The organism is Massilia sp. Root335, from assembly GCF_001425685.1.
GTDB classification, from domain to species: Bacteria; Pseudomonadota; Gammaproteobacteria; order Burkholderiales; family Burkholderiaceae_D; genus Telluria; species Telluria luteola.
Genome location: NZ_LMCY01000029.1, coordinates 5,112 through 57,973, shown reverse-complemented (window position 1 = coordinate 57,973; position 52,862 = coordinate 5,112). Strand labels below are relative to the sequence as shown.

Here is a 52,862-nt window from a genome sequence, read left to right as displayed (position 1 = left end):
GAACCCAATTTGCTCGAGCAGTCGGGACGCTGAACTTGGGCCCCCGCCTGCGCGGGGGCGACGTAATTTTGCGCGGGTGCGACGTAATTTGCGCGGGTGCGACGTAATTTGCGCGGGTGCGACGTAATTTGCGCGGGCGCGGCGTGAGTGCCCGTGCCGGCAACCAAGCTCAGCTGAACAACCCTTCGTCCGATCCATCCCCGTCGAAGAACCCCTGTCCGCCGTCCAGGCTGCCATTGTCGACGCTGCTGTCGAACAATCCTTCGGACGACGCGCCATTGTCCAGCACCCGGTCGACATCACCGACGCCCGCCTGGTCGGCCAGCGAACTGCCGGACTGGTCGTTGAAAAGGTTGTTGGATGGATCGTCGCTGTCCAGCAGGCGGTTGCCGCCGCCATGGTGGCCAAACATGTTTTCCAGGCCCTGGAACAGGAAGCCGCCGGCCGCCACGCCCGCCGCCGTCGCCGCGATCGAGCCCAGCGTGCCGCCGAAACCGCCCCGCAAGAAGCCGGACGACGGCGCCGACTGGTACTGCGGCTGATATTGCGGCTGATACTGCGGTTGATATTGCGGCTGGGATTGATAAGGCTGCTGGGTGTCGCGCTGGTAGGACTGGGCCGGTTGCGTCCTGCCGCTATTGCCCCAGGAATTGGCGTCGAGGAATTCGCCGCTACCTTGCTGGCCGGAATGCTGCTGGTCCAGCCGGCTCTCCAGGCCGGCGATGCGCTGTTTGGCATTCTTCAGCGCCTGGTCAAGCAGCAAGGCGCGCTGCACCAGCAGATAGGCGGCGTCCGGCTGCTGGGCGACCGCGCGCTGGATCAGGGCATCCGCTTCAGGGTCCTTCTGGATGCCATGTGCCTGGACCAGCTGGTTCAGGAAATCGTTCAACATCTGCGAATCTTGCGGGCTCATGACGTCTGCTCCTTTGAATGACCGGATAGCCCACATGTTGTGGGCGTGTCCCTGAATTCAAGTTTGCCAGCATCCGAACCCGGTTGGCTTAACGGGCGCTGAATCGCCCGCCAGGCTCACTGCTTCAGGTCCCAGCCGCCGAACGCGTTCGGCAATTGCGCGGCGGCCGTCGTTTCCAGCACGTCGCCCTTGAGGTTCGTGAGCACGATGGGGAGGTCGTTGCCGCCCAGTTCCAGGATCACCTGGCGGCAGGCGCCGCACGGGGCGATGGGACCATCCGTGTCGCCGATCACGGCCAGCGCCGCGAAGTCGCCCGGCGCATAGCCGTGGGCGATGGCAGAGAAGAACGCCGTGCGCTCGGCGCAGTTGCACAGGCCGTAGGACGCGTTCTCGACGTTACAGCCGCGGAACACGCGGCCATCCCTGGTTTCGAGCGCGGCGCCCACCTTGAAGCGCGAGTAAGGCGTGTAGGCCAGTTCGCGCGCCGCGCGGGCTTCGTCGATCAGTTTTTCGTATTTCATGGGTAGCTCCCCGGAGCGTCGTCCCCGCGAAGGCGGGGACCCAAGTTCTGCCAGCACTATCGAAACGCGAGCAAGATCAGGCCCCCGCCTCCGCGGGAGCGACGGTTGATGTTGTCGTCTTAAGGCCGAATCGTCTTGTAGATCATCGGCTGCGGCGCCGGCCGTTCGGCCGCGATGCGGTATGCCGCCTGCACTTCGCGCACGGCGCGTTCGGCGGCGTCCTGCGTGCGCGCGTGCACGAGCGCGAGCGGCTGGCCGGCGTCGATCCGCGTGCCCAGCTCGACGAGGTCCGTCAGGCCGACGGCGAAGTCGATCGGGTCCTGCGGCCGGATGCGGCCGCCGCCCAGTCCGACGACGGCCAGGCCCAGGCCGCGGCAATCCGTCGCGGACGCGTAGCCGGATGCCGGTGCCGGCACGGGCACGACGATCGGTGCTTTCGCCAGGTGCGCATCCGGATTGTCCATCAGGTCGGCCGGGCCGCCCAGCGCGGCCACCATGCGCGCGAAGCGCTCGGCCGCCTCGCCCGAATCGAGCGCCTGCTGCAGTTTCGCGCGCGCTTCGGTGTCGCCGGCGGCGAGGCCGGAAATGACGAGCATCTCGGCGCACAGCGCCATCGTCACCTCGTGCAGGCGCGCGGGACGCGATTTGCCGGTCAGGTAGTCGATCGCGACGCGCACCTCGACGGCATTGCCGGCCGCCGGGCACAGCGACTCGTTCATGCCGGTCAGGATCGCGGACGTGCGCGTGCCGGCGCCGTTGCCGACGTGGACGATGGATTCGGCCAGCTCGATGGATTTTTCGTAGGTCGGCATGAACGCGCCGCTGCCGGCCTTGACGTCCATGACGAGCGCGTCGAGGCCCGCCGCCAGCTTCTTCGACAGGATCGAGCCGGTGATCATGGCGACGGATTCCACGGTCGCCGTCGTGTCGCGGATGCTGTAGAAACGCTTGTCGGCCGGCGCCAGCTGTGCGGTCTGGCCGATGATGGCGACGCCCACGTCCTTGACGATCTTGCGGAACAGTTCCGGATCCGGCACGGTGCAGTAGCCGGGGATCGAATCGAATTTATCCAGCGTGCCGCCCGTGTGGCCGAGGCCGCGGCCGGAAATCATCGGCACGAAGCCGCCGCACGCGGCGACCATCGGGCCGAGCATCAGCGAGACGACGTCGCCGACGCCGCCCGTCGAGTGCTTGTCGACGACGGGGCCGGGCAGGTTCAGCGACTTCCACTCCATCACCTGGCCGGAATCGCGCATCGCGAGCGTGAAGGCGACCCGTTCGTCCATCGTCATGTCGTTGAAGTAGACGGCCATCGCGAGCGCGGCGATCTGGCCTTCGGTGACGCTGCCGTCGGGGATGCCGCGCACGAAGAAGCGGATCTCTTCCGGGGTCAAGGTGCCGCCGTCGCGTTTTTTGCGGACGATTTCCTGGGGGAGGAACATAGTTTATCCCGATTCAAATGCTGTCTTCAAAACGTCGTTCCCGCGGCGGCGGGAACCCAATTTACGCCGGCACAGCGCTGACGACTTGGGTTCCCGCCTGCGCGGGAACGACGGGATTTTGGGGTTCCAAGCTTTAAACGCCGTACGGAATCCACACGTTCTTGACCTGGCTCGCATGCTGCAGCACCGTCCGCCCGCATGCCTGCTTCGCATCGAACCAGTCGCGCCCTTTCGCGCCGCCCGTCCACGTGCGCTTCAGCGATTCCGCCGCCAGGCGTTCCACTTCCGCGCAGCCGTCCGCCGACCCGTCGTGGCGCCACACGGCATCCACGTCGAAGTGCGACGCCAGCGTGCGCGCCAGTTCGTCGTGGCTGCCGGTGACGATGTTCAGCGCGCCGCCCGGCAGGTCGGACGTATCGAGCACCTGGTACAGGTCCGTGCTCGAGAGCGGATGCGCTTCCGACGGCACCGCGATCACGCGGTTGCCCAGCGCCAGCGCCGGCGCGACGAGCGAAATGAAACCCAGCAGCGGGTTCTCGTTCGGGCACACGATGCCGATCACGCCCACCGGTTCGTTCAGCGCGACGGTAATGCCGTGCATCGGCGGCTGGTGCGCCTGGCCGTCGTATTTGTCGGCCCATGCGGCCCAGTAGAACAGGCGCTCGATCGATGCCTGCACTTCGCGCGCGGCATCCTTGGCGCCCGTCTGCGCGGTGATGCGCGCGGCGAATTCGTCGGCCCGCACGGCCAGGTTTTCGGCGATGTAGTACAGCACCTGCGCGCGGTTGTGCGCAGTGGCCTTCGACCAGCCGGCCGCCTTGTGCGCGGCTTCCACGGCGTTGCGGATGTCCTTGCGGTTGCCCTCGCCCACGTCGGCCAGGAACTCGCCGTTCGCGCCCGCGATCGCGCGGCTGTACGCGCCGTCCGGGCGCGCCTGCTTGCCGCCGATGTACAGCTTCGCGGTGCGGTCGACGGCGAACGGACTGTCGCCGCCGGCCAGCTTCACTTTGCCTTTTTCGGCGATGACCGGTGCGGCGGGACGTGCATCTTCCGCCAGCGGCATCAGGTACTCGTACATGCCCTCTTTGCCGCCCTCGCGGCCGAAGCCCGATTCCTTGTAGCCGCCGAAGCCGCACGCGGCATCGAACTGGTTCGCCGTATTGATCCACACGACGCCGGCCTTGATCTGCGGGGCGACGTCGAGCGCGAGGCTGATCGACTCGCTCCACACGCAGGCCGCGAGGCCGTACACGGTATTGTTCGCGAGCTGCACGGCCTCGCCCGGCGTGCGGAAGCTCGACGCGACGAGCACCGGTCCGAAGATCTCCGTCTGCGCGACGACGGCGGACGTCGACGCGCCCGTGATCAGGGTCGGCAGATACCATGCGCCGGCTTGCGGCGTCTCGGCTTCCGGTTGCCAGATCTCGCAGCCTTCGGCGCGCGCGGATTCGACGAGGCCGTGGATGCGCTGCTGCTGCACCGGGTCGACGAGCGCCCCGATGTCGTTCGATTTGTCCAGCGGCGAGCCGACGCGCAGATTGCGCATGCGCGCCTTGACCTTGTCGATGAAGCGCGGGTAGACGGTTTCCTGCACGAGCAGGCGCGAACCGGCGCAGCAGACCTGGCCCTGGTTGAACCAGATCGAATCGACGAGGCCTTCGACGGCCGCATCGAGGTCGGCGTCGTCGAACACGATGAACGGCGACTTGCCGCCCAGTTCCAGCGACAGTTTCTTGCCCGTGCCGGCCGTGGCCTTGCGGATGATGCGGCCGACTTCCGTCGAGCCGGTGAACGCGAGCTTGTCGATGCCCGGATGGTTGACGATCGCCTCGCCCACGCGGCCGTCGCCCGTGACGATGTTGACGACGCCCGCCGGCACGCCAGCCTGCTGGCAGATCTCGGCGAACAGCAGCGCGGTCAAGGACGTGAACTCGGCCGGCTTGAACACGACGGTATTGCCGGCGGCGAGCGCGGGTGCGATCTTCCATGCCAGCATCAGGAGCGGGAAGTTCCACGGCACGATCTGGCCCACGACGCCGACGGCGCGGTAGTCCGCGAATTCTTCCGATTGCAGCTGGGCCCAGCCGGCGTGGTGATAAAAGTGGCGGGCGGCCAGCGGCAGGTCGGCGTCGCGCGTCTCGCGGATGGTCTTGCCGTTGTCCAGGGTTTCCAGCACGGCGAACAGGCGCGCATGCTTCTGCAGCAGGCGCGCCAGCGCGTACAGCACCTTCGCGCGGCCGTGGCCGCCCATGGCGACCCAGCCCGGCTGCGCGCGGCGCGCGGCATCGACGGCGCGGTCCACGTCGGCCTGTGCGGCCTGCGTCACCTGCGCCAGCTCGCTGCCGTCGGCGGGGTTGAACGAGCCGAAGGTCTCGTTCGCGTCCGTCCAGGCGCCGTCGACGAACAGGCCGAAACGGCGGCCATGCGACTCCAGCCACGCTTGCGCTTCCTTGGTGCTCTCGGGTGCGGGGCCGTAATCCATGGTCTGAAGAATCTCTTTAATTGTGGGCATGGCGAATCATCCGTTGTCGGTTCAAGGTTGCGCGTGGCGATGGGCCGCCGAGTAGCTGCCGGTGACGTAATGTTCGAGCTGGCGCTCGATGTCGGTCAGCAGGCTCGATGCGCCGATGCGGAACAGGTGCGGCTGCAGCCATTCGTTGCCCAGCTCTTCCTTCATCACGGTCAGGTATTGGAGTGCCGTCTTGGCGGAGGACACACCCCCGGCCGGCTTGTAGCCGACCTTGTAGCCGGTGCGTTCGTAGTACTCGCGGATCGCGCGTACCATCACCAGCGACACGGGAATGGTCGCATTCACACCTTCCTTGCCGGTCGATGTCTTGATGAAATCGGCGCCTGCCATCATGCAGACCCACGATGCTTTTGCTACGTTCTCCAAGGTGACGAGATCGCCCGTCGCGAGGATCGCCTTCACGTGCGCCTCGCCGCACGCCTGGCGGTAGGCGAGCATCTCGTCGTACAGCGCCTGCCAGTTCCCGGTCAGGACGTGCTGGCGCGTGATCACGATGTCGATCTCGGTGGCGCCGGCGGCCACGGACAGTTCGATCTCGCGGATCTTCGTTTCCAGGCTGGAGAGGCCGGCCGGGAACGCGGTCGACACCGCGGCGATCGGCAGGCGGCCCTGCAGCACGTGCACGGCCGGCTGGATCATCTCGTGGTACACGCACACGGCGCCCGTCGTCAGGTTGTCGAGGCCCAATGCCTGCATCAGGTCCGCGCGCAGCGGGCGCATGGCCTTGCGGCACAGGCGCTCGACGCGGCCCGGCGTGTCGTCGCCCGACAGCGTGGTCAGGTCGATGCACTCGATGGCGCGGATCAGCCACGCGGCCTGGTACTCCTTCTTGACCGTGCGGCGGTTCGCCAGGCTGGCGGCGCGGCGGTCGGCGGCGTTGCGGTTGACCTTCAGGTGGTTGATCCAGCCCAGGTCCAGCTCGATGGCCGTGTTACGTTGAAAATCCAGGTTCGGGCTCATAGCAAAGCGGTTCCGTTGGCAAGGGGTTGGACGCCGAGGTGGTGCGCCAGCGTGGCGCCGATGTCAGCGAACGTGTCGGACACGGGCAGCTCGCGCGCGGGCGCGGCCGGGCCGAAGAACAGCATCGGGATGTGTTCGCGCGTGTGGTCGGAGCCGGGCCACGTCGGGTCGCAGCCGTGGTCCGCCGTGATGACGACGAGGTCGCCCTCTTTCAGCTTGCCGACGAAGTCCGGCAGGCGCGCATCCAGCTCGTGCAGCGCGTTCGCATAACCGGCGACGTCGCGGCGGTGGCCGAAGTGCATGTCGAAGTCGACGAAGTTCACGAACGTGAGCGATTTATCGGGCGCGGTATCGGCCACTTCCAGCAGGCGGTCGAACAACGCCATGTTGTCGGCGCCCTTGATCAGTTGCGTGACGCCCTGGCCCGCGAAGATGTCGCTGATCTTGCCCAGCGCGATCACCTCGCCGCCCGCATCCTTCACGTGGTCGAGCAACGTGGGTGCGACGGGCGGCACGGCGTAGTCGTGGCGGTTGCTCGTGCGCTTGTAGTTGCCGTTGGCGCCCGTGAACGGACGCGCGATCACGCGGCCGATATTGTACGGCTTGACCAGTTCGTACGCGGCTTCGCACACGGCGTACAAACGCTCCAGGCCGAAGTGTTCCTCGTGCGCGGCGATCTGCATCACCGAGTCGGCCGACGTATAGATGATCGGCTTGCCCGTCGCGACGTGTTCGTCGCCCAGTTCCGTGATGATGGTCGTGCCGGATGCGTGGCAGTTGCCCAGCCAGCCCGGCACGTTCGTGATCGCGGCCAGTTGATCGGTCAGCGCTTGCGGGAACGTGGGGACGGTCTTCGGGAAGTAGCCCCAGTCGAACAGCACGGGCACGCCGGCGATTTCCCAGTGGCCGCTCTGCGTGTCCTTGCCCGTCGAGCGCTCGCGCGCGACGCTCCACGCGCCGGTGAAGCCGTCGCGCTTGTCGAAGCCGGCCGGCCATGCGCCGCTCGCCTTGTGCGCGGCGGCGCCGAGGCCGATCGCTTCGAGGTTCGGCAGCGCCATCGGCTTGCCCGCATCGAGCGCCCACTTCGCGATGTGGCCGAGGGTGTTGGCGCCCGCGTCGCCGTATTTGTCGGCATCGGGCAAGGCACCGAGGCCGAAGGAGTCCAGCAGGAGGATGAATGCGCGTGACATAAAGTTATCCCTTGTCCCGTCGCCCCCGCGCAGGCGGGGGGCCAATTTGCACGCGTTATCGGAACGCATGCGGTACTTGGGTCCCCGCCTGCGCGGGGACGACGTGTTTATTGAGCCGTTTGTCCCAGTCGTTCGATAAACCCGTGGATCAGCGCGACCATATCCGTGGCCGCAATCGCAGCATACTTCAGCGTCTGCTCGTGCGACAGCGGGAACGGGGTCAGGCCCTCGGCCAGGTTGGTGATGGCGGACATGCCCGCGACCTTCAGGCCGCAGTGGCGCGCCGCGATCACTTCCGGCACGACGGACATGCCGACGACGTCCGCGCCCAGCGCCTTGAACGCGCGGATTTCGGCGGCCGTCTCGAAGTTCGGGCCCGGGCAGGCCAGGTACACGCCTTCGTTCAGCGTGATGTTCTTCTCGGCCGCCGTGGCCTTGACCAGGTCGCGCATGCCGGCGTCGTACGCGTTGGCCATGCTGAAGAAGCGCGGGCCGAAGCGTTCGTCGTTCGGGCCGGCCATCGGGCTGCCCGGCAGCAGGTTGATATGGTCGGTCAGCACGACGACGCTGCCGGCGTCCACTTCGGCACGCAGCGAGCCTGCCGCATTCGTCACGAACAGCAGTTCGCAGCCGATCAGTTTGAACGTGCGCACGGCCGACGTCATCACGCCCGGTCCATATCCTTCGTAGAAGTGGCCGCGGCCCTTCATGCACGCGACCGGGACGCCGGCCAGCGTACCCAGTACCAGCTCGCCCGCGTGGCCGTGCACGGTGCTGATCGGGAAGCCCGGCAGGTCGGCATAGCTGATCGCGACCGCATCCGTCATCTGCTCGGCCAGCACGCCGAGGCCGGAACCGAGGATCAGGGCCACGCGCGGCGTGAAGCCCGGCTTGCGGGCGCGGATGACATCGGCGGCTTCGAAGGGAGTGTTGCTGAAGGAGTGAGTAGTCATTGTCGCGCTCTGATCGAGAATTGGGCCGGCGGCTGCACCGAAATGTGGCAACTATGCATGAATGTCGATTGTGTTGGCAAATACCATTTTTCTGTTCGATTTATATCTTCGCAGAATAAATTCGCGCTAGACTTTCCGCACACACGTTGACCTCGACCAAACATATGTTTAAGATGAAAAACAAAAGTTTAACCCATTTACCATCGTGACCGAATCGTCCAAGAAACAACAGCTGTACGAGGCCATCCGCGCGAACCCGTTCATTTCGCAGCAAGAGCTCGCCAACGAGCTGGGCCTGTCGCGCTCGGCCGTCGCCGGCTATATCGCGGGCCTGATCCGCGAGCGCAGGCTGCTCGGGCGCGCCTACGTGCTGCCGGACCACCGCCCCGTCGTGTGCGTGGGTGCGGCGAACCTCGACCGCAAGCTGCGCTCGACCGGCGCGCTCGCGCTGGGCACGTCGAACCCGGCCAGCCAGAGCGAATCGTTCGGCGGCGTGGCGCGCAACATCGCCGAGAACCTCGCCCGGCTGGGCACGACGGTCGCGCTGCTGACGGCCATCGGCGCCGACACTTCCGGCACTGCCCTGCTCGCCCACGCCGAGGATCTCGGCATCGACGTGCGCGGCGCCCTGCGCCTGTCCGGCTGCTGCAGCGGCACGTACACGGCCGTGCTGGACCGCGACGGCGAGATGGTCGTCGCGCTGGCCGACATGGCGTTGTACGACCGCCTGGCTCCCGCCTTCGTCGACGCGCGCCAGGCGCAGCTCGCGGGCGCCGCCCTCGTCGTGGCCGACCTGAACCTGCCGCGGGACACCGTCGCCGCCCTCGCCGTCCAGGCCCGCCGCCACGCCACGCCGCTCGTGCTGGTGGCCGTGTCCGAACCGAAGATGGCGCGCCTGCCCGCGGACCTGTCCGGCGTGCGTCTCCTGATCCTGAACGCCGGCGAGCTGGCGGCCCGGGTCGGGCGTCCGCTCGCGGACGATGCCGCGATCGCACAGGCGATGCGCGAGGTGCGGGCCCAGGGCGCGCGCGACCTCGTCGTCACGCGCGGCGCGCGCGGCGTCCTCGCCACCGCGGGCGAGCGGATCGTCGACCTGCCCGCCGTGCCTGCCGACGTCGTCGACGTGACCGGCGCCGGCGACGCGTTCGCCGCGGCCGTCTGCTGGTCGCTCGTGCAGGACGACGGTGCCGACGACCTCGTGCTGGCCTGCCGGCGCGGGCTGCATCTGTCGGCCCTCACGCTGGGCGTGCCCGAGACCGTGCACCCCGGCCTGGGGCCGGACAGCCTCGCCGCCGTTTCAACCGAACATCCGCTTCCACAGGACTGAACATGCAAGCCTTCCTCCAGTTTTCCCCCGAAGTGCAGGCCGCGCGCGCGGCCGGCAAGCCCGTCGTCGCGCTCGAATCGACGATCATCTCGCACGGCATGCCGTATCCGCAGAACGTGCAGACGGCGCGCGAGGTCGAGCAGGTGATCCGCGACGCCGGCGCGACACCGGCAACCATCGCCCTCATCGACGGCAAAATTTGCGTGGGCCTGGCCGACAGCCAGCTCGAACGGCTGGGCAATGCGCCGGACGCGCTGAAGGTGAGCCGGCGCGACCTGGCCTACGTGCTGGCCGAGAAAAAGCTGGGCGCGACGACGGTCGCCGCCACGATGATCTGCGCGGCGCTGGCCGGCATCGAGGTGTTCGTCACGGGCGGCATCGGCGGCGTGCACCGCGGCGCGGAAACGAGCTTCGACATCTCCGCCGACCTGCAGGAACTGGCGCGCACCAACGTCGCCGTCGTGTGCGCGGGCGTGAAATCCATCCTCGACATCGGCCTCACGCTGGAATACCTGGAGACGCACGGCGTGCCGGTGGTCAGCGTCGGCCAGCCCGGCTTTCCCGCGTTCTTCACGCGCGACTCCGGTTTCGACGCCGACTTCCAGCTCGACACGCCGGAGCAGCAGGCCCGCTTCATCCGCACCAAGTGGCAGCTGGGGCTCACGGGCGGCGTCGTCGTCAGCAATCCGGTGCCGGCGGAATCCGCAATGCGCAACGACGAGATCGACGGCATCATCGCCCAGGCGCTGGGCGAGGCCAGCGCGCAAGGCGTGAAAGGCAAGGCCGTGACGCCGTTCCTGCTGGCCCGCATCAAGGACCTGACGGGCGGCCGCAGCCTCGCCACCAACATCGCGCTGGTGAAGAACAACGCCCTCGCCGGCGCCCGCCTGGCGGTGGCGCTGCACGGCACGGCACGCGCCTGACGACGAGCGAGGCCCTATGTCGATCGACCTGAAGCAACTGAAATACTTCCTGGCGGTGGCCGAAGAAAAAAGCTTCAGCCGCGCCGCCGAACGCCTGCACATATCGCAGCCGCCGCTGTCGCAGCAGATCATGAAGCTGGAGAGCGAGCTCGGGGTGCGCCTGTTCGCGCGCACGACGCGCAGCTTCGAACTGACCGTCGCCGGCAAGGCGCTGATGCAGGAGGCGGCCGACCTGCTGGGCCGCATGCGCATGACCATCGACACGATCCGCCAGATCGACCGCGGCGAGGTGGGCCGCCTGCGCGTGGGCATCGTCGGCTCGGCGATGTGGGGGCCGATCCCGGGCCTGCTGGAACAGTTCCAGAGCCAGTTCCCGCGCGTGACGTGGACCATCCACGAACTGGGGCCGAACGACCAGTGGGACGCGCTGCGCGGGCGCCAGATCGACGTCGGTTTCTGGCGCGAGCCCAGGATCGACGAAGACGTGCTGAGGAACGCCGGCCTGCGCCAGGAACTGTGCTTCCGCGAGGAAGTGTGCGTGGCCATGAACGCGCAGCACCCGCTGGCGCAGCAGGACGCCATCGAGTTGATGGACATCGCGCACGAACCCATGCTGACCCTGCACCTGGACCAGTCGGCCGAGCCGCGCTACCTGATCCAGTGCTGCGTCAACGCGGGCTTCCAGCCGACGATCTTCCAGGAGGCCGCCGAGCCGCAGACCCTGCTGGCGATGGTCGGCGCGGGACTGGGCGTGGCGCTGATGCCGTCGACGACGAGCCGCATCGGCTGGCCGGGCGTGCGCTTCCTGCCGGTGCGCACGAACCCGCCGTCGGCCAATCTGTACATCACCTATCCGACGCAGGACGATGCGCCGGTCGTGCGGGCGTTCCTCAAGATCCTGAATCCCGCGGGCGAGTAAGGCGCTAGCGCAGGGAACTGTAGTTCAGCGGCGCCCACGCATAGCCGCTGCCGCTGCGCTCGATGTAGCCCAGGCCGGGGAACGGCGCGTGGGCCGCGGCCACGATGACCCCGCGCGCGGCCGCATCCGCGAACACGGCGGCGCGCTGGCGCCGCGCCGCGTTCGGGTCTTCGTCGAACTGGATCGTCACCTGCGGTTCAGCCATCTGCACGTCCTTCGCATGCAGCGTGTCGCCCACGAAGCGGATCGTCTGGCCGCCGGCCGTCAGTTCGTACATGGTATGGCCCGGCGTATGCCCCGGTGCCGGCACCGCCCGGATGCCGGGCACCACCTCGCCGGGACCGTCGAAGGTCCGGACCCGGCCCGCTTGCCGGTAAGGCGCGAACGCCGCCAACGCCTCGTCGATGACGTGGACGCTTTCCGGACGCACCCTGGTGCGGTTGGCCGGATCGAGCCAGGCGTCGGCATCGTGCTTCGCCACGACCACTTCCGCATTGGGCAGCACGGCCTTGCCGTCGACCGTCAGGCCGTTCGAGTGATCGCCGTGGATGTGCGTGAGCAGCACGGTGTCGACGTCTTCCGGCCGGTAGCCGGCGGCGCGGATGTTGTCCGCCAGGTGGCCGCCGTGCGCCCCGAAGCTGGTGCCGGCTCCGGTGTCGATGAGCACCAGCCGCTTGCCGGTGTTGACGAGGAATGCGTTGATCGACGTCTCCACCTGCGTGCCGAGATGGTGGCTGGCCAGGACGTCTTTCACGTGGGCCGCGCCGGTGCCCGTCAACAGCTTGTCGAGCGGGATGGTCACAGTGCCGTCCGACAGCGCGGTGATCTCGACGTCGCCGAGCAGGACACGATAAAAACCCGGCGCCTGGGTGCGCACCTGGGGCGCGGCAGCGTGCGCCGCCGGCAGCCAGGCAGGCGTTGCCAGCAGCGCCGAGGCGGTCAGGAACAGGGGTGGCAGGATTTGCGAAAGCTTGGTCATGGTGGACTCCTCTGGCGTTGAACGATGCATCCATGATCCAATAGCGCACTACATCAATCAAATCGATTATCTAGATTATGGGAATCAGTGAAAATGATTTCAGAGGCGTCGACCTGAATCTCATGGTGACGTTCCTCGTACTGATGCGCGAGCGCAGCGTGTCTGCCGCCGCCCACAAACTGTTCCTCGGCCAGCCGGCCGTCAGCGGTGCGCTGGCGCGCCTGCGCCAGCTGTTCGGCGACGAGTTGCTCGTGCGCGGCACGCGCGGCATGGAACCGACGCCGCGTGCACTCGAACTGGAAGCCGCCATCACGCCGGCCGTGACGATGCTGCAAAAGGCGATCACCGTACCGCCGGCCTTCGACCCGGCCAGCGCCGAGCGGCTGTTCATCGTCGGCATGCCGGACTGGGTCGAGCACTGGCTGGTGCCGGCCCTGCTCGCACGCGTGCGCCGGCTGGCGCCGCGCGTGCGCATCGTGCTCAAGGAAAGCAATCCGTTCGCCATCAGCGACATGCTGGACAAGGACGAGATCGAACTCGGCGTGGCGTCCATGCGTCCCGGCCCGCGCTGGCAGCACCAGCGGACGCTGCGCGAGATGGGATTCCGCTGCGTCTACGACCCGCGCCAGTTGCCGTTCAAGGGCGACGTGACGCTGGCGCAGTACGTCGCGGTGCCGCACCTGCTGGTGAGCTACAGGGGCGCCGTCGAGGGCCCGACCGACGCGGTGCTGGCCGGGCTCGGGCTGCGCCGCGAGGTGCGCTATACGACACCGCGCTTCTCGTCGGTGCCCGGCGTGCTCGGTGCGAGCGCCATCGTGGCGACGGTCCCGGAGGTGCTGGCCGACCGCTGGGCCGCGGCGGGCCTGCTGGCGTCGAGCGCGGTGCCCGTCACGCTGGAACGCTTCACCGTCTCGATGGGGTGGCATGCACGGCGCGACGACGACGCGGCATTGCACTGGTTGATGGACGTGATCGAGGACGTGGCGCGCGCCGTCCCGTGACCCGCGGTGTCAATGCGTCGCGCCGCCCGCCTCTTGCGTATCGGCCTCCGTGACGACCGCCACCTCGACCGCGATGCGCAGCGCATCGACGATATCGCGCAGCGCCATCGACGGCGGCCGCTCCGGCCGGTCCGCGGCCTGCTCCGGCAGGAACGGCACGTGGACGAAGCCGGCCTTCAGCGGCTGTCCCACCGCGGCGTGCATCAGCCCATAGAACACGTGGTTGCACACGAAGGTGCCGGCCGTCTGCGACACGCCGGCCGGAAAGCCGCGCAGGCGCAGCGCTTTCACGATGGCCTTGACGGGCAGCGTGCTGAAATACGCGGCCGGCCCGTCCGCCACGATGGGCGTGTCGACGGGCTGGCTGCCTGCGTTGTCGCGGATGGATGCGTCGTCGACGTTGATGGCCACGCGCTCCAGCGAAATCTCGGAGCGGCCGCCAGCCTGGCCGACGGCGATCACGATGTCGGGCCTGACGCCGGCGACGGCGTCGCGCAGGACGTCGCGCGCGCTGCCGAACACGCACGGCAGCTGGCGCGCGACGACGGAAAAGCCTGGCCCGGACCAGCCGTCCAGCGCGCGCACGGCTTCCCACGACGGGTTGATGGTGGCGCCGTTGAAGGGTTCGAACCCGGTCAGCAGGACGGTCTTGGCGGAAGCTTGGGGGGTGGGTGCGGTCATGGTCGCCTCATCGATACATCAGGAAGTACAGCAAAACGATATTCGCGCCCAGCAGCGGCAGCGCGGTCGGCAACTGGGCCTTGATCACGGCATTCTTGTCGGGCAGGTCGAGCAGCGCCGCCGGCACGATATTGAAATTCGCCGCCATCGGCGTCATCAGCGTGCCGCAATAGGCACTGAACATGCCGATCGCCGCCATCACGGCCGGATTCGCACGGTACACCCCGACCAGGACGGGAATCCCGATGCCGCCCGCGATGACGGGGAACGCGGCGAAGCCGTTGCCCATCACGACGGTAAATAATGCCATGCCCACGCAGAACGCGGCGCAGGCCAGCAGGCGCGAATCGAGCGGCAGATAACTGGTCACGACGTGGGCCACGGCCTTGCCCACGCCCGCCTCGGCAAACAGCAGCCCGAGCACGGCCAGCATGTGCGGCAGCACGACGGCCCAGCTCATCGCGTCGATCAGCCGGCGCGCCTCGCGCACGCCCTGCAGCGGCGTCGCGCGCGTGAGCGCGCACGCGAGCGCCAGCGCGACGATACTGCCGCAGCCCATGCTCACGAGCGTCAGGTTGTTCCGGTCCAGCAGGACAGCGAGGCCGACGTGGACGTCCTTGAGCACGACGGAGCCGAACATCGTCACGACGGGAATCGCCAGCGCCGGCACGAGCAGCCGGTTGCCCAGCCGCGCCGCGCTGGATAACCTGGCCTCTTCCGGCAGGACGCTTGCCCTGCCGGGGCGCACGAGGCCGCAGCCGGCGATGAGGGCCATCGCGATCATCAGCACGCCCGCCGCGGCCGGCGGCAGGCGCTCGCCCAGCAGGTAGACGAGCGCATACAGGCCCCAGAACAGCGCCGTCGTGAAGCGGCGCGGATTGGTCTCGTCGCGCACGGTCATGACGGCCGTCGCCGCGAACAGCAGGCCGACCAGCACATAGAAAAAGTCGAGCGAGACGATCACGGGGCAACCTCGCGCACCGCCTCGCGGCGGATGCGCGCGTCGAGCCGGCGCAGGTTCCAGGCGTGGATGACGAAGGCCGTCACCGCGGTCGGGATGCCCCACAGCGCCATCCGGATCGGATCGACGTCGAGGCCCTCGGCCTTGAGGATGGTCTGCATCAGCACGATGGCGCCGAACGCGACGAACACGTCCTCGCCGAAGAACAGGCCGACGTTGTCCGTGGCCGCGCTCATCGCGCGGATGTGCTGGCGCAGCGGTTCCGGCAACTGCCCGTGGCGCGCTTCGGCCGCCGCTTCGGCCATCGGCGCGACGAGGGGGCGCACCATGTTCGGATGGCCGCCCAGGCTCGTCAGGCCGAACGCGGCGGCGATTTCGCGCGCCAGCAGGTACACCGTCAGCAGGCGCCCCGTCGTGGCCGCACGGATGCGCGCGATGCTGGCCTGCGCGTGCTCCTTGAGGCCGAACCGTTCCAGCAGGCCGATCGCGGCCAGCGGCAGCAGCAGGATCAGCGGCAGGTTGCGGGTCTTGATGAACGCGGTGCCGAGCGATTCCAGCAGGTGGACCACGGGCAGGTGCGCGGCCCAGCCGGTCACCCCGCAGGCCACGATCACGACGAGCACCGGATTGGCGCGCAACAGGAATCCGGCAGCGACGGCGGCGATGCCGAGCAGCGGCCACAGGTTGACAGCGGATTGCATGAGTCTCCAGCGGTTGTGGGTGCGTGCGGAATCTTACCTCACGGGTAAGAACGCCGAACAGAACCCTTGCTTGCACCCGGAGCAACGGCTGCCTTAGGCTGACTCACTTCGGCTATCCATGATCGCTAGTTGACGTACACTGAACGGCGGAGATCGGCAACAAGCAGTCCGTCACTTTCCGATCGACGTTGAGTTTGTACACTCATAAAAATGAAACCAGACCGAGTAATTGTAGCCAGCTTGCAACTTTTGTCGCTTACCATGGGTTGCCTCATTATTGTTATCAGCGTTCCGTTAGCCTTCCTAGGAGGCGCCGCGCCGAGTGACACGGTAACAACATTGTCTGAATTGCTCGCTGTACCATTCGTCGCTTGTGTACTAGCTTCAGGCTTCCTCTACGTAGGAATACTTTGGAAGAAGGTTGGAGGGTCGATAGCGCATCGAGTCGTCGCCGGTCTTCTCTTGGCAGTACCGTCACTAGCAGGTTTTAGTCTACTAATGGATTCTAGCCATCAAGAGATGCATCCAGCAGGATACTTACTGCTAGTACCTGCATTGGTTTTGTTCCTTCGGACTGTCTGGCCATTTTGCTTGCCGCCAGATAATTCTTCCGCATCATCTCAATGACGGGTTAGTTAGTCCTAACGCAGCTTTTGACAGTCCGCTTCGGGTCGGTTCCGGCCTGTTGTGACCGTTCGTGACTTTTCCAGCTCGGCAAGATGCTATGCTGGCTTGAACGGCCGAGGTCGGCCACAAGCAGACGGTGGTCGAGCGGTCCTAAGTGTGTGTAGGGCGAGGTCATGAACTTACGTTGTATCGTTTAAGGTCATCAATGCGAACTGTAACAACCTTCAACTTCAAACTATTCAACTTATCCAGATCCGAGACGAAGCAGCGGCTCGGCGCTGATGCCGCATATTGGCATCATTCGCGACTTCAAGCTCAAGGCGTCAAAGCCGAGGCACCTCGTCCTACGGGCTTCGGTTGGTAGGCCATCAAGGTATGGAAATGAAGGACATCTCGATGATAAGAAACTGGCTCCTCCCCTTCGCCTTGGCGTTTTCAGTCACCACGCTGGCCTGCGCTGCCGACCCCGAGCCGCGCCACGTCGTGCTACGGAACACCCAAATCGTGACTGTGCAATCAAAGATCACCGGCAAGGCGCACGAGCTGATCGTGATGCTGCCGGACAGCTACTCTTGGAGTCCGGGCAAGAAATACCCGGTGCTTTACTTCCTCGATGCCTACTGGGACGTGCCGCTGATGTCCGCCCTGCACGGCAGCCTTGTCTACGACAAGATGATGCCCGAGTGCATCATGGTGGGCTTGTCCTATCCCGACGGCACCGACTACAACGTCGAACGCATGCACGACTACACGTACACGGCGATGGCAGGGGCCGCCGGATCGGGCAAGGGCGACCAGTTCCTCGACTTCATCCGCAAGGAAGCCGCGCCGCTAATCGAAACCACCTACCGCGCCGACCAGACCAACCGCGTCCTCGTCGGGGCTTCGCTGGGTGGCCTGTTTGCGCTGGGCGCCGCGTTGAAAGATCCGGATTTCTTCAACGGGTATGTCGCCGTGAGCCCGGCCGTCGTCTGGGATAACGGTGCGCTGTTCAAGCTGGAGGAAGCATTCGCCAAGCAGAATCGGCCGCTCAAGGCGCGCATGTTCATTTCGGCCGGTTCGCTCGAACCCGTCCAGTTCCGGGGACCGATCGAACTATTCGAAAAACAGATCGGAACACACGGCTACAAGGGCTTGGAATTGCAGAGCTATACGGTGGAGGGAACGGACCACGGCACCGTCAAGCCCGAAAGCTATCTTCGCGGCCTGAAATGGGTGTGGCAGGGGCGCCAGTGAACGCCGCGGTGCGCGCACAGATACGCCCAAGACAATCTCATCCGAAGCCAATGAAAGAGATTGGAAACTGATCGCGTGGGGATGTCCGCTTCGGGTCGGCAGCGGCCTGCCGTGACAGTCCGCGACTTTTCCAGCTCGGCAACCTGCCATGCTGAGCCGAACGGCCGGGTTCGGCCCAGGCTGTGTAAAAACATAAATGCCGATCCTTCGGCCTCGATGATCCGCTGGCGGTCGGCGGTCGCCCGGTCGGCTTCCGCACCGCGCACGCGCCGACGCGCACGGCTGGCCAGTTGACGGGCTGCGTCGGGCGACTTGTCCAGGATCGGCGCGATGTCCTCGAACGGCAGGTCGAACAGGTCGTGCAGCACGAAAGCCAGTCGTTCGGATGGCGACAGGCGATCGAGGACCACGAGCATCGCCACGCGGACGGCATCGGCCAGCATGATGTCGTGTTCCGGGGCGGCGTCGGACGCCAGGTCGAAGTCGGAATCGATCGGATCTTCGGCACGGGCGGTCCGGGCGCGCAGCATGTCCAGGCAGATGCGCGCGACGACCGTGGTCAGACAGCCGGGCAGGTTGGCGACGTCGCTCCGCAGCGCTGGGCAATGCCGTCAACGACAGCAGCCTCCCGGCCAGGACGCGCGACCTGGCCCACCTGCGGGCCAGCCAGATCAACGGCTGCGGCGTCTGCTGCGACATGCACCCGCGCATGATGAAGCGCGCCGGCGAGACCGACGAGCGCCTGTTCGCCGTGGCCGCATGGCGCGACACGCCTTACTTCAGCGACGCCGAGCGCGCGGCGCTGGCCCTGGCCGAATGCGTGACGCGCATGGCCGACCGCGCCGATCCCGTGCCCGACGCAGTCTGGGATGAAGCGGCCCGCCACTACGACGAACGTGCGCTCGCGGACCTCGTCGTGCCGATCTCGTCGTGCGGATCTCGGCGATCAACGTGTGGAACCGGCTGAACGGCAGCATGCGCCAGGCCGCCGGCCAGTGGGCCTGAGCGCCGGCGCGGTCACCGGCGGGCCGTCGCGTTTGTCCGAGCCAGGCACCGCGCCCGTTGGTATACTCCGCTGGCGTTCTTTCACCCAATCATTTCAACAAGGATCTTTATGCGCTTCCTGCGTTTTGCCATTGTCGCCGCCAGCCTGGTCGTTACGACTGCGTTTGCGTCACCGAGCGACCCCAAGCAAGGTGCCGAGTACACGGTGCTGCCAGTGCCGCAGCCGAGCCAGACGGCCGGCAAAAAGGTCGAAGTCATCGAGTTCTTCATGTACCACTGCCCGTACTGCCACGCGCTGGAACCGGTCCTGGAGCAATGGGTCAAGAAGGAGGGCGACAACATCATCTTCAAGCGCATCCATTTACCGTACCAGGGCGCCAACGATCCCGAAACGCATCTGTTCCTGACGCTGCAGGCGATGGGGAAGAGCGAAGCGTACCAGGCCAGGGTATTGGACGCGGTGGGCGACATCGTGCGACGCAAGCGGTCGGAGACGTTGACCGAGCAGGAGCTCCTCGGCGTGGCCTACGGCCTGCCGGGCATCGACAAGGGCAGGTTCATGGACACCTGGAACTCATTCGGCGTAAGGACGATGCTCAACCGCCTGCCCGGCATCGTCAGCAACAACTATAAAATCGATTCCACGCCGACCGTCGTGGTCGACGGCAAGTACGTGATCTCGCCAGGACAAGTGGCTGAGGCAACGCACACGCGGGATCAGCAGCAGTTGTTCCAGGAAACCCTCCAGGTCGTGGGGGCGCTGGTGGCAAAGGTACAGCAGTCGAAATGACGCATCCATCCCCCACGCGCGATTCGCGTGGGGGATGTTGCCATCATCGACCGCCTGCTTCGGATCGGGACCGGCCGGGCCGAAGCGGTCCCGCCGAGCGTTTCGTTCGTTCGGCTGTTCACGGATCGGTTGGCGCTATGTGATCTGCGCCGTTCGCGTGCGCCGCATGCGGACACGCCGTCGCATCAACGCGACGAGAACCCGACCTGCACATGAGCGGCCGGCGCGTTTTGCGCACACGCATGGCACGCCGGACGGTGCGCGGTAAGCTCGATGCCGTTTCCATCCGGGGTTTTGCCATGACAGCCATCGAACGCACAGTACGCCTGTTCCTGCTGACCGCCTGCCTGCTGCTGGGCGTGGGCGGATGCGGCGGCGACGTCGGGATCGGGATCAGCTGGTATCACGAGGATGACCACCCGTGGCCCGACCACCCCGACTGGCCCAGCTGGCCCGACCGGCCGCAGGGCGCGACCGGCCTGTTCCCGATCGCGGGCGACATCTGCGGCCAATGTGCGGGCTCGCAGGACGGCACCGGCGGCGCCGCGCGCTTCAACGCGCCGCAGGGCATTGCGGCGGACGCGGCCGGCAACCTGTACGTGGCCGAAAGCCCCAGCGCCACCGTGCGCAAGATCTCGCCCCAGGGCGTCGTGACGACGCTGGCGGGCACGCGGGGCGCCGTCGGCTATGCGGACGGCGCCGGCGCGGCGGCCCGCTTCAGCGACCCGAGCCGGCTCGTCGCGGATGCCGACGGCAACCTGTACGTGACGGACAGCGGCAACTCCGTCATCCGCCGCGTGGCGCCGGACGGCACGACGACCACCATCGCCGGCAACGGCACGTGCGGCAGCGCGGATGGCCGCGGCGCCACGGCGCGCTTCTGCAAGCCGCGGGGCATCGCGCTCGACCGCCAGGGCAACCTGTGGGTGGCCGATACCGGCAACCACATGCTGCGCCGCATCGATGCCGCGGGCAACGTGACGACCGTGGCCGGCACGCCGGGCGTGTGCGGCAGCCGCGACGGCAGCGGCGGGCAGGCGCAGTTCTGCGACCCGCAGGACGTGGGCGTCGACAACTGGGGCAATGTCTACGTCGTCGACACGGGCAACTCGACGATCCGCATGGTGAACGACAAGGGCATCGTATCCACGCTGGCGGGCCAGGCGGGGCGGTGCGACGCCGTCGACGGCAGCCCGGGCGTCTCGCGCCTGTGCGCGCCGAGCGGCATCACGGTCGACGGCAACGATTTATACATCGCCGACACCGGCAACTCGACCATCCGCCGCATCAACCTGGACAACGTGACGAGCACCGTGGCCGGCGTGCCCGGCCACGCCGGCATCGTCCTCGGCGCCCTGCCCGGCGGCCTGGACCGGCCGATCGGCGTGACGCTGGCCCCCGACCGCTCGATCGCGCTCACGACACACAACCTCGTCGTGAAACTGTCGCCGGCGAAGTGATTCAGTCCGGGCGAACGGGATTGCTCGCATCCTTGCCGACGACGGTGACCCACGGCCGCACGTGCCATTGCTGCACGAGGCCGTGGACGACGTAAGGATCGGCACGGGCAAAGCGCTCGGCGGCGTCCGACGATTCGCCGCTGAACAGCAGCACGGCCCGGTCGGCCGGATCGGCGAGCGCGCCGGCAATGACGATCTCGCCACGCTCCTGGGCCGCCCAGGCCAGCTTGAGGTGCTCGTCGCGGAATTCGCCGCGGCGCTCCAGGTAGTCGGGCGCCAGGTCATAGATCAGCAGGAAGTGCACGGCATGTCTCCATCAAAATGACGATACTGAACATCTTAATCGGTCCGGCGCGACCTCGTCATCCGCGAGCAACGAGACCGTCCCTCACGCCAGCACGACGATCACTTCCCGGGCCCGCGGCCGACACCGCTGTTGGCCGCGCCTGGCGTCGCAAGTTCACCCGCCGGCGTCATCACCGTGCCCGCCGGATGGGATTTGGCGAGCGGGCCGGTGAAGGCAATGCCCGTGCCCGCCACGCTGGCTCCGGCATCATGGGCGAGCGCCAGCGGCGCCGCGAGCGTCAGCTTGCCTGCCCGCCACGCGGTATCCACCGCTGCGACGGTACCCTTTTCTTCATCGGCGCCGCTGCCGATGACCACCGCCTGGCCGACCGCGAACTGGCGCGGGTCGTCGACGCGGACGACGGTGGCGCCCTTGTCCGCGGGCGCCGACGCATGGGTGATCCCGGGCGAACCGACCGTTGCGACCGTCAGGGTCTCGGCATTGGCGCCCGCATCCAGGACGACGGTCTGGCCCGGCGAAACGTGCGTGACCGTGACGGCCTTGACGGTCGTCGATCCCGCAACCGCCGCGCCTGTCCTGACCGAGTCGGACGTCACGAAATCCGTGCAATCGTTATCGCTGTCCTGGCCGTCCGGATAACGCCTCGTGCTGCCCTGGGTCGCATCGATCTGGCCGACGTGGCCGCTGGACGGGATGCCCGGCAGGTCGCGCCGCTCGGCACGCGCGCCGGGGATGCCAGGCGCGCCCGCGTAGCAGGTGGCGTCCTTGCCGGCGGCCCCGCGAAAGCCAGCGGATGCCCACGGATCGACGATGCCGCCGTAGTTCAGGCTGTCGACCACATGTCCCGCCGCATCGCGCAGCACCATGCTGCCCGCTTCCCGGGACAATTCCGGGCCGCCGAACCACTGGTCCGGCTTGCCCTGGAATCCCGCGCTGGTCACGGTGTCCACCCGCACGACGGCATCCGTGTCGTGGGCACGGGTCAGGGCGCGGTCCAGCACGATCCCGCTGCCGGCCGGGCGCACGGGTTCGTTGCTCGAGTGCGCATGGCGGGTGGCGGGACTGAAGCTGATGCCGGTACCGCGCACGCTGAACGGCAGGTTGGCGGCATGGCCGTGCTTCAACGGCGCCGCCAGTTCGAGGCCCGTGCCCGGCTCCACGAAGGGTTCGTTGGCCACGTGGCGCTTGCCGAGTGCCGGCGAAATCGTCAGCGTGAGGTCGGCACCCGGCTGGCCCACGACGCTGACGATGTCGACGGTTTCGAGATTGCCGGGCGCGCCGATCACGGCTTTTCCAGGGGTGTAATCGATGTTCTTTCTCACCGGGAAACCAAACGCGCCATGCACGACGATCGTCGTGGTGCCGGCAGCGGCATCGCGGGCCAGGCTGGTGCGCCGGGCGGCGGTGCCCACGTTCTTGACGGTGACGATATCGACGCCGTGGTCGACACTGTCGATGTCGAGCCGGATCTTGTCGCCGACCGCGATGCCATTGGTCGACGTCACCTGGATCGTGGTCGAACCCGCCGCCGCGTCGAGACCGAGCCACGCCTGGTTGCCCGCCGTGCCGACGCCGGTAATGGTCACTTTCTCATAGTGTTCGGTCGCGCGCCCGACGACGGGATACGTGGTTCCGTAGCCGAGGGCAAGCGTATCGCCGACGGCGAACCCTTCGGTGGTCGTCACCGGCACGCTCGTCGATCCGGCCGGAATGGTGATGATGGGGCCATCGGGAAGCGGCTGCCACAGCGGCGTCGCCTCGCCGGCCGGCGTGCCGACCCGGACGACCTTGCGGGTTTCGCGGTCCCGACCGCTGCCGACGACGATGGTGTCGCCCGGCATGATGCCGTCGACATTTCGCACGTGGATGGTCGTGTCGCCAGGCGTGGCGGGCAGCACGAGGCCCGAATCGGACAGGCCCAGTACATAGAAGCCATGCGGCGCCAGCGTGGTAGCGGCAGGAATCTTCACCGCCGAGAACAGCGCCTCGCGCGCCGCGTGCTGGGCGAAGGTCCAGTTCGAGATATCGACCGCTTGCGCACCGGCGTTGTACAACTCGATGAAGGCATTGGTCGGGTTGTTGCTCGCACCGTCGCTCAGGCGGAATTCGTTGATCTTCACGGGCGCCACGTTGCGGACTTTCGCGACGGCCGAAGCGGTGCGTCGTGCGTGGCTCGCGGGTTCCGTCCAGGTTGCCATGCCGTTCAGGTCACCGTTGAACGGGGCGGCGCCGGACCTGACCGTGAAGGCCGCATGCACGCTGTCACCAGGTGCGATCGCGTCGGCGAAGGTTTTCGCCGGCGCCGCCGTGCCGGCCACCACGGCGCGCCAGCCCGTCGGCACCGCCATCGACAGCGTGGCGCCCTGGACGGGGTGGCCCGTCGTATTCGTGAACGTGACCGTCATGTCGCGGGATTCCAGCGGCGCGAAGGTGTGCAGGCCGGACGGCGCGTCGGCAACGGATTGGGTCCCGACACTGACGGCCGCTACGTCGTAGCGGGCAGCCGCCACGTTGTGCGCGACCAGCTGGTCCGTGTCGTTGGAAGGATACGTGCGCGGTGCCGTCATCGCACCTTCGTAGAACGTGCCTTGCGACGCGGCGCTGTTGTCGCCGCCATTGCCGAGAATGACGGCGCCCTGCTTGCGCATGGGATCGTACGACGCATCGATCCGGCGGCCTTCGTACATGACGGCAAGCTGCCCCCGCCGGGCATCGCCGCCCAGCGTCGCCCAATGTCCGGGCTTGCCTTTCGTGACGGCGGTGATGAAGCGCGCGCCGAGAGTGGGCACGCCGCCGCACAGCTTCGATTTGTCATCGTTGACGCAACCGACAAGATTGTTTTCCTGGTCGGCCATCACCCAGGGCCCGGGTCCGCTGCCACGATACCACCCGGTCGCGTTGCCGAAATAGATCGCCTCCATCGTGCCGTTGTCGTCGTCGATGCTGTCGATCTCGCCGTTGCCGTAGTCGAAGCAGCAATCCTGATTGTAGTGATAGCCGTTGATGACGGCATATTGCCCGCCCGCCTGATCATCGACGGGCACGCCCTTCGTGTCGTTCAGGCGCAGGCCCATGCCCGGCGCGATATACACGCCATAGACCTTGTGCCCCATGACCGTGACCGGCGCCAGGTCCGCCAGCGGCAGATTGTCCATGCCGCCCAGCGCCGGCCCCGTCCAGGTGCCGCGCGGCGCCTGCACCAGGTGATTGCGCTTGCCCGACTGGTCGTACAGCACCGTGATCCAGCAATAGGTATTGGCGCAAAACGCATCCTGCGCCGCCGCGTTCGCGTAACCGCCGGCATCGGGAACCGGCAGGCGTGCGGGTCGCACGACGCCGATGTCGAGCGTTTTCCCGTCCGACTGGCGCATGACCTGGTACAGCGGCCCGTCGTACGCCGCGTAGAGCGCGCGCGTGCTGCTGTGCGCGGCGACGCAAGGCGCACCGGCCTTCGCGTAGAGATCGCAGGGTCCTTCGGGCCGGACCGGGATGGCGCGCGTGGCGGCTTTCGGGGCTGCCTGCGCGGATGCCCAGGGCAGCACTCCGCTCGACATGAACGCCAGCGTGATCGCCAGGCCGGCGGCAAATTTCAGGATTCGCATGTATTCGTTCTTTTCGATGACCGTCGGGAATGATTTGTGATCGATAACCAAATCACGGAACCGTTCATCGTAGAATGAAATACATTGCCTTGACCAATTACTTTTTCTCTTCGACCGATATTCGATTTGCAATGCCTTCGTGCCCCGGCCGGGCCAGCCTCAGCGCGGCGTCGAACCGCCCCGTCCACGCTGGTCCGCGGCACGGGCGACGATCGCATCGGCGCGCGCCTGGGCCCGGGCTTTCTCGGCGGCCGTCAGGCCGGCACCGACCTCGTCGAGGAAGGGACCGTTGAACGGAATGGCCTGCTGCTCGGGCACGCCGTCCAGCTTGACCATGATGTCGCGCAGCGCCATGCCGTAGGCCAGCGCGCTCTGCCGGTCGGCCGCGATGGCGGGATGCCCGAACCAGAAACCGGTGAACACCTGGTACAGGCTGGACCAGTAACCCTGCTCGGCCTGCTCGTCCAGCATCCCGTTGACGCGCGCCTTCCACGCCTTGACGAGCGGATCGTCGGGGCGCGTCGTGAGGGCGGTCGGGTCGCCGAACGGGCCCTCTTCGACCAGTTCCGCCAGCGCGCCGGGAACAAACGCGCGCGCGGCGCGCTCGAGGTGGTCGATGCGAGCCATCTTCATTCGTTCGTTCAAGGTCGCGCAGGCATGTGCGGGGTCGGCGAGCGCTTCCCGGTCCATGCCTTCGCGCGCGGGCAAGTGCCTGGTCCGCTCGAACACGACGCACGAGTGCAATAGCCACCAGGCCTGAAACGCGTCGTGCGGATCGCCGCTCGCGGCCAGGCGCTCGATGCGCCGCGCCAGCGGTTCGGCCGGGGCCGCCTCGGGTAGCGGGCCCAGTTCGCCCAGGCCGGACAACCATGCCGGCCCCGTCGCACCCGTCGCCGCGGACGTCGTCGCCGCCGCCGGCGCAGGCAAGGCCGCCGGCGCAGGTACTGACGGCGGCGCCGGTCGCCACACCGGCAGCACCAACACGACGACCAGGCCCAGCACGGCAACCGCCGGCACGACCGTTTTCCACCTCATGTGCGCTCCGCGTTCTCTGTTCGTAAACAGCCTAACAAAGCCGTCCCCGCCGCGGCAACGCCGGCGCTGTAACAGGTTGTTGCAGCGAAACTACTCTTCATGCATCCGTACCATAATGAAGACGCATTTGATGGGCAGCGCACAGAATAATCCGGCAGGCAGAGGTAGACTGTATACATGAGCACACATAAAAAACTGGCGGCGGGTATGGCTGGCTTTGCCAGCATGCTGTGGCTGGGCCTCACGGCCGCGGTCGCCGCGAACCAGCGCCGTCTCGTGTTCAATCCCACCGTCGAGCGCGAAGTGCTGCATCCGCGCAGCAGCGGCCACCGCACCCGGCCCGTCGTGCTGCGCGCCAAGGACGGCACGCGGCTGTCCGGCTGGCTGATGACGCCGCCGATGCCCGGCTCGCGTCCCGCCGTCATTTATTTTGGCGGGCGCTCCGAAGAAGTGTCCTGGGTCGTGCGCGATGCCGGCAAGCTCTTTCCTGGCATGGCTGTGCTGGCCGTGAATTACCGCGGCTATGGCGACTCGCACGGCGACCCGGCCGAAGCGCACATGGTCGACGATGCCTGCATGCTGTTCGACTGGATGGCCGCGCACCATCACGTCGATCCGCGCCGCATCGCCGTCGTCGGCCGCAGCCTCGGTTCCGGCGTGGCCGTGCAGGTGGCGAAGGAGCGGCCCGTGCACTCCGTCGTGCTGATCACGCCGTACGACTCGATCCTCGCGCTCGCCAAGCGCAAGTTCCGCGTGATGCCGATCGAATACATGCTGCGCCACCGCTTCGAGTCGATCAAGTACGCGCCCACGCTCAAGGCGCCGACCTTCGTGCTGCGCGCGGCCAGCGACGACATCGTGCCCCATTCGCACACCGACCAGCTCGTTTCCAAGCTGGCCCAGCTGATCGCGGACGAGACCGTGCCCGATTCGGACCACCTGAACATCCCGTACCTGGAAGACACCCAGGCGCGCATCGCCCGTTTCCTCACGTCGCAGTTCGCCCCCGCCCCGACCGCGATCCCGTCCCCGGCCGTTGCCGACATCGTCGTCCCGGCCGTGACGGCCCCGGCCGCGGTGGCCGTGGCAGCCGTCGCCGCCCTGCCCGTTGCGCCCGCGCTTCCGCTCGCCAAACAATGAGCCCCGTGGTTTTCTACAAGAAACCGACTGGACCCGCGCTCATTTATATTTTTGCCATATAAATTACTAAGTAAAATCGTATTTGCCACGAATAAACGGGCTGATGCATAGTTCCGAAAATCCCCCCTCCCAGCACAGCCGTTGCGCCGGTACAATACGGGATTCAGGAGCCAAATCGATGAAATTCAAGCATATTTGTATGACGATCGCGGCGCTGTGCATCAGCGCCAGCGCCAGTGCCGACATGGCCGGCGCGAAGCTCGCGATCGTCTACGATGCCGGCGGCAAGTTCGACAAGTCCTTCAACCAGTCCGCCTCCGAAGGCGTGATGCGGTTCATGAAGGAAACCGGCCTCAAGGTGTTTGAAGCCCAGGCGAACTACGATACCCAGGCCGAGCAGGTGCTGCGCGCCCTCGCCCGCAAGAAGCTGCAATTGATCGTCTCGATCGGCTTTTCGCAGACGCAGCCCGTGCAAAAGATCGCGGCCGAATACCCGAACGTGCACTTCGTCATCATCGACGGCAATGCCCAGGGCAAGAACGTCAATTCCGTGCTGTTCAAGGAGCAGGAAGGCTCGTACCTCGTCGGCGTCGCCGCCGCCATGGCCTCGAAGACCAAGACGATCAGCTTCGTCGGCGGCATGGACATCCCCTTGATCCGCGCGTTCGCCTGCGGCTACGAGCAGGGCGCGAAAGTGGTCAATCCGAAGGTCCAGGTGCTGCAGAACATGGTCGGCACGACGAGCGCGGCCTGGAACGACCCGGCCAAGGGCGGCGAGCTGGCGCGCGCCCAGTTCGACCGCGGTTCCGACGTCGTGTTCGCCGTGGCCGGCGGGTCCGGCATGGGCGCCCTGCAGATGGCCAAGGAAAAGGGCAAGCTGGCGATCGGCGTCGACTCGAACCAGAACTATCTGTACCCGGGCACCATGCTGACGTCGATGGTCAAGCGCGTCGACAACGCCGCCTACGAAGCCTTCATGAAAGCCCGCAACGGCCAGTTCACGTCCGGCATCACGTACGAAGGCCTCAAGGAAGGCGGCGTGGACTGGGTGCTCGACAAGGACAACCGCATGGTCGTCACCCCCGAAATCGAAAAACGCGTGATGGCTGCGCGGGCCGACATCATCGCCGGCAAGGTCAAGGTGGTCGACTATCGCGCGGCCGGTTCCTGCCCGCAGTAACGTATCGAATTGTTGGAAGATGAAAGCGCGCCGCGCCGGTTCGAAGCCGGCGCGGCGCGCTTTTAGATGAATGCCTTCCCTTTTACTCTGTCTACCGAAAACGGACCGCTATGCAGTCAGCCGTAGAATTTCGCAACATTAGCAAAGCCTTCGGGGCGGTGCAGGCGAATGCCGACGTCAGCTTCTCGATCGCCAAGGGCTCGATCCACGGCGTGATCGGAGAAAACGGCGCCGGCAAGTCGACCCTGATGAGCATCCTGTACGGCTACTACAATGCCGACAGCGGCCAGGTCCTGGTCGACGGCCAGGCGCGCGACATCCGCACGAGCCATGAGGCGATCGCGCTCGGCATCGGCATGGTGCACCAGCACTTCATGCTCGTCGAGAACATGACCGTCCTCGACAACGTCATGCTGGGCAATGAAGGCGGCTTCAAGCTGGCCGCCAGGCGCGGCGCCGTGGAAGCGAAGCTGCGCGAGATCTGCGACCGCTACCGCCTCGACGTCGATCCGCTCGCGACGGTCCACGACCTGTCCGTCGGCGCGCAACAGCGCGTGGAAATCCTCAAGCAGATCTACCGCAGCGCCGACATCCTGATCCTCGACGAACCCACCGCGGTGCTGACCGCGCAGGAGACGGCGTCGCTGTTCGAGATCCTGCGGCTGTTCAAGGACCAGGGCAAGACCATCATCCTGATCACCCACAAGCTGCAGGAGATCATGGAGATCACGGACGAGGTGACGGTGATGCGCGCGGGCCGCGTCGTCGGCGCGGTGAAGACGGCGGAGACGTCGAAGGAGCAGCTGGCGAACATGATGGTCGGCCGCCCGATCCAGAGCGAGCTGCCGCGCGCGCCGTTCAATCCGGGCGCCGAAGTGCTGAAGGTGGCGAACCTGCAGCTGAAGGACGCGAACGGCGTCGCCCTGCTGTCCGACATCGATTTTACGCTGCGCGCGGGCGAGGTCGTCGCCATCGCGGGCGTGTCGGGCAATGGCCAGAGCGAGCTGCTGGAGATCCTTTCCGGCATGCGCCTGCCCACCGCCGGCCGCGTCGACTTCCTCGGCCGCGAGCTGCCGTACGGCGGCCGCACGAACGCGGACGGCCTTCCGGCGACGTTCCGCGCGCTCGGCATCGGCCACGTGCCGGAAGACCGCCTGCGCGACGGGGTGATCAAGGATTTCTCCGTCATGCAGAACACGGTGTTCGGCTACCAGGACGACGTGAAAAACCGCTGGGGCCTGTTCGACCATAAAAAAATCGCGCAGCGCTGCGCGCACCTGATGACGGCGTTCGACGTGCGGCCGAACAATCCGGACCTGCGCATCGGCCTTCTGTCGGGCGGCAACCAGCAAAAGGTCGTGATCGCGCGCGAAGTGGCCGCGAAGCCGAAGCTGATGCTGGTCGGCCAGCCGACGCGCGGCGTCGACATCGGCACCATCGAAAGCATCCACACGCAGCTCTTGCGCCTGCGCGACGAAGGCGTGGCGATCCTGCTGTCGTCGGTGGAACTGGAAGAGGTGCGCGCGCTCGCCGACCGCATCATCGTGATGTGCGGCGGCCGCATCGCCGGCATCCTCCCCATCGACGAATTCGACACCACCCGCATCGGCCTGCTGATGGGCGGCATGCACAAGTCCTGACTATGAAAAAGACCGAACTCCCACGCTGGGCCACGGGTTTCGTCCTGCCCGTCCTGAACCTGATGTCGGCGCTGCTCGTGGCGGCGCTCGTGATCCACCTGCTGGGCGAGAGCCCGTCGGCATCGCTGGGCATCCTCGTCGACAGCGCCATCCTCGATCCGGAAGGCCTCGCGTACACGCTGTTCTACGCGAGCACCTTCATCTTCGCGGGCCTCGCCGTGTCGATCGCGATGCAGGCGGGTCTCTTCAACATCGGCGCCGAAGGCCAGATGTACGTCGGCGGCCTGGGCCTGACCTGGGCCGTGCTGGCGCTCGACGGCCACCTGCCCGGCTGGCTGATGATCCCGATCGCGATGATTGGCGCCGCCGTCTTCGGCGCCCTGTGGGCCTTCATCCCGGGCTACCTGCAGGCGAAGCGCGGCAGCCACGTGGTCGTCACGACGATCATGTTCAACTTCATCGCCGCGAGCCTGATGAACTTCGTGATCGTCAAGTACCTGATCCCGGACGGCCAGCAGAACCCGGCCTCGCGCGTGTTCGCCGACAGCGCCGCCCTGCCCCTGCTGAACAAGCTCCTGCCGGTGCTGGGCGACACGCCGCTGAACATCAGCTTCCTCCTCGCGATCCTGGCGCTCGTGATCTACGGCGTGATGGTGTGGCGTTCGGGCTGGGGCTACCAGCTGCGCGCGACGGGCCTGAACGCCAACGCGGCGCATTACGCGGGGGTGAAAATCAGCCGCACGATCATCGTCACGATGCTCGTGTCGGGCGCCCTCGCCGGCCTCGGCGCCGTCAACTCCGTGATGGGTTCCACGCACTACCTGAGCCTGAACTTCCCCGCCGGCGCCGGCTTCGTGGGCATCGCCATCGCGCTGATGGGCCGCCAGCATCCGGTCGGCATCTTCCTGTCGTCCGTGCTGTTCGGCGCGCTGATCCAGGGCGGCTTCGACCTGTCGCTGGAAAAGCCGAACATCCCGCAGGAGACGTTCATCTTCATCCAGGGCCTGATCATCCTGTTCTGCGGCGCGATGGAGAATTTCTACGCCCCGGCCATCCTGAAACTGATCAACCTGACCCGTACCGACAAGGGGGCTTGAATGGAAGACTTCCACATCGCCAGCATCATCGTCTCCACGGTCCGCAACGCGCCCGTGCTGATGTTCGCCGCGCTGGCCGGCCTGTTCGCCGAGCGCTCGGGCGTCGTCGACATCGGCCTCGAAGGCAAGATCCTCGCGTCGGCGTTCGCGTCGGCCGCCGTCGCCTACGTCACGCAGAATCCGTGGTACGGCATCCTCGCCGGCATGGGCGTGTCCGTCGCCCTCGCGATGGTGCAGGCATTCGTGTCGATCACGCAGAAGGGCAACCAGCTCGTGTGCGGCATCGCGATCAACATCGCCATGAGCGGCCTGACGTTCGTGCTCGCGCAGTTCTTCTTCCAGCAGGGCGGCCGCACGCCCGACCTGCGCAACGCGCGCCTGCTCGACGTGACCCTGCCCGGCACGGCGGCCCTGGAGCACGTCCCCGTCATCGGCTGGCTGTACGGCCACCTGATCGGCGGGCAGTCGGTGCTCGTGTACGTCGCGTTCCTGCTGCTGCCGGTCGTGCACTGGGTCGTGTACCACAGCCGCTTCGGCCTGCGCCTGCGCGCCTGCGGCGAGAACCCGCACGCGGCCGATGCGGCCGGCGTCTCGGTCGAACGCACGCGCTACCTCGCCATGTTCGTGGCGGGCGTGCTGTGCTCCTTCTCGGGCGCGTACCTGACGCTGGTCCAGAGCGGCTTCTTCCTGCGCGACATGTCGGCCGGCGCCGGCTACCTGGCGCTGACGGCGCTCGTCTTCGGCAACTGGCGCCCGCTGCACACGGTGCTCGGGTGCCTGATGTTCGGCCTGTTCGGCGCGATCCAGATCCAGCTCGAAGGCGTCGACATTCCCGTCGTCGGCCGCTTGCCGGGGTCGTTGATCCAGGCGATTCCGTACATCGTCACCGTGGTCGTGCTGGCTGGCCTGATGGCCAAGTCGGTCGCGCCGAAGGCGATCGGCAAGCCGTTCGTGAAATCGCGCTAAATCGTATCGGCAGGCGTGGGGCGGGCATTTGAGGCCGGGGGCCTCAAATGAAACGAGCCCGCGCGTAACGTTCGTGTAATCCAGACATCCGCGTGGGCACAGGGTGCCCACCCAACGAGGTCATTCGTTCGCGCGGCGACTCGACCTCGCCAACGTCCACGCAAACCCCACGCCCACCGACGCCCCGCTCGTCTTCTCGAACAACGGACTGTCCTTGTTCGCATTCCCCGCATAGCTGTCCAGCCGCACGAACCCGAACACGCGCACGTCCGGATCGATCCGAACCGTGCCGAACACGCCCGTCCGCACGAGCATCAACCCGCCGTCGGCCCGGTACGCCGGCCGGTCCGCCGTCGCATACTGCGGCGCGACGTCGTAGAAATAACGGTGGATGCGCGCATCGCCGAACAGGGCGCCCAGCTGCGCTTCCACCGTCCAGCGACCCGCATCGCCGCGCCGTTCCCACACGAAGCGCGGCTCGGTCGTCCAGCCCTGGCGGCGCAAGCCCCCGCGCCCTTCGATGACGGCGCGCAGCGGCAGCTCGAAGCGCAACCGCCCCGCCTCGCCCAGGTCGGCGAATTTGTATTTCACGCGCGGGCCGAATTCGACGAGCGTGCCGAGGTCGGGCATGCCGCGCCGTGCCGCCACGTCCTTCGAATGCGCGGGCAGCGCGGCGGCGAAGCCGACGTCGAATTCGACCTTGTCCGTGTCCAGCAGGCGCGCGCCGACGCCGCCCTGGTCCGCGCGCAGGACCTTGCCGCGGTACAGGAGAAACGGCAACGCGACGAAGCGGTTGCTGCGGTCGGACGCGCCCGGATACGCGGGCGTGCTGAACGCGGCCGCGCCCACGCCCGCTTCCCACAGGGGCAGGTTGCGGGCATCGGGTTCGGCAGCCAGCGCCGGCAGCGCGAGGAGCAAGGGTAAAGGCAAAGCGAGACGAAGCATGGGAGTGGTCCGGAATGAGTTGCGGCAGATTCTAACGGCAGCGGCCCCCGCGCGGCGCGCGGCGCCATGAAAAAAACCGCCGCGGCCTCATGAGCACGCGGCGGTTCGCGAAGGGATGGCGCCGGGGTTACGGCCAGATCGCCTTCAACAATTCGGCCAGGTTGTAGCCGCCTTTGATCATCTGCGTCTTCGCGAGCGCCGAACTGGGCACGGGGTAATCGTTCGGCACTTCCAGCGTCCACGTGTAATAGGTCTCGCCCTTCTTGCCCACCTGCGGCACGATTTTTCCCGCGGTGACGCCGGCGAACGCCACCTTCGACACGGCCAGCGTATCGTCCGCCCATTGGTACGGCCACGTCACCGGGTCGCCCGTGTTGTGCGCGACGGTCGGCTTGCCGTCGATGACGGCCTGGGCGAACTGCTCCGGCGTCTTCGTGCGGATGCGGCGGAACGCGTAGTCGACCGTCGTGCTGTCCCAGTACGAGTGGAACGGCTTCGTCAGCGCCTTCGGCACGCCCGGCTTGACGGGCTTCGGCTCGCCCGGCGGGATCAGGTTGGCGGACATCTGCTCGATCTTCGCGTCGTCCATCAGGAAGTTGTTGCCGCCGCGCGAATCGAAGACGACGGTCTCGTCGATCTCGGCCTTCGTCTTCGGCACGACGAAGCGCCCGTCCTTGTCGACGAAGGCGGCGCCCACGTGCAGGGGCTGGACGATGTCGCCGGCCAGGTGGGTGACGAGGATCAGCGCCTGGCGCTTCGTGAATTTGTGCGGGTTGGTGGCCGGGGTGTCCTTGCCCTGCAGGACGGCGATCGCTTCCTTCAGGGTCTGCACGATGTCGTCGTCGGCCGTGCCGGCGGCGCCGTCGTGGTAGTGGTCGAGCTGGAACGGCACGTCGGTGTAGTGGTACTCGCTGTGCTTCGGGTTGGCGTTCACGTACTCGATCATTTCCGGCGTCTGCGGACCGCACCAGTTGCCCTTCACGCAGTCGGGCCAGGTGGAGACGGCCGCCAGCGATTCGCCCGGCAGCAGCAGCGCCTGCACCTCGGCCTCCGCGTGCGTGCCCTTGATCAGCTTGTCGGCGATGGCGCCGACGGCGCGGTGGCCGTCCGTGCCCCACGCGGCCGCGTCCAGCGACACGAAGGCGCCGGCCAGCGCCACGATGCATGCGATTTTATTCATTGAGGATCTCTCGTTCATACTGTTTATATCGTTAGCGCACCTTGTGGATGCGCTGCGGTGCTGCCAGGCTCGTCGCCCCCAGCTCCGGATGCTTCTGCAAATACGCGATCAGGCTGTCGAGGTCGCGCAGGCCCGTCTCGACGCGGCGCGTGCCCCTGGCGAACATCGGGATGTTGTCGCCGCCCTCGGCCAGGAAGTTATTCGCCACCACGCGATAGGTCTTGCCGTCGTCGAGCGGCGCGCCATCGACCTTCACGCCCGCCACGCGGCGCCCGGGCGGCTGCGTGCCGTCCCAGTCATACGCCAGGCTGCCCGACACGGCCAGGATCGACGGCCCGGACGCCGCCGGCCGGTCCCACTGCTGTTCGAGCACGCGGCGCAGCTGGGCGCCGGTGAGGTCCATCACGACGAGCGTGTTCCCGAACGGGAGCACGGCCTGCGCCTGGCCGAACGTCACGACGCCGCCCTCGCCCGCTTCCAGGTCCTTGCGGATGCCGCCGGGGTTCATGAAGCCGATCTGCACGCCCTGGTCGCGCGTGGCGGCGACGGCCGCGTCGGCGATCACGTCCCCCAATGCCGATTCGCCCGACGGCGCCTCGTGCCGCGAGACCGACGCCGCGATGCGCGCCACCGGCTTGCCCAGCACCGCACGGCTCTGCGCGCGCACGTCGGCCAGGTAGGCGGCCAGGCCGGGATCGGGCTTGAACGCACCCGGCGCCATCACCACGTTGCGCACCTGGATGTCCTCGACGGCCTTGCTGGCCGGGTCGAGGCGCAGGCGGATGCGCGACAGCAGGTGGCCGTAGGCGTCGGCCTGCGTGACGACCTTCCCGTCCACCTTGCACAGATAACCCGTGTGCGAATGGCCACTGATCACGAGGCGGATGGCCGGGTCGAGCTTCCTGGTGATGGCGACGATGGGACCGTGCAAGGTGTCGCAATCGGCCTTGTTGTACGGCTGGTCGGCGAAACCGCCTTCGTGGATCAGCACGACGAACACCTGGGCGCCCTGCGCCCGCATCGCGGGCAGCGCGGCGTTGATGGACGCCGCTTCGTCGTTGACGGCCAGGCCCTTGATCGACGAGGCGACCGTGACGGAGGCGAGATCGTGCAGCACCGCGCCGATCAGGCCGACCTTGACGCCCTTGACGTCGACGATGCGCCAGCCCGGCACGAGGGTCTTGCCCGTCTGCGCGTCGACGACGTTGGCGGCGAGGTAAGTAAAACCGGCGCCCTTGAAGTCGGGCGACAGCCGGCAGGCCTTGGCCGGCCGCGGCGAATCGCAGCCGCCGTGCTGCTGGCGCAGGAGTTCCTTCGGTCCCTGGTCGAATTCGTGGTTGCCGAGCGAGCTGGCGACGAGGCCCATGCGGTTCATCGCCACGATGCTCGGCTCGTCCGCGAACATCGACGACACGGCCGGACTCGCGCCCACGAGATCACCGGCCGCGACGAACAGCAGGTCCGGGTCGTCCTTGCGGAACGCGTCCAGCGCGCCTTTCAGCACGTCGATGCCGCCGGCCTGGATGGTGCGCGGTTGCGTCGAACCCGGCGGCGTGTACGTGTACTTGCTGGGTTCGAGATTGCCGTGGAAGTCGTTCAGCGCGACGAGGTTGATCTCGATGGGGCGGTGCGGCGTTCCGGCGGCCGGCCCGGACGGCGTGCCGGCGCAGCCGGACACCAGCAACGCGACGGCCAGGGCCAGTGGACGGGAAACGATCATGTGAAGCCTTTTGTCATGCGTAAAAGCAGCCATCGATTATGGCATGCGGTATCGCCACGCTGGTCTTTACGGGCGGCGATACGACAAGAAAAAAACGGCCGGTGTCGCCACCGGCCGTCTTCGTTGCGTCAGGCCGCGTCCGGGTCAGAACTCGTACTTGACGGTGACCTGTGCCGCCCACTGCGACTCGCCCTTGACCTGGCGGATCTGCAGCGGATCGACCGACGAGCGGACCGCGTACACGTAGTGGCCGTTCGCATCCAGGCCGGCGTAGTCGACGAAGCCGCGGGTCTGGCCGCCCGACGAGAAGAACGGCGCTTCGTTGATGTGACCCCACTTCTTGTTCAGCAGGTTGCCGAAGTTGAGGATGTCGAACGAGATCGACGCCTTGTTACGCTTGAACATGCCCGGGATTTCCTGGCTCAGGCGCAGGTCGAAGCTGTTGGTCCACGGCGAGAAGTCGCTGTAGCGGGTCACGACGCTGCCGGCCGCGCTGCGCAGGGCCTTGTTGGCGTTGACGACGTCCCAGAAGCGCTGCTCGTTGGCGTGGTTGGTCGCCGTATCGCCAGCGAACACGACCTCGCCCGAACCGAAGGCTTTCGGGATGTACAGCAGGTCGTTGCCGCTGACGCCGTCGCCGTTCATGTCGTTCTTGAAGGTCCAGCTGTACGGCTTGCCGGAACGGCCTTCGTAGAACACGCCGAAGCGGGTTTTATAGGTGCCGAAGAACGCCTTCTCGAAGTTCAGCAGCGCGTTGATGCGGTTCTTGACCAGGTAGGCCGAGTTCGCGGCCACGTCTTCGTTCGGGTTGTAGATCGAACGGGCGTTGAAGTTCGAGCCCGACGTCGACGACGTCAGGTTCGACACTTCCGTCGCGTAGGTGTGGCTCGCCGCGACCGACCAGCCGAAGCCCTTCGTCATCGGGTACGACAGCGACAGGGTCGACACGCGGGTCTCGCCCTTGTCGGTGCCGGTCACCTTGATCACGTTGCCGAAGGCCGAGTTGGACAGCGACTTGGTCGTGTTCGTGCAGCCCTTCTTGGTGCTGACCGAGTTGTTACCCACGCTCCAGCAATTGGCGTCCAGGCCGCCGGCGTTCCAGAACATCTGGCGGCCGTCCGGCGCGGTGCGGGTCGACGTGCCCAGGTTCAGGCTCTGGAAGTAGATGCCGTCCTTGGTGTGGGCGTACAGGAGCTCGGCGCCGGCGACGAGGCCGTACCACGGCAGTTCCGTTTCGAACGCGAGGTTGGCTTTCCAGATCGACGGCTGTTTCAGGTTCGGGTCCAGCAGGTCGACGTTGGCGATCGGCGGGGTCGAGCCGCCCAGGCGCGGCTGGTTGTTGACGTCGGTGCTGAACGTGCCGGTGGCCGTCGGCGGGCACTTCGTGTTGCTGGTGGCCGAGCAGGTGATCTGCTGGGTCGTCATGCCGGTGTTCTGGAACGGGTTGGCCAGCCACACGCTCATGGCGGCGCCCTGGAACAGGCCGGCGCCACCGCGCAGCTGCATGCGGCGCGGCGTGTCGAAGTTGTAGTTGAAGCCGAAGCGCGGCTGGAACAGCTTGGTGCCGTCGATCGTCTGCTGGTTGTTGTAGCCGAAGCCGCCGGTCTGGCGGCCGTTCGGCACCAGCACCGCTGCCTGGGCCACTTTCGCGTTGGCGACCGGCTGGCCGCCGACGCCCACGTCATCCACGCGGAAGCCGTAGTTCAGGGTCAGCTGGCGGTTGACGTTCCACGTATCCTGCAGGAACAGGCCCGTGTTCGTCATGTTGAAGCCGGCGACGGCGTCGTTCAGCGTGAAGCCCGGTGCCGGCACCTGCAGCGTGTACGACGTGAAGCGGCCCGTGCGCAGGTTTTCCAGCACGGCGGCTTCGACCTGGGCTTGCGACGCGGTGTTGCAGTTGATGCTGCCGAACGAGTAGCTCAGGCTGTTGTCGCAACCGAAGGTGTAGTTGCCGTACACGTTCTGCAGGAACGCGTTGTAGATCTTGTTCTTCTGGTAGTCCGCGCCGAACTTGAGTTCGTGGTCGCCCAGCGTCCAGTTGGCACCCGCGTAGTAGTCCTGCGTACGGGTACGCAGCGAGTTCATGTGGCGCGAGTTGTCCGTACCCAGGTTGATGGTGCGGCTACCCGTGGTCACGCCGCTCGGGGTGCCGGCCGGCACGGCGCCGGTGAACTGCACGCCGATGGTCGGCAGGGTCGTGTTGTTGGTCGGGACGGAATCGTAGTTGCGCGACGACGCCTTCAATTCGGTCGAGAAGGTCGGGGTCCAGTCCGAGAACAGCTGGGCCACGGTGGTCTCGATCTGCTTGCCCTGCGAGTAGTACGCCGAATCCAGGCTCAGGCCGGTGGCGCTGAACAGCGAGTACTGCGGCTCGGCCTGCGTCGTGCGCTGGTAGCGGATGTTGGCGCGCTGGTTGTCGCTGATGTTCCAGTCGACCTTGAGCATCTGCTCGCGCGAGACGAAGTTGCCGCCGCCCTGCGCCAGGCCGCCGGCATTGACGCCGTACTGGCTCTTCATGATGTTCTGCACGGCGGCGATTTCGGCCGGCGTGATGGCGACCGTCGTGCCGTTGCTCGAGCCGATCGGGCCGAAGTCCGGCGCGTTGCGCGAGGAGTTGGTTTCTTCCGACAGCGCGTACAGGAACAGCTTGTCCTCGACGAGCGGGCCGCTCGCCCACACGCCCTTGGTCGTTTCCTTGAACGGCACCGGATCCGAATAGGTGTCGTTGGCCGAGTTGTAGCGCTGGCCGGCCAGGCGGTCGTCGCGGTACACGTAGTACACGCCGCCCTTCCACTGGTTCGTGCCGGACTTGGTGACGGCGTTGATGTTGCCGCCGGTGTAGCCCTTCTGCGTGACGTCGTAGTTGGCGACGTTCACCTGCGTCGACTGGATCGCTTCGATCGAGATCGGCTGGCGTGCGGTCGGGCTGCCGCTCGCTTCCAGGCCGAACGTGTCGTTCACGTTCACGCCGTCGACGGTGATCGAGTTGTAGCGCGAGTTCTGGCCGGCGACGGACAGTTCGCCGCGTTCCTTGTCGGTCTGCGACACGCGCGGATCGGCACGGGCGTAGTCCTGCAGGTTGCGGTTGATCGACGCCTGGATCTGCAGCTGGGTGTTGCTGATCGCGGTGCCGGCGCCCATGTTGGAGCGGCTGAAAATGTCGGAACGGGCGCGGTTGCCGGCGACGGTCACGGTCTGCATCGGCGCGCCGACGGTGGCGTCGACGGTGGCGGTTTCCGCCAGTTGCAGATAGATGCCTTCGCGTTTTTCGGTGACGCCGTCCTTGGTGATAATGATCGTGTACGGACCGCCGGTACGCAGGCCGCGCGCGATGTAGCGGCCTTCGGCGTCGGCGACGACGTTGCTGACCGAACCGGATTCGGTGTGGATGATTTGCACCGACGCGCCGGCGGCCGGTCGGCCATCCGCGCTCGAGATACGGCCGCCGACAGCCGACGTCGTGTTCTGCGCCAGGGCCGGCGCACCCGCGAGCGCAATCGACAGAGCCAGCGCCAGCTTGGTCAGCTGGATCCGTTTTTGATAGATCATTGATTAACCCCAAATAGACTTGATTTTATGGTTGGGAACGGTGTTCCCCCCTCGAGTACTGCAAACTCTCGGACCGGCCAGCTCATGACGGCCAGTCTGTATCCGGTCGAACTGCTGTTTTGTCGATGCATTTGTGGATGACAATGCACCAACAAAAGGCAGCGCACGCGAGTCTAGCGGTTTATTGTTTCCAGGCTATTACACCGGAATCCGCTCTATTTCTTGGCCGTTGCATTAATAAAAGACCAATATGCATGAAGGCTCTTATCGAGACAAATACGTTTTCTTTTTTGAATTTATAGCTTGCGCGTATAAGTCGCTTAAAAAACGGGCATGACATCGCGTGCAGGTTGCCTTTTCCCTCAGGATCAGACACGGCGGGATTATAAATGCGCCATTCTCTAATGAAATTCTTTCGCTTGTTTTTTAGGCAAACGACACGAGAAATCGGGGGATTTGTAGCGAGTTGGCCACAGAGGCGGCATATGCATATGCGCCTGGGAGAACAACCGGCGGCGGAGCCGCCGCCGGCAGGAGGGAAATGACCGCGGCGTTCAGTGCTTCACGACGGTGCGGTCGAGCGCCGCGACGTCCGCCTCGAAGCGCGCATACCGCGCGTCGAGCTGGCGCGTCAGGCGCGCCTTGTCGGCGTCGGGCAGGAAGCTGTAGCGGATACTGTTGTACGACGCCCTCTTCACTTCCGCGTAGCTCGGCTTGTAGCGGCTGGCGAACAGCACGTACTCGTTGGCCAGGTTGTGGCGGGTCACGCCGGCGTCGTCGGTCGAGATCACGTACGGCACGCCATACTTGCGGTACAGCGTGATCGGGTGGTTCTGGCCCTGCACGCCCTCGATGAAGGCGTTCGACGTCAGGTTGATCTCGACCGGGATGTTCTTCTCCCGCATCGTCTTCATGATGCCGACGGCGTTCGTCTCGTGCGCGAGGTCGATGCCGTGGCCGATGCGCTGCGCGCCCGCCACGTTCAGGGCCTGGTCGATGTGGTACTTGAGGTCTTCCGGCGGCACGTCGCCCAGCGCCAGCTCGCCCGCGTGCATGGCCACGTTGACCTTCGGGTACACCTTCTTCAGGAAGCGGAACATCTGCATGTGCAGCGTGTAGTCGCGCATCGACACCATCTGGCTTTCCTGGCCCACGATGTTCACGCCGACGATCTTGCCGCCCCGCGCCGCCGCCTCGAACGCGGCCAGCATGGACGAGAACACGCGCGACGGCGAGAACAGGCGCACGACGTAGGTCTGGTAGCGCATCGTGAAGTTGTCGTCGTCGATGCCCTGCGCCGCGTCGTTGACCGTCTTGACGAAGCCGTCGACCGACGCCTTGAAGGCCGGGGTGGGGTCGAGCTTCTGGCGCGCGGTGTCCAGCAACTGTGCGAATTTCGCGTCGTCGCGCGCGGTGTCCCAGGCCCGCTTGTCGAACTCGGGGTCGGAGATCGTGTCCGGGCTCTTGAACATCGTCTCGATGTACCCGACGTTCTCGGCGAGCGCGCGGTTCTTCAGCTCGAGGAGGCCTTCGTGGAAGTTGTGGTCGGAGACGGGGCCGAAGTAGCCGAAGGTCTGGAAGAACTGGCGGTCGGGCGGCGGCTGGATCGCGCCGTGGTTGTTGAAATCCTTGCTCGACCAGTGCTGCAGCAGCTCGCGCCACGTGGCGTCGTCGGCATACACGTCGGCACCCGACAGGCAGGTGCGGTCCTTCGGCTGCTTGGCGCGCTCGGAGTCGACGACGCTCTTGTCCGTCTCGATGCGGTAGGTCAGCTTGTTGACGCACGCGCCCTGCTTGTCCAGCCAGTCGACATAGGTCTCGGCATAGATCGCGCCGGAATAATGGTGGTGCAGGTCGCCGCCCTTGGGCATCTGCGAGAAGAACAGGACCAGTTCCGCCGTCCTGGGCTCGGGGCCCGCGATCAGGGCGGCATAGTGGCGCGCCGTGGCCGCTTCGTTGGGGCCGGACGCCGGGGGGCGCGCGGAAGCGGTGGCCGCGAGGGCCGCCAGGGTGATCAGCAGGCTGCTGCTAAGGACTTTTGTCATATCGGTCTCGGCTGGTGAGTGATCGGTGGCAGCCCGTCTCCAACCGCTGAACCGAAAAACCGTCGCCCCCGCGAAGGCGGGGGCCCAAGTTTGCGCAGTGTCTGCGCATGAAACTCGGGTTCCCGCCTGCGCGGGAACGACGTGATAACGCGGTTCCGCGTGCTCGAATTACTGCGCCCGCTCGTGCACCCGCTTACCCGCCGCATACGTGGCGCGGATGGCACGGTCGTCGCCCAGCAGGGCCAGCGCGAACAGGTTTTCCTCGAGCGAATCGCTGTTCGCCGTGCGGCGCGCCAGCAGCGGCGTCGCCTTCGGATCGAGGACGATGAAGTCGGCCTCGGTACCGGCGGCAAAATTGCCGATCGTCCCTTCGAGCTGCATGCTGCGCGCGGCGCCCAGCGTGGCGAGATAGAACATGCGCAGGGCCGGGAGATAGCTGCCTTTCAATCGCGCAACTTTATACGCTTCATTCATTGTTTGCAACATCGAGAACGACGTGCCGGCGCCGACGTCCGTCCCGAGCGACACGTGGGCCTTCACGCCGTCGGCCTTGGCGACGTCGAACAGGCCGCTGCCCAGGAACAGGTTCGACGTCGGGCAGTGCGAGATCGCGGAGCCGGTATCGGCCATCAGCGCGAAGTCGACGTCGTCCAGCCAGATGCAGTGGCCGAACATGGCGCGCGGCCGCATCAGGCCATAGTGCTCATACACTTGCAGATAGCTGCGGCGGTCCGGGAACAGGCCCTGCACCCACGCGCATTCGTCGCGGCTTTCGGACACGTGGGTCTGGATGTACGTGGTCGGGAACGCGCGCGCCAGTTCGCCCGCGGCGCCCAGCTGGGCCGGGGTCGACGTGGGCGCGAAGCGCGGCGTGATCGCGTACAGCGCGCGGCCGTTGTTGTGCCAGCGTTTGATGAGGTCTTCGCTGTCGCGCAGGTCGGCCGTGTCGCGCAGGAAGTCCGGGCAGTTCCGGTCCATCAGCACCTTGCCGCCGGCCATGCGCAGGTTGCGCGCGGCGCTGGCCTCGAAGAACGCGTCGACCGATTCCTTGTGCACCGTGCAGTAGACCAGCGCCGTCGTCGTGCCGTTGCGCAGCAGCTCGTCGAGGAAGAACTCGGCGACGGTGCGCGCGTGCACGGGGTCGGAGAACTGGCGCTCGGTCGGGAACGTGTAGTTCTCCAGCCACGGCAACAGGTCCGGCGCGGGCGAGCCGATCATGTCGGTCTGCGGGAAGTGCAGGTGCGTGTCGATGAAGCCGGGCGTGATGATCTGGCCGCGGTAGTCGACGATGCCTGTCCCGGGCGGCAGCGTCGCGACCAGCTTGTCGTAGTCGCCGGCGGCGAGCACGCGGCCGTTTTCGACGACGAGCAGGCCGTCCTCGTGCCACGCGTGGGCGTTGTCAAGCAGCGCCGGATCGGCGTGGAAGTGCAGCAGGCTTGCTCGGTAGGCCTGCACGTTGCGGGTATCGTTGGACATCTTAGTCTTGTTCCAGTAAGGCGGGGGTTGCGGTCGCGGTGTGGGCGGACCTGGCCGCCGCCTCCCAGACCATCAGCAGTTGCGCGACGACGGAGACGGCGATCACGGCGGGCTCCTTGCCCTTGATGCCGGGGACGCCGATCGGGCACACCATGTCGTCCAGGCGCGCGCGCGCGATGCCGCGGTCGCGCAGGCGGTGCTCGAACTGCTTGCGTTTGGTATCCGATCCGATCAGGCCGAACCAGTCCCGGTTCGCGGGCCGTCTGAGGATCGCTTCGGTCAGGCGCTGGTCCAGCGCGTGGTTGTGCGTCATGACGAGGAAGCACGTGCCGGGGGCGGCCTGGCGCGCCAGGACTTCCGGCATGTCGGTCGCTTCGACGACGACGTTGGGCGGCGCCACGGGCGGAAACATGTCCTCGCGTTCGTCGACCCACGTCACGCGGCACGGCAGGTCCGCCAGCAGGCGCACGATGGCCGCGCCCACGTGGCCGGCGCCGAACAGCATCACGTGCGCGCGCGGCGCCGGGACGTGGTCGACCAGCCAGCGCCGGTTGTCCCCGTCCAGCAGCACGCGGGTGCCGCCGCTGCGCTCGAAATCGGGATAGCGGCCGCCGCTGCGCTGGAGGTTGTGGCCCAGCGCGTCGACGAGCGCCAGGTCCGGCTCACCATCCAGCGCAACGACGCGCCAGCAATCCTCGTGGCGGCGCGCGGCCAGCTCCGCGCAGTGCGCGCGGTCGACCAGCTCGAACGCGAGGTGCACGACCCCGCCGCAGCACTGGCCAAGGCTGGGGCCGAGCGGGAAGCGTTCCAGCCGGCGCGCTTCACCGCTTTGCAGCATGGCGCGCGCCGTCTCGATGCCGCGCAGTTCCAGGTGGCCGCCGCCGACGGTGCCCCACTGGCTGAACGCGTCGACCAGCATGCGCGCGCCCGGTTCGCGGGGCACGGAACCGTCGGCCTTCGCGACCGTGATCAGCACGGCCCGCTGGGCGGTGGGGATGAGCCAGTCGTCCATGTCAGGCCGCCCGGGATTCCTGCACGGCGTGTTCGACGAAGGAGACGGCGTCGAGGATCGCCTCGCTCGTCGCCGGCGCGCGCAGCGGCGGGTTCACCTTGTGCCCGCCGACGGCCGAGATGGCGTCGCGGATCGCGAGGAACACGGAGAACGGCAGCAGCAGCGGCGGCTCGCCGACGGCTTTCGAGCGGTGGATCGAATCGGCCACGTTGCGGTTCTCGAACAGGCGCACGGTAAAGTCTTCCGGGCAGTCCGACACGCCCGGGATCTTGTACGTGGACGGCGCGTGCGTCATCAGCTTGCCCTGGCCGTTCCACCACAATTCTTCCGTCGTCAGCCAGCCCATGCCCTGGATGAAGGCGCCTTCGACCTGGCCGATGTCGATCGCGGGGTTCAGCGAGTTGCCGGCGTCGTACAGCGCGTCGACGCGCAGCAGTTTCCATTCGCCCGTCAGGGTGTCGACGACGACCTCCGACACGGCCGCGCCGTATGCGAAGTAGAAGAACGGATTGCCCGTCATCGACTTCGGGTCCCAGCTCAGGTTCGGCGTGGCGTAGAAGCCGTCCGACCACAGCTGCACGCGGGCCAGGTAGGCCTTGGCGACCAGTTCCCCGAACGGGATTTCCTGGCCGTTCGCGAACACGGTGTCGGCGACGAAGCGCACGTCGTCGGCGGCGCCGCCGTACTGCCTGGCGGCGAAGCTTGCGAGGCGCTCGCGGATCTGGCGGGCCGCGTCCTGGGCCGCCTTGCCGTTCAGGTCGGCGCCCGTCGATGCGGCCGTCGCCGACGTGTTGGCGACCTTGCTCGTATTGGTCGCGGCGATGCGCACGCGGGTGAGATCGACGCCCAGTTCGTGCGCCACGACCTGCATCACCTTGGTGTTGACGCCCTGCCCCATCTCCGTGCCGCCGTGGTTGACGAGGATGGAGCCGTCCACGTACACGTGCACGAGCGCGCCGGCCTGGTTCAGGTGCGTGACGTTGAAGGCGATGCCGAATTTCAGCGGCGTCAGCGCGAGGCCCTTCTTCAGCACGGGGCTCGTGCTGTTGTGCGCCTCGACGGCCTGGCGGCGCGCGCGGTATTCGCTCGTCTCTTCCAGCTGGGCCACCAGTTCGTGGATCACGTTGTCGACGACCGGCTGGCCGTACGGCGTGACGTTGCGGTCGATCTTGTCGTAGAAATTCAGCTTGCGGATGTCGAGCGCATCCTGGCCCAGGTTGCGCGCGATCTCGTCGATGATGTACTCGATCGCGATGGCGCCCTGCGGACCGCCGAAGCCGCGGAACGCCGTATTCGACTGGGTATTCGTCTTGCCGGCCGCCGCGCGGATGTCGCAGTCGGACAGGTAATAGGTGTTGTCGAAGTGGCAGATGGCGCGGGTAGCAACGGGGCCGGACAGGTCGGCCGAGAAGCCGGCGCGGCTCACCATGTCGACCTTCGCCGCGACGATGCGGCCGCTGTCGTCGTAGCCCACTTCGTACAGGTAGTGGAAGCAGTGGCGCTTGCCGGTGACCATCATGTCGTCGTCGCGGTCGGCGCGCAATTTGACGGCGCGGTTCAGGCGTTTCGCCGCGATCGACGCGCAGGCGGCCCACAGCGCCGACTGCGATTCCTTGCCGCCAAAGCCGCCGCCCATGCGGCGGCACTCGACGACGACGTTGTGCGAATGCAGGTTCAAGGCATGCGCCACGACGTGCTGCATCTCGCTCGGGTGCTGCGTGGAGCACAGCACGAGCATGCCGTCGTTTTCCTGCGGGATGGCGTACGAGATCTGGCCTTCCAGGTAGAACTGCTCCTGGCCGCCGACGTGCAGCTCGCCCTTCACGCGGTTCGGCGCGCGCTCGAACGCGGTCTCGGCGTCGCCGCGCGTCAGGCGCATCGGCGGCAGCACGAACGAGCCGGCTGCGCGCGCGGCCTGCGGGGTCAGGATCGCGGGCAGTTCCTCGTACTCGACCTTGACCTTGCGGACGGCGCGCCGTGCCAGGTCGTGGCTGTCGGCGATGACGACGAAGATCGGCTGGCCGATGTACTGCACGAGGCCATCCGCGAGGATTGGATCGTCGTGGACGATGGGACCGCAGTCGTTGGTGCCGGGGATGTCCTTGGCGGTGAGCACGGCGCGCACGCCGCGGCTGGCCAGCACGCCGGCGAAGTCGATGTCGACGATGCGCGCATGCGCCTTGCTCGACAGGCCGAGCGCGGCGTGCAAGGTGCCGCGCACCTCGGGGATGTCGTCCGTGTAGTCGGCCTGGCCGAGCACGTGCAGCCGGGCCGATTCATGTGCTTTTCCGAGACCGACCTGCGCCCAGGCGGCCTTGGTCAGTGCGGGGGATCCTGCGTCGTTCATGATGTTCTCCTCAGGCCACTGCGTCGGTGGCGGATGTCGTTGCGCTTTTCGTTCCTGCCTTCGCGAACGGGTTGACTGCGCAAGTCGGCAGCGGATTGTCCTTGCGCGTTTCGAGCCAGTAGCGGCGCAGCAGGTTCTGCGCGGTCTTCATGCGGTAGGCGCTCGACGCGCGCATGTCGGACAGCGGCGCGTAATCCCGCGCCAGCGCTTCCATCGCTTCCTTCAGCGCGGCCTCGTCCCAGGCGCGGCCATTCAATACTGCCTCGGCCTGCGCCGCGCGCTTGGGCGTCGCGGCCATGCCGCCGAACGCGATGCGCGCATCGGCCACGACGCCGTCGTCCAGCGTGAAGGCGAAGGCGGCGCACACGGCCGAGATGTCCTGGTCGAAGCGCTTGGCCAGCTTATAGGTGCGGAACGCCACGTTCTTGCGCGGCAGCGGCACGCGCACGGCCTGCACGAATTCGCCGTCGCGCCAGTCCTTGACCTGGTAGCCCAGGTAGAAGCTTTCGAGCGGCATGGTGCGCTCGCCGTCCGGACCGCGCAGCACCAGTTCGCTGCCGAGCGCGATCAGCCACGGCATCGAGTCGCCGATCGGCGAGCCGTTGGCGACGTTGCCGCCCAGGGTGCCGGCGTTGCGGATCGGGAGCGACGCGAAGCGCTGCCACAACTCGCCCAGCTCGGCGTCGTAATGCTTGCAGATGGCGGCGTACGCGTCCTCGAGGGAGATGCCGGCGCCGATCTCGATGAAGCCGTCCTGCTCGCGCAGGGTCTTCAGCTCGGCCACGTGGCCCAGGTAGATGATGTCGGTCAGTTCGCGCATCTGCTTCGTGACCCACAGGCCGACGTCGGTCGAACCGGCCAGGATCGTCGCCTTCGGATGCGCGGCGCGCACGGCGACCAGTTCGTCCATCGTGCGCGGCGCGTGGAAGGTCTGGCCTTCGTACGTGTAGGTGGCGCCGGCGTCGCGCTGCAGGGCGCGCAGCTGCTTGGTGACGGCGTTGCGGTCGAATTCCGCGGGCGGCAGGGTCACCATGCGCCTGGCGGCGTCGATGATGGGACGGTAGCCCGTGCAGCGGCACAGGTTGCCGGACAGGGTATCGTCGATCTCGCAGCGGCTCGGCTCGCGGCCTTCCTGCTTGAGGTACAGGCCCCACAGCGACATGGCGAAGCCCGGCGTGCAGAAGCCGCATTGCGAACCGTGGCATTCGACGAGGGCCTGCTGCACGGGGTGCAGCGCACCGTCCTTCTGCGCCAGGTCCTCGACGGTGAACAAGGCCTTGCCGTCCAGCGTGGGCGTGAACTGGATGCAGGAATTCACGGACCGCATCTGCAGCTCGCCGTTTTCGAGCGATCCGAGCACGACGGTGCAGGCACCGCAGTCGCCTTCGGCGCAGCCTTCCTTGGTGCCGGTGCAGTGCAAGTCCTCGCGCAGGTGCTGCAGGATGGTCTGCGTCGGCGCGACGTCGTTCACTTCATGGACGGCGCCGCGGTAGAAAAATCGGATCGGAGTGGACATCATCGCCTCGGTTCGGAAAGGACACTGTGAAAATATGACTGACTGGCTACAAGATTAGCACCGGGGGTCGGGCCAGATATATCGGAATATCGATTTTGAATATCAGATATTTTAAATATCGAAGTGCGCGCCTGCGCGGCGTCCGTCCCTAGCATGCCCGTCCTGTCCGCGGCACGCAATGCGGAACGAGCCAACATTGCGAAACTTGCTATGCTTGAGCCGTCACCGGGAGGCTTCATGGCATTGCACATCGTTCATTTCATCGGACCGATCAACGCGAACTCGGCGTGCACCGTGCGCAACCTGTGCCTGCAGGCGCTGCAGAGCGGCGCGACCGAGATCGAGCTGCACATGTCGACAGAAGGCGGCAACATGACGGCCGGCTTCGCCCTGTACTACTTCCTGAAATCGTTGCCGCTGCCGCTGACGACGTGGAACGTGGGCAGCGTGGAATCCGTCGGCGTGGCGATCTTCCTGGCCGGGACGCAACGTTACGCCTGCCCGGGCACGCGCTTCCTCATCCATCCCCTGCACTGGGGCTTCGGCAACCTCGTGGCGGCGGACCATGCCCGCATTTCCGAATGGCGCGACTGCCTCGACTTCGACGCCGAGCGCTACGCCGCCATCTTCGAGGACGCCACCCGCGGCGCGCCGGATGCCCACGACATCCGGTCCTACCTGACGGCATGCTCCCGCATCTACACGGCCGAACAGGCCGTCGAGGCCGGCATCGTGCACGAGGCCAGGCAGGCGCGCCTGCCGGAAGCCGGCACGACGTCGCACTGGTGGAATTAAAAACATCATTTAAATCTGATAGCGCTCGCTGTCAGATTGCTGCAACAAAAGGCGGCATTTATCCCTAGAGTAGAGTGATTATTCGCGTATTTTCCTTGCAGCATTTTTTCTGGCCGCTCTACAATTTATTACAGATTCGTTACGCGGCCCAGCCCATCGCCTCGGTAGTGTCTCTATAACAAAAACCGTCCACCCGCAGTCTTCAGCAGGTCAATCCCATGAAAAAACGCATCATCGCGAGTGCGCTCGCCTTGTCTTTTGCCGCGCCTTGCGCATTCGCGCAGAACGCTTCCGCCGTCCGCATCAGCGGCTTCGGCACCGGTGCCCTTACCTGGAACAATACCGACAAAGCCGAGTTCGCCCGTCCGAACCAGGCCAGCGGCGCCACCAAGGACGTCACCACCGGCGTCGACTCCAACTTCGGCGTGCAGGCCGACTACGCCGTCAACAGCTGGCTGTCCGTCACGGGCCAGGGCCTCGTGCGCAAGGACGCGCAGGACGACTTCGGCGCCGAGCTGGCCTGGGCCTTCGCCAAGGCCAAGGTCTCGGACGACGTGGCGATCCGCGTCGGCCGCATGGGCGTACCGGCGTTCATGATTTCGGACTACCGTAACGTCGGCTACGCCAACACGATGCTCCGTCCGCCGGCCGAGATGTATTCGCAGATGCTGTTCAACACGGTCGACGGCGCCGACGTCACCTGGCAGCACAGCTATGGCGACACGACGTACACCGCCCAGTTCGCCGTCGGCAAGAGCAAGGTCGACATCGCCGGCGGTCCCAGCCTGGACGGCCACCGCCTGACCGCGCTGAACCTCGTGGCCGAACACGGCCCGCTGACGGTGCGCTTCGGCCGCGTCGACGGTCGCCTGACGCTGAACGGCTCGACGTCGCTGACGACGTTGCTGAACTCGCTGAACGCCGTCGGCGCCGGCTACCGGATCCCGCAGGCGGCCCAGCTCGCCTCCGACATCGACGTGCACGACAAGAAGGCCTCGTTCACGTCCCTCGGCGCGACGCTCGACTGGAACGACGTCGTCGTGCAGAGCGAGTACGCGAAGCGCAAGACCGACAGCTACATCAACGACACGACGTCGTGGTACGTGATGGGCGGCTATCGCATCGGCAAGTTCCTGCCGTACTACAGCCACGCCCGGCTGACGATCGACGGCAGCGTCAACAACGGCATGCCGGCGGCCTGCCCGGCCGGCTACCCGGCCGCGTGCACGCCGACGCTGGCCGCGCTGTCCGGCATCGTCTCGAGCCTGCGCTACACCGGCGTGAGCCAGGGCGAGCAGCAGACCGACACGATCGGCGTGCGCTGGGACTTCTACCGTTCGCTGGCGTTGAAGGTGCAGTTCGACCACGTGCGCCCGAACCAGGCGAGCGGCCTGCTGATCAACGCACAGCCGGGCTTCCACGGTCCGGTCAACGTCGGCGCCGTCGCGCTCGACTTCGTGTTCTAAGGAGAGGTCGATGAAACATCTGATCAAGACAGGCATCGCCGCCGCCGCACTGCTGCTCACCCTGCCGGCCATGGCGGAGGTCGTGGTCGTGGCGAATCCCAAGGCGGCCGAGTCGTCGATGACGAAAGACCAGGTCGCACAGTTTTTCCTGGGCCGGTCGAGCGCCATGAGCCCGATCGACCAGCCGGAAGGCACCCCGGTCCGCGCCGAGTTCTACAAGAAGGTGACGGACAAGGACGCGTCCCAGGTCAAGTCCCTGTGGTCCAAGCTGGTGTTCACCGGCAAGGCCACGATGCCCAAGGAAGCCGCGGACAGCGCCGCCGTCAAGAAGATGGTGGCGAGCGACCCCAAGGCCATCGGCTACATCGAAAAGAGCGCGGTCGACGCCACGGTCAAAGTGATCTACACACCGTAAGCGTCACCATCCACCCGCCCGCCCCCGGCCTGTCCGGCGGCGGGCTGTTGAATTCAGAGGAAACGGCATCATGAGCATCAAGCGCAAGATCTGGGCACTCCCGGTCATCTCGACCATCATCTTCGGCCTCGGCGTGGCGGTTTCCGCCAGCATCGCCAGCGGCGCCCTGGACTCGATCCACACGACCGAGGCCGTCGATTACCCGGCGCTGGGCACGGCGAAATCGCTGACGGCCGACCTGCAGGGCATCACCGACGGTCTGCGCGATGCCGTTTCCGAAGGCGACAAGGCCCGCGTCCCCCAGATCGGCGAACAGGCGAACAAGGTCCGCGCCAAACTGGCCGAAGTCACCAGGATTCCGGGCATGGATGCAACCGGCAAGCGCCTCTCGAAGGAATTCGAGGATTATTATGCGCCGGCCCTCTCGGCCGCCAAGATCATGCTGGAACTCGAGAAGGGCGACCCGCAGGCCACCGTGCAGCGCATGCAGAGCGCGCTGACCGTGCTCAACGCCGACGTCGCCAAGTTCAACGAGCAGGCCCAGCAACAATTCAAGGACGGCATCGCACAAAGCGCGTCGAGCGTGCGCCGCGTGCTGTCCGTCACCATTCTCACGGCACTGATCGTGATCGCGACCCTCATCGGCGTGTCGTGGTTCGTCATCCGCACCATCTGGCAACAGCTGGGCGGCGAACCGGAATACGCGCGCGAGATCACGCGTGCAGTCGCCGCCGGCGACCTGTCGATGGAGATCCGCCTCGACGCCGGTGACCAGCACAGCCTGCTGGCCGCGCTGCAGGAAATGCGCACGCGCCTGGCAACGATGGTATCCGGCATCAAGACGTCGGCCGAGACCATCGCCACGGCCAGCGCCGAAATCGCCAGCGGCAACGCCGACCTGGCCAGCCGCACGGAATCGCAGGCGGGCAGCCTGGAGCACACGACGCGCGCCGTCGAATCGCTGACGGAAACCGTGCGCACGAACGCCGCCAACACGAACCAGGCCAACTCGCTCGTCGTCTCGGCCACCGACATCGCCACCCGCGGCGGCGAAGTGGTCGGCAACGTGGTGAGCACCATGGGCGCCATCAACGCGTCCGCCAAGCAGATCGTCGAAATCATTTCCGTGATCGACGGCATCGCCTTCCAGACGAACATCCTGGCCCTGAACGCGGCCGTGGAAGCGGCGCGAGCCGGCGAACAGGGCCGCGGCTTCGCCGTCGTCGCGGGCGAGGTGCGCAACCTGGCGCAGCGCTCGGCCGCGGCGGCCAAGGAAATCAAGCAGCTGATCGGCGACTCCGTCGCCAAGGTCGACGCCGGCAGCGCGCTCGTCGACGAAGCGGGCACGACGATGGAACAGATCGTCGCCTCGGTCCGCAAGGTGCACGACATCATGGCCGAGATCAGCGTCGCGGGCCAGCGCCAGGCCGAAGGCATCGAGCAGATCGGGCGCGCCATCGACGACATGGACCAGATGACCCAGCAGAACTCGGCCCTGGTCGAGGAAGCGTCGGCCGCGGCGGAATCGCTGGCGGAGCAGACGGAACAGTTGTCGGGCGCGCTGGCGCAGTTCAAGCTGACGGCCGGACACGCGCTCGGCGCACCCGCCGGCCACGGACGGCTCGCGCTCGCGCGCGGCTGAACGCAATCACCCTGCCGCCTCGGCAAGCGCAGGATCCGCAGGCATGAGCGCTCTCACGCCCGCGGAGACCGGTGAGTTTGCAACCCCGGTTACCTTGTGATGCTGGTCATAACGAGGTTATCAACCGGGCGCCGCATTCGGTCTCGTCTCCGTCATAGGCATACGGCTTGCCTTGGTGCCGGGCCCCGGCACCGTCCGGCTTGATCGCGAAATTGCCCTTGCACTTGGGGCAGTACGTCATGTCATCTTGAAGCGCCGCGACCACGCCCATCACGGTCGTACCCGAGCTTGCGCTGATGACCTGACCGCCGTGATCGGTTTTATCGTTGAGGCGAATGACACCGCGTCCTTGATGCTTCATGTTTGTCCTGTTTGTTCCCGAGCAGCGTTTGCGCTTCGACCATCACTGGCCAGCAGCGGCAGTGTCGGTTTTACCTGGCGGTATGTAGTACGAACCTTCCGGCGCACCAGGGACTTTGACGCGGAATTTCATGCCCGAGAGCAGTTTGTCCCATAGCGCGACCGCCTCGTCGTCGCTGAGCGACGCGGCTTTGGCGGCGCCAACCGTGTTGTGCTCGACCTTGGTGAACATGGCGGCACCAAACTCCGGCGGGTTGGCGACATCTTTCGGCGTGCCCACGAAACCCCACTCGAAATCATGGGTGCCA

Annotated in this window: 43 protein-coding genes; 17 read left to right on the top strand and 26 right to left on the bottom strand. The window is 66.6% G+C overall.

Annotation, left to right across the window (positions count from 1 at the left end):
* Positions 1-169: 169 nt before the first annotated feature.
* The 7 genes from ASC93_RS17330 to xapA all read right to left on the bottom strand — a co-directional run bounded on the left by ASC93_RS17330 (position 170) and on the right by xapA (position 8,509).
* The gene (locus ASC93_RS17330) at positions 170-913 is read right to left on the bottom strand and encodes a DUF2076 family protein (RefSeq protein ID WP_056444853.1); all 744 of its coding nucleotides are present in this window, start codon (positions 911-913) and stop codon (positions 170-172) included.
* A gap of 116 nt (positions 914-1,029) precedes the next feature.
* Complete coding sequence (locus ASC93_RS17325; RefSeq protein ID WP_056444850.1) at positions 1,030-1,434, bottom strand: cytidine deaminase; 405 nt, start codon at positions 1,432-1,434, stop codon at positions 1,030-1,032.
* 119 nt (positions 1,435-1,553) lie between these two features.
* Positions 1,554-2,876: a thymidine phosphorylase gene (deoA, locus tag ASC93_RS17320; protein WP_056444847.1), complete on the bottom strand. Its 1,323-nt coding sequence runs from the start codon at positions 2,874-2,876 to the stop codon at positions 1,554-1,556.
* A 133-nt stretch (positions 2,877-3,009) separates the two neighbouring features.
* Entirely contained in the window at positions 3,010-5,388 is a 2,379-nt protein-coding gene (locus ASC93_RS17315) for an aldehyde dehydrogenase family protein (protein WP_368854539.1), read from the bottom strand.
* Positions 5,389-5,409: 21 nt separating this feature from the next.
* Positions 5,410-6,366 (bottom strand): deoxyribose-phosphate aldolase, encoded by a 957-nt coding sequence (gene deoC / locus ASC93_RS17310; RefSeq protein WP_056444841.1) that lies wholly within the window; start codon positions 6,364-6,366, stop codon positions 5,410-5,412.
* Positions 6,363-7,556 carry a phosphopentomutase gene (locus ASC93_RS17305; protein WP_056444838.1) on the bottom strand — a complete coding sequence of 398 codons (1,194 nt, stop codon included), beginning with the start codon at positions 7,554-7,556 and terminating at the stop codon, positions 6,363-6,365. The genes deoC and ASC93_RS17305 overlap by 4 nt, the downstream gene beginning before the upstream one ends.
* Positions 7,557-7,663: 107 nt before the next feature.
* Complete coding sequence (xapA, locus tag ASC93_RS17300) at positions 7,664-8,509, bottom strand: xanthosine phosphorylase (protein WP_056444836.1); 846 nt, start codon at positions 8,507-8,509, stop codon at positions 7,664-7,666.
* Positions 8,510-8,714: 205 nt separating this feature from the next.
* On the opposite strand from xapA, the gene ASC93_RS17295 reads away from it, so the two are divergent.
* Genes ASC93_RS17295 through ASC93_RS17285 form a run of 3 tightly spaced genes read left to right on the top strand, consistent with a single transcriptional unit; the run spans position 8,715 to position 11,678 of the window.
* Positions 8,715-9,836, top strand: coding sequence for a carbohydrate kinase (locus ASC93_RS17295; RefSeq protein ID WP_056444833.1), 1,122 nt, complete (start codon positions 8,715-8,717; stop codon positions 9,834-9,836).
* 2 nt (positions 9,837-9,838) lie between these two features.
* Entirely contained in the window at positions 9,839-10,759 is a 921-nt protein-coding gene (locus ASC93_RS17290; RefSeq protein WP_056444830.1) for a pseudouridine-5'-phosphate glycosidase, read from the top strand.
* A gap of 16 nt (positions 10,760-10,775) precedes the next feature.
* Positions 10,776-11,678, top strand: coding sequence for a LysR family transcriptional regulator (locus tag ASC93_RS17285; protein WP_056444827.1), 903 nt, complete (start codon positions 10,776-10,778; stop codon positions 11,676-11,678).
* Positions 11,679-11,682: 4 nt separating this feature from the next.
* Here ASC93_RS17285 and ASC93_RS17280 read toward each other — a convergent pair whose 3' ends face one another.
* Positions 11,683-12,657: an MBL fold metallo-hydrolase gene (locus ASC93_RS17280; RefSeq protein ID WP_056444824.1), complete on the bottom strand. Its 975-nt coding sequence runs from the start codon at positions 12,655-12,657 to the stop codon at positions 11,683-11,685.
* Between the two features lie 122 nt (positions 12,658-12,779).
* Between ASC93_RS17280 and ASC93_RS17275 the strand changes: the two genes are divergently transcribed.
* The gene (locus ASC93_RS17275; protein WP_056444821.1) at positions 12,780-13,658 is read left to right on the top strand and encodes a LysR family transcriptional regulator; all 879 of its coding nucleotides are present in this window, start codon (positions 12,780-12,782) and stop codon (positions 13,656-13,658) included.
* Between the two features lie 9 nt (positions 13,659-13,667).
* Here ASC93_RS17275 and pcp read toward each other — a convergent pair whose 3' ends face one another.
* From pcp to ASC93_RS17260, 3 genes are read right to left on the bottom strand one after another with little or no spacing between them, the layout of a single operon-like run.
* Positions 13,668-14,339, bottom strand: a complete 672-nt coding sequence (gene pcp, locus ASC93_RS17270) for a pyroglutamyl-peptidase I (RefSeq protein WP_056444818.1) — start codon at positions 14,337-14,339, stop codon at positions 13,668-13,670.
* 7 nt (positions 14,340-14,346) lie between these two features.
* Positions 14,347-15,303: a DUF979 domain-containing protein gene (locus ASC93_RS17265; RefSeq protein ID WP_056444815.1), complete on the bottom strand. Its 957-nt coding sequence runs from the start codon at positions 15,301-15,303 to the stop codon at positions 14,347-14,349.
* Positions 15,300-16,001, bottom strand: a complete 702-nt coding sequence (locus ASC93_RS17260) for a DUF969 domain-containing protein (RefSeq protein WP_056444812.1) — start codon at positions 15,999-16,001, stop codon at positions 15,300-15,302. Before ASC93_RS17260 ends, ASC93_RS17265 begins: the two co-directional genes overlap by 4 nt.
* Positions 16,002-17,009: 1,008 nt before the next feature.
* Here ASC93_RS17260 and ASC93_RS17255 point away from each other — a divergent pair.
* The gene (locus ASC93_RS17255) at positions 17,010-17,864 is read left to right on the top strand and encodes an alpha/beta hydrolase (RefSeq protein WP_162251913.1); all 855 of its coding nucleotides are present in this window, start codon (positions 17,010-17,012) and stop codon (positions 17,862-17,864) included.
* Here the strand turns inward: ASC93_RS17255 and ASC93_RS17250 are convergent.
* A complete protein-coding gene (locus ASC93_RS17250) occupies positions 17,822-18,394 on the bottom strand; it encodes a sigma factor-like helix-turn-helix DNA-binding protein (protein ID WP_056444806.1) in 573 nt (190 codons plus the stop codon). The genes ASC93_RS17255 and ASC93_RS17250 overlap by 43 nt on opposite strands.
* A gap of 68 nt (positions 18,395-18,462) precedes the next feature.
* On the opposite strand from ASC93_RS17250, the gene ASC93_RS17245 reads away from it, so the two are divergent.
* The 3 genes from ASC93_RS17245 (at position 18,463) to ASC93_RS17235 (ending at position 21,119) form a co-directional block, all read left to right on the top strand.
* Positions 18,463-18,831: a carboxymuconolactone decarboxylase family protein gene (locus ASC93_RS17245; RefSeq protein ID WP_200958354.1), complete on the top strand. Its 369-nt coding sequence runs from the start codon at positions 18,463-18,465 to the stop codon at positions 18,829-18,831.
* Positions 18,832-18,978: 147 nt separating this feature from the next.
* On the top strand, positions 18,979-19,659 hold the full coding sequence (locus ASC93_RS17240; protein WP_056444802.1) for a thiol:disulfide interchange protein DsbA/DsbL: 681 nt from the start codon (positions 18,979-18,981) through the stop codon (positions 19,657-19,659).
* 299 nt (positions 19,660-19,958) lie between these two features.
* A complete protein-coding gene (locus tag ASC93_RS17235; protein ID WP_157201979.1) occupies positions 19,959-21,119 on the top strand; it encodes an SMP-30/gluconolactonase/LRE family protein in 1,161 nt (386 codons plus the stop codon).
* A 1-nt stretch (position 21,120) separates the two neighbouring features.
* Here the strand turns inward: ASC93_RS17235 and ASC93_RS17230 are convergent, their stop codons facing one another.
* The 3 genes from ASC93_RS17230 to ASC93_RS17220 all read right to left on the bottom strand — a co-directional run bounded on the left by ASC93_RS17230 (position 21,121) and on the right by ASC93_RS17220 (position 26,063).
* Positions 21,121-21,423 (bottom strand): YciI-like protein, encoded by a 303-nt coding sequence (locus ASC93_RS17230; protein ID WP_056444796.1) that lies wholly within the window; start codon positions 21,421-21,423, stop codon positions 21,121-21,123.
* Between the two features lie 101 nt (positions 21,424-21,524).
* Complete coding sequence (locus ASC93_RS17225) at positions 21,525-25,028, bottom strand: arabinofuranosidase catalytic domain-containing protein (RefSeq protein ID WP_056444859.1); 3,504 nt, start codon at positions 25,026-25,028, stop codon at positions 21,525-21,527.
* Positions 25,029-25,187: 159 nt separating this feature from the next.
* Positions 25,188-26,063, bottom strand: coding sequence for a hypothetical protein (locus tag ASC93_RS17220; RefSeq protein ID WP_056444794.1), 876 nt, complete (start codon positions 26,061-26,063; stop codon positions 25,188-25,190).
* A 177-nt stretch (positions 26,064-26,240) separates the two neighbouring features.
* Between ASC93_RS17220 and ASC93_RS17215 the strand changes: the two genes are divergently transcribed.
* From ASC93_RS17215 to ASC93_RS17195, 5 genes are all read left to right on the top strand, one after another.
* Positions 26,241-27,203 carry an alpha/beta hydrolase gene (locus ASC93_RS17215; RefSeq protein ID WP_056444791.1) on the top strand — a complete coding sequence of 321 codons (963 nt, stop codon included), beginning with the start codon at positions 26,241-26,243 and terminating at the stop codon, positions 27,201-27,203.
* Positions 27,204-27,381: 178 nt separating this feature from the next.
* A complete protein-coding gene (locus ASC93_RS17210) occupies positions 27,382-28,383 on the top strand; it encodes a BMP family protein (protein WP_056444788.1) in 1,002 nt (333 codons plus the stop codon).
* Between the two features lie 110 nt (positions 28,384-28,493).
* Positions 28,494-30,023 carry an ABC transporter ATP-binding protein gene (locus ASC93_RS17205; RefSeq protein ID WP_056444785.1) on the top strand — a complete coding sequence of 510 codons (1,530 nt, stop codon included), beginning with the start codon at positions 28,494-28,496 and terminating at the stop codon, positions 30,021-30,023.
* 2 nt (positions 30,024-30,025) lie between these two features.
* Positions 30,026-31,120 (top strand): ABC transporter permease, encoded by a 1,095-nt coding sequence (locus ASC93_RS17200; RefSeq protein ID WP_056444782.1) that lies wholly within the window; start codon positions 30,026-30,028, stop codon positions 31,118-31,120.
* On the top strand, positions 31,121-32,086 hold the full coding sequence (locus tag ASC93_RS17195) for an ABC transporter permease (protein ID WP_056444779.1): 966 nt from the start codon (positions 31,121-31,123) through the stop codon (positions 32,084-32,086).
* A gap of 120 nt (positions 32,087-32,206) precedes the next feature.
* On the opposite strand, the gene ASC93_RS17190 is transcribed toward ASC93_RS17195, so the two are convergent.
* The 9 genes from ASC93_RS17190 to xdhA form a co-directional block, all read right to left on the bottom strand.
* Positions 32,207-33,031: a MipA/OmpV family protein gene (locus ASC93_RS17190; RefSeq protein WP_056444776.1), complete on the bottom strand. Its 825-nt coding sequence runs from the start codon at positions 33,029-33,031 to the stop codon at positions 32,207-32,209.
* A 127-nt stretch (positions 33,032-33,158) separates the two neighbouring features.
* On the bottom strand, positions 33,159-34,211 hold the full coding sequence (locus ASC93_RS17185) for a S1/P1 nuclease (RefSeq protein ID WP_056444769.1): 1,053 nt from the start codon (positions 34,209-34,211) through the stop codon (positions 33,159-33,161).
* A gap of 31 nt (positions 34,212-34,242) precedes the next feature.
* Positions 34,243-35,931, bottom strand: coding sequence for a bifunctional UDP-sugar hydrolase/5'-nucleotidase (locus ASC93_RS17180; RefSeq protein ID WP_056444767.1), 1,689 nt, complete (start codon positions 35,929-35,931; stop codon positions 34,243-34,245).
* A 144-nt stretch (positions 35,932-36,075) separates the two neighbouring features.
* Positions 36,076-39,480, bottom strand: a complete 3,405-nt coding sequence (locus ASC93_RS17175) for a TonB-dependent receptor (protein WP_056444764.1) — start codon at positions 39,478-39,480, stop codon at positions 36,076-36,078.
* Positions 39,481-40,034: 554 nt separating this feature from the next.
* Positions 40,035-41,525, bottom strand: coding sequence for an adenosine deaminase (locus tag ASC93_RS17170; RefSeq protein ID WP_056444761.1), 1,491 nt, complete (start codon positions 41,523-41,525; stop codon positions 40,035-40,037).
* Positions 41,526-41,693: 168 nt separating this feature from the next.
* Complete coding sequence (guaD, locus tag ASC93_RS17165) at positions 41,694-43,001, bottom strand: guanine deaminase (protein WP_056444758.1); 1,308 nt, start codon at positions 42,999-43,001, stop codon at positions 41,694-41,696.
* A 1-nt stretch (position 43,002) separates the two neighbouring features.
* Positions 43,003-44,013, bottom strand: coding sequence for a xanthine dehydrogenase accessory protein XdhC (gene xdhC / locus ASC93_RS17160; protein ID WP_056444755.1), 1,011 nt, complete (start codon positions 44,011-44,013; stop codon positions 43,003-43,005).
* A gap of 1 nt (position 44,014) precedes the next feature.
* Positions 44,015-46,360 (bottom strand): xanthine dehydrogenase molybdopterin binding subunit, encoded by a 2,346-nt coding sequence (gene xdhB, locus ASC93_RS17155; RefSeq protein ID WP_056444752.1) that lies wholly within the window; start codon positions 46,358-46,360, stop codon positions 44,015-44,017.
* A gap of 10 nt (positions 46,361-46,370) precedes the next feature.
* Entirely contained in the window at positions 46,371-47,876 is a 1,506-nt protein-coding gene (gene xdhA, locus ASC93_RS17150; RefSeq protein WP_056444856.1) for a xanthine dehydrogenase small subunit, read from the bottom strand.
* Between the two features lie 237 nt (positions 47,877-48,113).
* On the opposite strand from xdhA, the gene ASC93_RS17145 reads away from it, so the two are divergent.
* The 4 genes from ASC93_RS17145 to ASC93_RS17130 all read left to right on the top strand — a co-directional run bounded on the left by ASC93_RS17145 (position 48,114) and on the right by ASC93_RS17130 (position 52,194).
* Positions 48,114-48,671, top strand: a complete 558-nt coding sequence (locus ASC93_RS17145; protein ID WP_056444749.1) for a ClpP family protease — start codon at positions 48,114-48,116, stop codon at positions 48,669-48,671.
* 218 nt (positions 48,672-48,889) lie between these two features.
* A complete protein-coding gene (locus ASC93_RS17140; RefSeq protein WP_056444746.1) occupies positions 48,890-50,137 on the top strand; it encodes a hypothetical protein in 1,248 nt (415 codons plus the stop codon).
* A 10-nt stretch (positions 50,138-50,147) separates the two neighbouring features.
* Entirely contained in the window at positions 50,148-50,552 is a 405-nt protein-coding gene (locus tag ASC93_RS17135) for a hypothetical protein (RefSeq protein WP_056444743.1), read from the top strand.
* A 70-nt stretch (positions 50,553-50,622) separates the two neighbouring features.
* Complete coding sequence (locus tag ASC93_RS17130; RefSeq protein WP_082548118.1) at positions 50,623-52,194, top strand: methyl-accepting chemotaxis protein; 1,572 nt, start codon at positions 50,623-50,625, stop codon at positions 52,192-52,194.
* 106 nt (positions 52,195-52,300) lie between these two features.
* On the opposite strand, the gene ASC93_RS17125 is transcribed toward ASC93_RS17130, so the two are convergent.
* Positions 52,301-52,555, bottom strand: a complete 255-nt coding sequence (locus tag ASC93_RS17125) for a PAAR domain-containing protein (protein WP_056444740.1) — start codon at positions 52,553-52,555, stop codon at positions 52,301-52,303.
* A 42-nt stretch (positions 52,556-52,597) separates the two neighbouring features.
* Positions 52,598-52,862 (bottom strand): T6SS immunity protein Tli4 family protein (locus ASC93_RS17120; protein ID WP_267874952.1); only part of this gene is annotated, 265 nt, incomplete at its 5' end.

Bases quoted from the DNA above. Each gene is read 5' to 3' on its own strand.
- ASC93_RS17315 (WP_368854539.1), bottom strand. From the start codon at position 5,388: ATGCCCACAATTAAAGAGATTCTTCAGACCATGGATTACGGCCCCGCA.
- deoA (WP_056444847.1), bottom strand. From the start codon at position 2,876: ATGTTCCTCCCCCAGGAAATCGTCCGCAAAAAACGCGACGGCGGCACC.
- ASC93_RS17235 (WP_157201979.1), top strand. From the start codon at position 19,959: ATGACAGCCATCGAACGCACAGTACGCCTGTTCCTGCTGACCGCCTGC.
- ASC93_RS17195 (WP_056444779.1), top strand. From the start codon at position 31,121: ATGGAAGACTTCCACATCGCCAGCATCATCGTCTCCACGGTCCGCAAC.
- ASC93_RS17260 (WP_056444812.1), bottom strand. From the start codon at position 16,001: ATGCAATCCGCTGTCAACCTGTGGCCGCTGCTCGGCATCGCCGCCGTC.
- xdhC (WP_056444755.1), bottom strand. From the start codon at position 44,013: ATGGACGACTGGCTCATCCCCACCGCCCAGCGGGCCGTGCTGATCACG.
- ASC93_RS17290 (WP_056444830.1), top strand. From the start codon at position 9,839: ATGCAAGCCTTCCTCCAGTTTTCCCCCGAAGTGCAGGCCGCGCGCGCG.
- xdhA (WP_056444856.1), bottom strand. From the start codon at position 47,876: ATGTCCACTCCGATCCGATTTTTCTACCGCGGCGCCGTCCATGAAGTG.
- ASC93_RS17220 (WP_056444794.1), bottom strand. From the start codon at position 26,063: ATGAGGTGGAAAACGGTCGTGCCGGCGGTTGCCGTGCTGGGCCTGGTC.
- xdhB (WP_056444752.1), bottom strand. From the start codon at position 46,360: ATGAACGACGCAGGATCCCCCGCACTGACCAAGGCCGCCTGGGCGCAG.
- ASC93_RS17280 (WP_056444824.1), bottom strand. From the start codon at position 12,657: ATGACCAAGCTTTCGCAAATCCTGCCACCCCTGTTCCTGACCGCCTCG.
- ASC93_RS17325 (WP_056444850.1), bottom strand. From the start codon at position 1,434: ATGAAATACGAAAAACTGATCGACGAAGCCCGCGCGGCGCGCGAACTG.
- deoC (WP_056444841.1), bottom strand. From the start codon at position 6,366: ATGAGCCCGAACCTGGATTTTCAACGTAACACGGCCATCGAGCTGGAC.
- ASC93_RS17255 (WP_162251913.1), top strand. From the start codon at position 17,010: ATGAAGGACATCTCGATGATAAGAAACTGGCTCCTCCCCTTCGCCTTG.
- ASC93_RS17140 (WP_056444746.1), top strand. From the start codon at position 48,890: ATGAAAAAACGCATCATCGCGAGTGCGCTCGCCTTGTCTTTTGCCGCG.
- ASC93_RS17275 (WP_056444821.1), top strand. From the start codon at position 12,780: ATGGTGACGTTCCTCGTACTGATGCGCGAGCGCAGCGTGTCTGCCGCC.
- ASC93_RS17130 (WP_082548118.1), top strand. From the start codon at position 50,623: ATGAGCATCAAGCGCAAGATCTGGGCACTCCCGGTCATCTCGACCATC.
- ASC93_RS17240 (WP_056444802.1), top strand. From the start codon at position 18,979: ATGCGCTTCCTGCGTTTTGCCATTGTCGCCGCCAGCCTGGTCGTTACG.
- ASC93_RS17180 (WP_056444767.1), bottom strand. From the start codon at position 35,931: ATGATCGTTTCCCGTCCACTGGCCCTGGCCGTCGCGTTGCTGGTGTCC.
- pcp (WP_056444818.1), bottom strand. From the start codon at position 14,339: ATGACCGCACCCACCCCCCAAGCTTCCGCCAAGACCGTCCTGCTGACC.
- ASC93_RS17145 (WP_056444749.1), top strand. From the start codon at position 48,114: ATGGCATTGCACATCGTTCATTTCATCGGACCGATCAACGCGAACTCG.
- ASC93_RS17215 (WP_056444791.1), top strand. From the start codon at position 26,241: ATGAGCACACATAAAAAACTGGCGGCGGGTATGGCTGGCTTTGCCAGC.
- ASC93_RS17185 (WP_056444769.1), bottom strand. From the start codon at position 34,211: ATGAATAAAATCGCATGCATCGTGGCGCTGGCCGGCGCCTTCGTGTCG.
- ASC93_RS17190 (WP_056444776.1), bottom strand. From the start codon at position 33,031: ATGCTTCGTCTCGCTTTGCCTTTACCCTTGCTCCTCGCGCTGCCGGCG.
- ASC93_RS17250 (WP_056444806.1), bottom strand. From the start codon at position 18,394: ATGCTGCGCGCCCGGACCGCCCGTGCCGAAGATCCGATCGATTCCGAC.
- ASC93_RS17330 (WP_056444853.1), bottom strand. From the start codon at position 913: ATGAGCCCGCAAGATTCGCAGATGTTGAACGATTTCCTGAACCAGCTG.
- ASC93_RS17200 (WP_056444782.1), top strand. From the start codon at position 30,026: ATGAAAAAGACCGAACTCCCACGCTGGGCCACGGGTTTCGTCCTGCCC.
- guaD (WP_056444758.1), bottom strand. From the start codon at position 43,001: ATGTCCAACGATACCCGCAACGTGCAGGCCTACCGAGCAAGCCTGCTG.
- ASC93_RS17305 (WP_056444838.1), bottom strand. From the start codon at position 7,556: ATGTCACGCGCATTCATCCTCCTGCTGGACTCCTTCGGCCTCGGTGCC.
- ASC93_RS17175 (WP_056444764.1), bottom strand. From the start codon at position 39,480: ATGATCTATCAAAAACGGATCCAGCTGACCAAGCTGGCGCTGGCTCTG.
- ASC93_RS17125 (WP_056444740.1), bottom strand. From the start codon at position 52,555: ATGAAGCATCAAGGACGCGGTGTCATTCGCCTCAACGATAAAACCGAT.
- ASC93_RS17225 (WP_056444859.1), bottom strand. From the start codon at position 25,028: ATGCGAATCCTGAAATTTGCCGCCGGCCTGGCGATCACGCTGGCGTTC.
- xapA (WP_056444836.1), bottom strand. From the start codon at position 8,509: ATGACTACTCACTCCTTCAGCAACACTCCCTTCGAAGCCGCCGATGTC.
- ASC93_RS17285 (WP_056444827.1), top strand. From the start codon at position 10,776: ATGTCGATCGACCTGAAGCAACTGAAATACTTCCTGGCGGTGGCCGAA.
- ASC93_RS17205 (WP_056444785.1), top strand. From the start codon at position 28,494: ATGCAGTCAGCCGTAGAATTTCGCAACATTAGCAAAGCCTTCGGGGCG.
- ASC93_RS17135 (WP_056444743.1), top strand. From the start codon at position 50,148: ATGAAACATCTGATCAAGACAGGCATCGCCGCCGCCGCACTGCTGCTC.
- ASC93_RS17170 (WP_056444761.1), bottom strand. From the start codon at position 41,525: ATGACAAAAGTCCTTAGCAGCAGCCTGCTGATCACCCTGGCGGCCCTC.
- ASC93_RS17210 (WP_056444788.1), top strand. From the start codon at position 27,382: ATGAAATTCAAGCATATTTGTATGACGATCGCGGCGCTGTGCATCAGC.